General features: G+C 58.5%; 74 protein-coding genes (1 of these 74 cut by a window edge). 66 read left to right on the forward strand and 8 right to left on the reverse strand.

The features are described from left to right. Positions 1-15 precede the first annotated feature (15 nt). From BC363_RS15420 to BC363_RS15460, 9 genes are all read left to right on the forward strand, one after another. Complete coding sequence (locus BC363_RS15420; RefSeq protein ID WP_065784064.1) at positions 16-306, forward strand: hypothetical protein; 291 nt, start codon at positions 16-18, stop codon at positions 304-306. Then, positions 303-500, forward strand: a complete 198-nt coding sequence (locus BC363_RS15425; RefSeq protein WP_065784063.1) for a hypothetical protein — start codon at positions 303-305, stop codon at positions 498-500. The genes BC363_RS15420 and BC363_RS15425 overlap by 4 nt, the downstream gene beginning before the upstream one ends. After that, a complete protein-coding gene (locus BC363_RS15430; protein WP_065784062.1) occupies positions 497-967 on the forward strand; it encodes a hypothetical protein in 471 nt (156 codons plus the stop codon). The genes BC363_RS15425 and BC363_RS15430 overlap by 4 nt, the downstream gene beginning before the upstream one ends. Then, positions 964-1362 (forward strand): hypothetical protein, encoded by a 399-nt coding sequence (locus BC363_RS15435; protein ID WP_065784061.1) that lies wholly within the window; start codon positions 964-966, stop codon positions 1360-1362. Before BC363_RS15430 ends, BC363_RS15435 begins: the two co-directional genes overlap by 4 nt. Next, positions 1359-1652, forward strand: coding sequence for a hypothetical protein (locus BC363_RS15440; protein ID WP_065784060.1), 294 nt, complete (start codon positions 1359-1361; stop codon positions 1650-1652). The genes BC363_RS15435 and BC363_RS15440 overlap by 4 nt, the downstream gene beginning before the upstream one ends. Before the next feature lie 180 nt (positions 1653-1832). Next, positions 1833-2027, forward strand: coding sequence for a hypothetical protein (locus BC363_RS15445; RefSeq protein WP_065784059.1), 195 nt, complete (start codon positions 1833-1835; stop codon positions 2025-2027). After that, positions 2027-2272, forward strand: coding sequence for a hypothetical protein (locus BC363_RS15450; RefSeq protein WP_065784058.1), 246 nt, complete (start codon positions 2027-2029; stop codon positions 2270-2272). The genes BC363_RS15445 and BC363_RS15450 overlap by 1 nt, the downstream gene beginning before the upstream one ends. After that, positions 2272-2742, forward strand: coding sequence for a hypothetical protein (locus tag BC363_RS15455; protein ID WP_065784057.1), 471 nt, complete (start codon positions 2272-2274; stop codon positions 2740-2742). Before BC363_RS15450 ends, BC363_RS15455 begins: the two co-directional genes overlap by 1 nt. Positions 2743-2751: 9 nt before the next feature. After that, positions 2752-2940, forward strand: a complete 189-nt coding sequence (locus BC363_RS15460) for a hypothetical protein (RefSeq protein ID WP_065784056.1) — start codon at positions 2752-2754, stop codon at positions 2938-2940. Between the two features lie 121 nt (positions 2941-3061). On the opposite strand, the gene BC363_RS15465 is transcribed toward BC363_RS15460, so the two are convergent. Next, positions 3062-3322 (reverse strand): hypothetical protein, encoded by a 261-nt coding sequence (locus BC363_RS15465; protein WP_065784055.1) that lies wholly within the window; start codon positions 3320-3322, stop codon positions 3062-3064. Between the two features lie 502 nt (positions 3323-3824). On the opposite strand from BC363_RS15465, the gene BC363_RS15470 reads away from it, so the two are divergent. The 12 genes from BC363_RS15470 (at position 3825) to BC363_RS35130 (ending at position 10126) form a co-directional block, all read left to right on the forward strand. Further along, a complete protein-coding gene (locus BC363_RS15470; protein ID WP_065784054.1) occupies positions 3825-4106 on the forward strand; it encodes a hypothetical protein in 282 nt (93 codons plus the stop codon). A gap of 369 nt (positions 4107-4475) precedes the next feature. Continuing rightward, positions 4476-4913, forward strand: coding sequence for a hypothetical protein (locus BC363_RS15475; RefSeq protein ID WP_065784053.1), 438 nt, complete (start codon positions 4476-4478; stop codon positions 4911-4913). Positions 4914-5025: 112 nt separating this feature from the next. After that, the gene (locus tag BC363_RS15480; RefSeq protein ID WP_065784052.1) at positions 5026-5322 is read left to right on the forward strand and encodes a hypothetical protein; all 297 of its coding nucleotides are present in this window, start codon (positions 5026-5028) and stop codon (positions 5320-5322) included. 83 nt (positions 5323-5405) lie between these two features. Next, on the forward strand, positions 5406-5753 hold the full coding sequence (locus BC363_RS15485; protein ID WP_065784051.1) for a hypothetical protein: 348 nt from the start codon (positions 5406-5408) through the stop codon (positions 5751-5753). Beyond that, a complete protein-coding gene (locus BC363_RS15490) occupies positions 5750-6091 on the forward strand; it encodes a hypothetical protein (RefSeq protein ID WP_065784050.1) in 342 nt (113 codons plus the stop codon). The genes BC363_RS15485 and BC363_RS15490 overlap by 4 nt, the downstream gene beginning before the upstream one ends. Beyond that, the gene (locus tag BC363_RS15495) at positions 6088-6303 is read left to right on the forward strand and encodes a hypothetical protein (RefSeq protein WP_065784049.1); all 216 of its coding nucleotides are present in this window, start codon (positions 6088-6090) and stop codon (positions 6301-6303) included. Before BC363_RS15490 ends, BC363_RS15495 begins: the two co-directional genes overlap by 4 nt. Positions 6304-6577: 274 nt before the next feature. Next, positions 6578-6808: a hypothetical protein gene (locus BC363_RS15500; protein WP_065784048.1), complete on the forward strand. Its 231-nt coding sequence runs from the start codon at positions 6578-6580 to the stop codon at positions 6806-6808. A gap of 65 nt (positions 6809-6873) precedes the next feature. Then, complete coding sequence (locus BC363_RS15505; RefSeq protein ID WP_065784047.1) at positions 6874-7104, forward strand: hypothetical protein; 231 nt, start codon at positions 6874-6876, stop codon at positions 7102-7104. Then, positions 7091-7315, forward strand: coding sequence for a hypothetical protein (locus BC363_RS15510; RefSeq protein WP_065784046.1), 225 nt, complete (start codon positions 7091-7093; stop codon positions 7313-7315). The genes BC363_RS15505 and BC363_RS15510 overlap by 14 nt, the downstream gene beginning before the upstream one ends. 1214 nt (positions 7316-8529) lie before the next feature. After that, positions 8530-9225, forward strand: a complete 696-nt coding sequence (locus tag BC363_RS15515) for a hypothetical protein (protein WP_065784045.1) — start codon at positions 8530-8532, stop codon at positions 9223-9225. 310 nt (positions 9226-9535) lie between these two features. After that, positions 9536-9880, forward strand: coding sequence for a hypothetical protein (locus tag BC363_RS15520; protein ID WP_065784044.1), 345 nt, complete (start codon positions 9536-9538; stop codon positions 9878-9880). Positions 9881-9949: 69 nt separating this feature from the next. Next, positions 9950-10126 (forward strand): hypothetical protein, encoded by a 177-nt coding sequence (locus tag BC363_RS35130; RefSeq protein WP_161952466.1) that lies wholly within the window; start codon positions 9950-9952, stop codon positions 10124-10126. Positions 10127-10856: 730 nt separating this feature from the next. On the opposite strand, the gene BC363_RS15530 is transcribed toward BC363_RS35130, so the two are convergent. Further along, on the reverse strand, positions 10857-11426 hold the full coding sequence (locus BC363_RS15530; RefSeq protein ID WP_065784042.1) for a hypothetical protein: 570 nt from the start codon (positions 11424-11426) through the stop codon (positions 10857-10859). Positions 11427-11957: 531 nt separating this feature from the next. Here BC363_RS15530 and BC363_RS15535 point away from each other — a divergent pair. The 4 genes from BC363_RS15535 to BC363_RS15550 are packed head-to-tail and all read left to right on the forward strand — an operon-like array spanning position 11958 to position 14002. After that, positions 11958-12704, forward strand: coding sequence for a hypothetical protein (locus BC363_RS15535; protein ID WP_065784041.1), 747 nt, complete (start codon positions 11958-11960; stop codon positions 12702-12704). A gap of 32 nt (positions 12705-12736) precedes the next feature. Beyond that, positions 12737-13195 carry a hypothetical protein gene (locus BC363_RS15540; protein WP_065784040.1) on the forward strand — a complete coding sequence of 153 codons (459 nt, stop codon included), beginning with the start codon at positions 12737-12739 and terminating at the stop codon, positions 13193-13195. After that, positions 13192-13764: a hypothetical protein gene (locus tag BC363_RS15545; RefSeq protein ID WP_065784039.1), complete on the forward strand. Its 573-nt coding sequence runs from the start codon at positions 13192-13194 to the stop codon at positions 13762-13764. The genes BC363_RS15540 and BC363_RS15545 overlap by 4 nt, the downstream gene beginning before the upstream one ends. Before the next feature lie 7 nt (positions 13765-13771). Continuing rightward, positions 13772-14002: a hypothetical protein gene (locus tag BC363_RS15550; RefSeq protein WP_141690329.1), complete on the forward strand. Its 231-nt coding sequence runs from the start codon at positions 13772-13774 to the stop codon at positions 14000-14002. Positions 14003-14056: 54 nt separating this feature from the next. On the opposite strand, the gene BC363_RS35465 is transcribed toward BC363_RS15550, so the two are convergent. The 6 genes from BC363_RS35465 to BC363_RS15575 form a co-directional block, all read right to left on the reverse strand. Next, the gene (locus BC363_RS35465; protein WP_065784037.1) at positions 14057-14365 is read right to left on the reverse strand and encodes a hypothetical protein; all 309 of its coding nucleotides are present in this window, start codon (positions 14363-14365) and stop codon (positions 14057-14059) included. Beyond that, positions 14362-15006, reverse strand: a complete 645-nt coding sequence (locus tag BC363_RS15560; protein ID WP_065784036.1) for a ParA family protein — start codon at positions 15004-15006, stop codon at positions 14362-14364. Before BC363_RS15560 ends, BC363_RS35465 begins: the two co-directional genes overlap by 4 nt. A gap of 189 nt (positions 15007-15195) precedes the next feature. After that, positions 15196-15546, reverse strand: a complete 351-nt coding sequence (locus BC363_RS15565) for a hypothetical protein (RefSeq protein WP_065784035.1) — start codon at positions 15544-15546, stop codon at positions 15196-15198. After that, positions 15543-16106 (reverse strand): hypothetical protein, encoded by a 564-nt coding sequence (locus BC363_RS15570; RefSeq protein WP_065784034.1) that lies wholly within the window; start codon positions 16104-16106, stop codon positions 15543-15545. Before BC363_RS15570 ends, BC363_RS15565 begins: the two co-directional genes overlap by 4 nt. A 79-nt stretch (positions 16107-16185) precedes the next feature. Next, entirely contained in the window at positions 16186-16359 is a 174-nt protein-coding gene (locus BC363_RS35135) for a hypothetical protein (RefSeq protein ID WP_161952467.1), read from the reverse strand. After that, complete coding sequence (locus tag BC363_RS15575) at positions 16356-17954, reverse strand: DEAD/DEAH box helicase (RefSeq protein ID WP_065784033.1); 1599 nt, start codon at positions 17952-17954, stop codon at positions 16356-16358. The genes BC363_RS35135 and BC363_RS15575 overlap by 4 nt, the downstream gene beginning before the upstream one ends. Positions 17955-18041: 87 nt before the next feature. On the opposite strand from BC363_RS15575, the gene BC363_RS15580 reads away from it, so the two are divergent. The 41 genes from BC363_RS15580 to BC363_RS15780 form a co-directional block, all read left to right on the forward strand. Next, entirely contained in the window at positions 18042-18800 is a 759-nt protein-coding gene (locus BC363_RS15580) for a ParB/RepB/Spo0J family partition protein (protein ID WP_065784032.1), read from the forward strand. Then, positions 18800-18979, forward strand: a complete 180-nt coding sequence (locus BC363_RS15585) for a hypothetical protein (RefSeq protein ID WP_065784031.1) — start codon at positions 18800-18802, stop codon at positions 18977-18979. The genes BC363_RS15580 and BC363_RS15585 overlap by 1 nt, the downstream gene beginning before the upstream one ends. Next, positions 18969-19634, forward strand: a complete 666-nt coding sequence (locus tag BC363_RS15590; RefSeq protein WP_065784030.1) for a ParB/Srx family N-terminal domain-containing protein — start codon at positions 18969-18971, stop codon at positions 19632-19634. Before BC363_RS15585 ends, BC363_RS15590 begins: the two co-directional genes overlap by 11 nt. Beyond that, a complete protein-coding gene (locus BC363_RS15595; protein WP_065784029.1) occupies positions 19631-20059 on the forward strand; it encodes a hypothetical protein in 429 nt (142 codons plus the stop codon). The genes BC363_RS15590 and BC363_RS15595 overlap by 4 nt, the downstream gene beginning before the upstream one ends. Next, entirely contained in the window at positions 20056-20700 is a 645-nt protein-coding gene (locus tag BC363_RS15600; protein ID WP_065784028.1) for an ATP-binding cassette domain-containing protein, read from the forward strand. The genes BC363_RS15595 and BC363_RS15600 overlap by 4 nt, the downstream gene beginning before the upstream one ends. Next, positions 20697-20981, forward strand: coding sequence for a DUF2829 domain-containing protein (locus tag BC363_RS15605; protein ID WP_065784027.1), 285 nt, complete (start codon positions 20697-20699; stop codon positions 20979-20981). Before BC363_RS15600 ends, BC363_RS15605 begins: the two co-directional genes overlap by 4 nt. After that, positions 20981-21175: a hypothetical protein gene (locus BC363_RS15610; RefSeq protein WP_065784026.1), complete on the forward strand. Its 195-nt coding sequence runs from the start codon at positions 20981-20983 to the stop codon at positions 21173-21175. The genes BC363_RS15605 and BC363_RS15610 overlap by 1 nt, the downstream gene beginning before the upstream one ends. Next, positions 21172-21390, forward strand: coding sequence for a hypothetical protein (locus BC363_RS15615; protein ID WP_065784025.1), 219 nt, complete (start codon positions 21172-21174; stop codon positions 21388-21390). The genes BC363_RS15610 and BC363_RS15615 overlap by 4 nt, the downstream gene beginning before the upstream one ends. 98 nt (positions 21391-21488) lie before the next feature. Further along, a complete protein-coding gene (locus BC363_RS15620; protein ID WP_065784024.1) occupies positions 21489-22373 on the forward strand; it encodes a hypothetical protein in 885 nt (294 codons plus the stop codon). Then, the gene (locus BC363_RS15625; protein WP_141690330.1) at positions 22370-22612 is read left to right on the forward strand and encodes a hypothetical protein; all 243 of its coding nucleotides are present in this window, start codon (positions 22370-22372) and stop codon (positions 22610-22612) included. The genes BC363_RS15620 and BC363_RS15625 overlap by 4 nt, the downstream gene beginning before the upstream one ends. A 195-nt stretch (positions 22613-22807) precedes the next feature. After that, entirely contained in the window at positions 22808-23413 is a 606-nt protein-coding gene (locus BC363_RS15630; protein ID WP_065784022.1) for a helix-turn-helix domain-containing protein, read from the forward strand. Then, on the forward strand, positions 23410-24687 hold the full coding sequence (locus BC363_RS15635; RefSeq protein WP_083223527.1) for a phage terminase large subunit: 1278 nt from the start codon (positions 23410-23412) through the stop codon (positions 24685-24687). Before BC363_RS15630 ends, BC363_RS15635 begins: the two co-directional genes overlap by 4 nt. Positions 24688-24743: 56 nt before the next feature. Then, on the forward strand, positions 24744-26318 hold the full coding sequence (locus BC363_RS15640) for a phage portal protein (protein ID WP_065784021.1): 1575 nt from the start codon (positions 24744-24746) through the stop codon (positions 26316-26318). A 93-nt stretch (positions 26319-26411) separates the two neighbouring features. Further along, the gene (locus BC363_RS34440) at positions 26412-27323 is read left to right on the forward strand and encodes a DUF6651 domain-containing protein (protein WP_141690331.1); all 912 of its coding nucleotides are present in this window, start codon (positions 26412-26414) and stop codon (positions 27321-27323) included. Positions 27324-27459: 136 nt separating this feature from the next. After that, positions 27460-28362, forward strand: a complete 903-nt coding sequence (locus BC363_RS15650) for a major capsid protein (protein ID WP_065784019.1) — start codon at positions 27460-27462, stop codon at positions 28360-28362. A gap of 75 nt (positions 28363-28437) precedes the next feature. After that, positions 28438-28764: a hypothetical protein gene (locus BC363_RS34445; RefSeq protein ID WP_141690332.1), complete on the forward strand. Its 327-nt coding sequence runs from the start codon at positions 28438-28440 to the stop codon at positions 28762-28764. Between the two features lie 130 nt (positions 28765-28894). Then, on the forward strand, positions 28895-30211 hold the full coding sequence (locus tag BC363_RS15660; protein WP_065784017.1) for a hypothetical protein: 1317 nt from the start codon (positions 28895-28897) through the stop codon (positions 30209-30211). A 77-nt stretch (positions 30212-30288) separates the two neighbouring features. Next, on the forward strand, positions 30289-31266 hold the full coding sequence (locus BC363_RS15665; RefSeq protein WP_065784016.1) for a hypothetical protein: 978 nt from the start codon (positions 30289-30291) through the stop codon (positions 31264-31266). Positions 31267-31269: 3 nt separating this feature from the next. Further along, positions 31270-32061 carry a hypothetical protein gene (locus BC363_RS15670; protein WP_065784014.1) on the forward strand — a complete coding sequence of 264 codons (792 nt, stop codon included), beginning with the start codon at positions 31270-31272 and terminating at the stop codon, positions 32059-32061. Further along, on the forward strand, positions 32058-32819 hold the full coding sequence (locus BC363_RS15675; RefSeq protein ID WP_065784012.1) for a hypothetical protein: 762 nt from the start codon (positions 32058-32060) through the stop codon (positions 32817-32819). Before BC363_RS15670 ends, BC363_RS15675 begins: the two co-directional genes overlap by 4 nt. Further along, the gene (locus BC363_RS15680) at positions 32806-33144 is read left to right on the forward strand and encodes a hypothetical protein (RefSeq protein WP_141690333.1); all 339 of its coding nucleotides are present in this window, start codon (positions 32806-32808) and stop codon (positions 33142-33144) included. The genes BC363_RS15675 and BC363_RS15680 overlap by 14 nt, the downstream gene beginning before the upstream one ends. Next, on the forward strand, positions 33141-33572 hold the full coding sequence (locus tag BC363_RS15685) for an HK97 gp10 family phage protein (RefSeq protein ID WP_065784008.1): 432 nt from the start codon (positions 33141-33143) through the stop codon (positions 33570-33572). Before BC363_RS15680 ends, BC363_RS15685 begins: the two co-directional genes overlap by 4 nt. Beyond that, positions 33569-33976, forward strand: a complete 408-nt coding sequence (locus BC363_RS15690) for a minor capsid protein (RefSeq protein WP_065784006.1) — start codon at positions 33569-33571, stop codon at positions 33974-33976. The genes BC363_RS15685 and BC363_RS15690 overlap by 4 nt, the downstream gene beginning before the upstream one ends. Positions 33977-34112: 136 nt before the next feature. Then, a complete protein-coding gene (locus BC363_RS15695; protein ID WP_065784004.1) occupies positions 34113-34946 on the forward strand; it encodes a hypothetical protein in 834 nt (277 codons plus the stop codon). A 91-nt stretch (positions 34947-35037) separates the two neighbouring features. Continuing rightward, a complete protein-coding gene (locus BC363_RS15700; protein WP_065784002.1) occupies positions 35038-35406 on the forward strand; it encodes a hypothetical protein in 369 nt (122 codons plus the stop codon). Positions 35407-35480: 74 nt separating this feature from the next. Then, entirely contained in the window at positions 35481-35753 is a 273-nt protein-coding gene (locus BC363_RS15705; protein ID WP_141690334.1) for a hypothetical protein, read from the forward strand. Positions 35754-35779: 26 nt separating this feature from the next. Beyond that, positions 35780-40525, forward strand: coding sequence for a tape measure protein (locus tag BC363_RS15710; protein WP_065783985.1), 4746 nt, complete (start codon positions 35780-35782; stop codon positions 40523-40525). Further along, complete coding sequence (locus BC363_RS15715) at positions 40525-40881, forward strand: phage tail protein (RefSeq protein ID WP_065783983.1); 357 nt, start codon at positions 40525-40527, stop codon at positions 40879-40881. The genes BC363_RS15710 and BC363_RS15715 overlap by 1 nt, the downstream gene beginning before the upstream one ends. A gap of 59 nt (positions 40882-40940) precedes the next feature. Next, the gene (locus BC363_RS15720; protein ID WP_065783981.1) at positions 40941-41651 is read left to right on the forward strand and encodes a phage minor tail protein L; all 711 of its coding nucleotides are present in this window, start codon (positions 40941-40943) and stop codon (positions 41649-41651) included. After that, on the forward strand, positions 41648-42400 hold the full coding sequence (locus tag BC363_RS15725; protein WP_065783979.1) for a C40 family peptidase: 753 nt from the start codon (positions 41648-41650) through the stop codon (positions 42398-42400). Before BC363_RS15720 ends, BC363_RS15725 begins: the two co-directional genes overlap by 4 nt. Next, positions 42393-42989: a tail assembly protein gene (locus BC363_RS15730; protein ID WP_065783977.1), complete on the forward strand. Its 597-nt coding sequence runs from the start codon at positions 42393-42395 to the stop codon at positions 42987-42989. The genes BC363_RS15725 and BC363_RS15730 overlap by 8 nt, the downstream gene beginning before the upstream one ends. 3 nt (positions 42990-42992) lie before the next feature. Beyond that, positions 42993-48161 carry a phage tail protein gene (locus BC363_RS15735; protein WP_065783975.1) on the forward strand — a complete coding sequence of 1723 codons (5169 nt, stop codon included), beginning with the start codon at positions 42993-42995 and terminating at the stop codon, positions 48159-48161. Positions 48162-48165: 4 nt separating this feature from the next. Next, complete coding sequence (locus tag BC363_RS15740) at positions 48166-48579, forward strand: hypothetical protein (protein WP_065783973.1); 414 nt, start codon at positions 48166-48168, stop codon at positions 48577-48579. Further along, positions 48576-48983 (forward strand): hypothetical protein, encoded by a 408-nt coding sequence (locus BC363_RS15745; protein WP_065783971.1) that lies wholly within the window; start codon positions 48576-48578, stop codon positions 48981-48983. Before BC363_RS15740 ends, BC363_RS15745 begins: the two co-directional genes overlap by 4 nt. A gap of 80 nt (positions 48984-49063) precedes the next feature. After that, positions 49064-49378 (forward strand): hypothetical protein, encoded by a 315-nt coding sequence (locus BC363_RS15750; RefSeq protein WP_065783969.1) that lies wholly within the window; start codon positions 49064-49066, stop codon positions 49376-49378. After that, positions 49379-49618: a hypothetical protein gene (locus tag BC363_RS15755; protein ID WP_065783967.1), complete on the forward strand. Its 240-nt coding sequence runs from the start codon at positions 49379-49381 to the stop codon at positions 49616-49618. Next, positions 49599-50081, forward strand: coding sequence for a lysozyme (locus BC363_RS15760; RefSeq protein WP_065783965.1), 483 nt, complete (start codon positions 49599-49601; stop codon positions 50079-50081). The genes BC363_RS15755 and BC363_RS15760 overlap by 20 nt, the downstream gene beginning before the upstream one ends. Next, positions 50081-50425 carry a hypothetical protein gene (locus tag BC363_RS15765; RefSeq protein WP_065783964.1) on the forward strand — a complete coding sequence of 115 codons (345 nt, stop codon included), beginning with the start codon at positions 50081-50083 and terminating at the stop codon, positions 50423-50425. The genes BC363_RS15760 and BC363_RS15765 overlap by 1 nt, the downstream gene beginning before the upstream one ends. A 262-nt stretch (positions 50426-50687) precedes the next feature. After that, positions 50688-52550, forward strand: a complete 1863-nt coding sequence (locus BC363_RS15770) for a hypothetical protein (protein ID WP_065783962.1) — start codon at positions 50688-50690, stop codon at positions 52548-52550. A 56-nt stretch (positions 52551-52606) separates the two neighbouring features. Then, entirely contained in the window at positions 52607-52954 is a 348-nt protein-coding gene (locus BC363_RS15775; protein ID WP_065783960.1) for a hypothetical protein, read from the forward strand. 3 nt (positions 52955-52957) lie between these two features. Further along, positions 52958-53172 carry the start of a hypothetical protein gene (locus tag BC363_RS15780; RefSeq protein ID WP_065783958.1) on the forward strand. The gene runs 3040 nt beyond the window's last position, so 215 of the gene's 3255 nt are visible here — the first part of the coding sequence; it begins with the start codon at positions 52958-52960; the stop codon falls past the right edge of the window.

Raw genomic sequence — 53172 nt, forward strand, 5'->3', positions numbered from 1 at the left:
ACGAAAGGAAAGCACATGAAGACGCTCTCGGCACTGTTAAAGCACTGCGCATCCATCGGCTGCACGTTCGTCTGCTACTACGACGATCAAGATGACGCCGACTACAAGGGGCCGAGCCAGAAAGAGGCCAAGGAAGCGCTCGAGGCGTGCGACGTCATGAACCTAATTGTCCTCGATGCCGAGGGTAAGCGCTGGGGCTGGGTGCTGATCATCAACGAGGCTGGACAAGATCCGGAAGAGCAGATGGCCGACTACACGGTTAACGACCCGGTGAACATCTGGATGGAAGAAGGAAAAGCTGCATGAGCACGGTTAAACTGCGATTTATCAACGAAGACGCCACGCCTAAAGAGGTCGCGTTCGATGTCTCGAAGGATGGCGTCGCTCCGATCTTGTCCTGGTATGGCGGATATCACTCTGGCGACGATTACGTCGTCTATGTCGATGGCGTCAAAGCTGCGATTGATTTGAATGGCGAACTGATCGCGGGGTTGGCATGAGAACTGACGAGCAGATCGTCATGGAGACGAACGACCTGGCGCGGCATCTGCTGGCCGAGGTGATTGGCACTGGCTACCAGGTGCCCGAGGATCACAAGTTCTGGAAGGCGGAAGACCCGCGCTCGCAGAAGGCTTGGCAGCACGCCGTCAAGATCATGGAGATGACGACCAAGACCGAGGTCGAGGACGCGCTCAATAATTTCCTCGCCGAGAATGACAATCCGATCCGGCGCTACCGAGCTCCGACTGGCGCGATGATCATCGGCACTGCCGAGACCGTGCCGGCCTGCGCCCTCATCAACGGTATCGCGGCCGACGGAACGCCGGACTTTGCTGGCGAAACCAAGTGCTATTGGGACGGTCAGCTCACGAACCGCGGAGCAGAAGGCAAGCCGATGTTCCAGTGCGATGATGGACAAGAATGGACCTTCGACCAGCTCACGCCGATCGAGGAGGAAGTCGAATGAGGGTGAAGCTTGAGCTCATTCCTATCACTGATGACGCTGATACCGAGGATATGAAGATCTTCGACTTCACGTCGCCCGAGAACGTCCTGATCGAGGTCGTGATGCACGACCCGGCTGGTCCCACGGATAAGTGGACCAACTTCAGCATCGAGTCGACCACGGTCATTTCGGGCAAGGAGGGCGTGACCGGTGCCGCGGAATACGAGCGCTGCTATGGCGCCGGTCTCGACTACACCATTCAGCAGATCATCGATCCGCCTGGCGAAGGCTGGTTCGTGATCGTCGGTATGACCGGTCACTACAGCCGCGGTGACGGCTGGATGACTGACGACGACATGGAGTTCTACCACGAGGCCGTGCGGCCGGCGATAGAAGAGGAGATCAAACTCGCATGAACCTGAAATTCGAAACCACCCAGCGCGGCTTTGCCGTCGCCACCTTTACCGATCGCTACGGCGAGGAGTGCAGTCTTCAGGCATCATCCCTCGCTACCGAGGCTGCGATCTGGTTCGGGATCGACAATCCGAAGGTGCAGGTCTGCGTTCCTGGTGAGGGTTGGAAGGACGTCCCGGTGCCGCATGGTTCGGTAATCTCGAGTCGAATGCATCTGACCCAGGATCAGGTGAAGGCGCTGTTGCCGGCGCTCACCTTGTTCGCTGAGACGGGCGATCTTCCCAGTGAGTAAATACGACCCGAATTGCCCATCCTGCGAGGGAACCGGCCTGCGTGACTCAGGCGGCACTCATCCGTGGGGAGAACCTATCTCCCTACCCTGCGACTGCGACCAACCCTCGCCGGCCGATCCCACCGACTTTGCCAGGCGCCTTCTCATCGAGGACGCTGTGATCATGGAGCATCTCAAGAAATGAAACAGGTCGACAACAACCTCGCTGTCTTCCGGCTCGCCCTGGCGCTAAAGCGCTATGACGACTCCAACCCCGACGTGGGCATGGGGTCGAGCCTTAACCACTTTATCGATCAGGCCGGCAGGGAGCTTCGCCTGGAGCCGTCGGACTACGACGCCAAGCATGTGTTTGACCTGATGCGGGCGGATCGCTGATGGGCGTTTGGCGATATTGCGGGTGCGGCCAGGGCACCTCCTTCCCCGACGCGGAGGAGCATATCCAGGGATTTCAGAGCTGCGCCAACTGCGGCAAAGAGGTGCCCGTGCATGAGGACGAACGGCGACGGTTCTTCCTCGAAATGCATGAGCGCCTCGTCGAGGTCGAGCGCCAGATGAAACTCTTGGTCGAGATCACCAAGAAAGTGGCGCGGAAAACCTACCCCAAGATCGGTTCGACCTGATGAGCAAGCCACTCGATCAGGTGACAGACGAGGATCTCGCCCGCAACGGTCTGGCTGACTTCTCGATCAATCCGCGGCCAATCATGCCGTGGCGCACAGAGAACGAACGCTTGACCGGCGTAGCACCGACACCCGAGGAGTGGTCCGCAATCGTCCAGGCTGCCGACAATCCAGTCGAGAAACACGAATTGACGCCTGCCTGGCCTGCAGATTGGCAATGGCACGAGGGTATGTCGACCAACGGCGATATCTACGTCATGTCGCGCAAAGAGACGGGCGAAGTCGCGATCTGGATTTGGGCTGCCGGTATGCCGCAGTGGGCGATCCTCGAGCGCTTCGGCTTCATCATGCTCGCCAATCGGCGCCTGAACGAGATCAGAGAAGCTGTTCGCCGCGGTGAAACCACGATCATAGAGCTTACCCAGGAGCTCCGATCCCGCTTTGACCATCCCAACTACGGAAGATTCTAAGGAGACAACATGGAACAGCAGATGATTGACTGGATTGAGGCGAACACAACGCTGCATCGCACCGTCGAATTTCTCTACGTGGTGGATGGCTACGAATGCACGGTGTGCCACGATGATCACCCTATTGCCGGACCGTTCAAGGGTGAAACCCTTCGCGAAGCGGTAGCGAAGGCGATGGTTGGCGTCATCTCAGCTTAACTATCGATACTTGAAAGTTATCGATAGTGAAGGGTCTGCGAAACCGACCGTCCGGCTGACGGAAGTTAAGATTCCGCCCACTTCCGTTTACGACACATTAACCATGGTTATCAATGGTTTGTTAACGTGGCGCTCGCCGCATGATCCACTGGTTTGAGCCTTTGTTGCCGCACTTGCGACAGCGCAGCAGTGGCCGGAGCTGCGAGATATAGCTCCTGGCGCCGTAGCGTCGCTGAAGCTCCCAGCGATCGACCCACCCTTCACGCTCACACTTCGAACACCTGCCGCCCAGTTCGACATATTCGGCCAAGGAATCGAAGGTCGGCAGCGCCTGGTGCGGCAGCTCGTAGGTGATCAGGTCAATTCCTCGGCGGTGCTTCATGTTCTCATTTTGTTCACCTGCCCTGCCAGAGTCAACCGTGCGCTGCCTACCGCAATCCGCAATCGAACGTGCGATAAACAATCATCAACAGCAAACGAGAGCGAAACGACATGAATGAGGCGCACTGCAAATGACTTGGCATTAGATCAGAGGGTGGCTACCTCGACTACAAATAGCCCGGCGACGAAGATAGCGCCGTCACGCTCATACGGTAGGCAGACCGCTACAATAGGAGATGGGCAGCGCAAAAGAGCCCTACCTCCCGGCTGCTGAGTCCGAAAGTCGCCCCACCATTTCGGTTAGCCTGGGTGAAAACAGCTCAACCCTCATGCCTTGATTATCCGGCCCGCCTTTGTAGTAGGCCTCGTGCCGGCCGTCCGGAGATCATTGTCGAGGAATTTGCTTGAGTGCTCACGATCCGCTCCCACGTCAGCCTAAGAACCGTCAGTAGTCGGAGACGGTCTGAAACCGGAGCGAGATCAATGAACACTCGGAGATCAAAATGACCTTTTCCGAACTTATCGCGCAGAATATCAAAGTCGAATACGCGGACGACGCTAGCTGTGATGCCGTCATGACGGTGATGGACCTGCTCAACGCCCTCGGCGCGTCCGATGCGGCCGAGGTGATCGATGTGCTTATGAGCCACCAGTCGTTCGTCGTGGATGAACCTGTCAGCCGCTTCACCTATTCGTTGACGGATGACCCGGTTACTCCGGTCTCTACCGGCTACAAGCCGACGTCCGTTCTGGTCGACGGACGTGTTTTTCCGATCAAATACTGACGCAGCCTGATATAACGCAGAGATTCGAGGGCGAAAGCAGCGTGCGTCGAGCCAGCCGGCGCGTCGGTGAGGATGGGCCACACCGACACAGGCGAGTGCCTCGCCCTCGATTACGGAGGTGATCTATGTGGTTTCTACCATTTAGCATCACGCTGACGTTAAGGAAAACCCGCACGAGCTGGCAAGCGACCGTGCGGGTTCAATTCTTTAGCTAAGCAGTAAAGCGGCAGGTGGGGTTCGCGCTCCACCTGTCACTCCGGTTAACATAGCCCGGCGCCCCTTGGTTTTCAATACCGCGCGCTGCCTGCCGCAATCCTCGTTCTGTCGTGCGAAAACAAATCATCGAAACGCAAGCGAGAGAGCGACACGATGATACAGCAGAGCGAACTCAAGATCTCCATTCACAACGAGTGCGTCTACGCAGGCTCGGAATACTTTCACATTCGCACCATGCTGCCGCAGACGCTGAACGACGCGCTCGTTCACGCAATGAAGAACACGCGCACCTGCGGCTTTGACCAGATGGCAAAGCTCGGTGACATGGACATAAACGTCTACGACGGCGACGAGGAAGATGGCGAACTGATCTGGTTTTCCTTCAGGCTCGGCAACGTCGGCATGAACTTCTCGGCGCGGCAGGAAGGCTTGCAGCTCGACATGAGCTGCGAAAAGCACGCACACGGCGACGACGCGCTCGACTGGACGGCATGGCGCGAGCAATGCGCAGGCAAGCTGCCGGACGACTTCTGGATTGAGCCTGCGGCGATCCTGCGCAAACTCCTGGCGCTCGCAGCAACGCAGCACTAAAAGGCAGTCAGGCGCTCATCGGCGCCTTTCTGGCCGGCCGATCCCATGGATATCCGCTTGCACGCCCTACACACGGCCTCTATTTGCTTCTCAACAGCAACCGAGGCCAATTATGAAGCACATCATTGCAACCGCACTCCTGATCCTCTCCAGCGCGCCAGCCATGGCGACAGAGATCACAGATGACACGCCGGCCCGGCCGATCACCATCGCCAAGGAAGAAGGCGACCTTAATCGCGTCGTCATCACCAACAACGTTCTGCCCATGGCGAAATGCAAAGAGATGCTCGAGGCAAATGCCGAGGAGCTCAAGGCATCCGCGGTGATGATCCTGTGCGTGCCGGCAGACCTGACCGATGCCAAGGATCTGTTTATTGGCGATCTGCCGCTTATCGATCTCACCAAGTAACGCCGCGCGCATCCAGATTTCTATCCGCGAACGGTCGTGCGATAAGAGATCATCGAAACATGAGAGCACGACGAGGTCGATGCATGAACGAAACTGCCGAGGGCTTGAAGGTCCGTTTGTTGCCACGCGAGCTGGACGATGAAGGCATCTTCTGGACGAAGCGACACGAAGACACGGCGAACCTCATGATTAGCTTGGCACAACATCACGAGGCGCCGGTTCTCACCATCACCCAGGTCAAGCGCCGCTCCGCGCACAATGCCTTGCCGGTCATTGGCACGATCTACGATCAGCCGGCGCCTAGCAGACACCGCTCCAAGCGGTTGTGGAAGAAGCTGCGGCGCAAAACGGTAAGACCGCTCTATGGCGAGCCCTTGCAGATCATCCTGGACTACGACCGCTTCAAGCATCTGTTCAAGGAGAATGCATGACCCACGTTATCAGAGTGCCCTCGGTGTATGACCGCCCTGGTCATGCCTGCTGGGTGGTTAAGCATCCGGATCCGACCTACTGCGCTGAATGGTTCGCCATCTACAACCACGAGACCGACCAGTTTAAGCTGGATCGCGACGGTAAGATCAAGCGCTACTGGCAGGGCGGTCTAAGCCTTGCCGGTTACGACATGGACAACGACAGTGTCTGGCTCAAAGAGCTGCCGGACAGAGCCGATCATCTGAAATACGGTCCCTTCGACGCCGAGGCGCGCAACAAGGAGATCGACGCCGAGCTCCGCGCTCAAGGTATCAAAATCCCAGGAGAAGAGAATTGACCTACCAGGTATCCATCACCACCAACGTCAAGGCTGACGACGACAAGCACGCCGCGCTCGAAGCCTACAAGGCAATCATGAGCACGCATGAGCGCAAGACCATTACCCTGGCCGTGCGCAACGCCGCGGGTATCGTCAAGGACGTCACACTCGACATCGAGGAGGCAGACGACTACGCCGGCTTCACACCGCCGACCGGCTGCATGGGCTAATCACCTACAGGAGAGGCCTTACCACCCTCTCCTGCCGCGCAGCGGGCGGTCGTGGCAGCGTGAAACAACACCCGCAGGCCAGAGACAAGGATCCGCATTCCACCTTGTTGATCTGCCACAGGAACTTCCGGAGCGTCACTGCAATGGCGCCTCGGTAGAAGTAGGGCGGCATCTACCCGCCTTTTCCTGTGGCAGCAACACGCCATGGCTGATCGCTCGACAAGCCCACACCGCCCGGCTAGGCTCCGCTCGTCAACCAACCAGCGAGCAAACCATGACCAGCCGCAATGAGCTCTACAAATACCTCGCCAAATCCCTGATCAAGAACGGCGCACTGAACAAAGGCGAAGTCGGCCTGAGCAGCAACGGATCCATGTTCATCCGGATCGCCGACCAGGTGTTCAAGGTCGAGGTCGAGGAGATCACCCAGATCGCCCAGCATCCGAACGCCGAGGTCGAGGCAAAACGCTTCATGAGCACCCTGCCCCACCCAGTCACCGAGTAGCGCGCTCGACAAGATTCCACCTATGCGCTAGGTCTCACGTATCCATGAACGCAAGGGGAACAGCCATGATCCGTCAACCAAAGCAACTCACACCCTATGCCGATCGTGACCTCGACTGCCAGCAAGCGCTCCAGTCCACCTTCAACCAGGCGCTACACCTCGCCGAGCAATACGGCTGGACCAGGCAAGAGGCAGCAGCCGCTCTCCAGGAGCTCGCCTACGCACATCTCGCCATAGAGGAAGAGAGCCGCCTCACCACGCTCACGCTAGAGCAGACCAGCCATGCTCGTCACTAATTACCAGCTTCCACCCGAAGTCGCCGCAAGGATCATCCGGATCGACGCCGAGATCCATCGCATCGTCTATAGCCGTGACCAGCTCCTCGCTCGTGACGGCGCACCCTCTCCGGAAATGTCCAGCCTCATCGAATACTACACGGACCGGATAGGCGAGCTACTCACAGAGAAGGACAACGCTCTCGAGATCCTCGATCCGGATCTGCTGTAAGGCACGGTCCACTCTCTACGAGGCCGGTCCATCAACACACCGGCCTCCTCATACCTGGTTGACAGCGGTTGACACGAAAACAGCCATATTTGTCTAGTGAGCATCTCATTTAGGCGTCTTCCGTTGACGTAAGTTTACGCCAGGTTGACAAACGCCCTCCCAAATTAAAATTTTCCCTCTGTCAACCAAATCGCAGCTCATCTCCAGCGAACACCAAAACGCTCAGAGAAGCGCACAGACTCGCTCCAGAAGCGTAAGCGATCAGAGAGACGCAACAACTCACCCAACACACTCAGCAAGCAATCTCGTCAACGCTACACGCTAGACCAACGCACAGAGCGCAACACTCGGCCAGACAACGCGCGAAAGACAGAAAGCAGACACACCACGGCTCACTAGAGAGACAGCACACCTAGAGAGCACGCATGAGCCTATAGAGCAGATCATGGTGTATGTGAGAGACAGCACCGGTGTGTAGGTGAGTAGTAGAGAGCGCAGATGCGTGTGGAGTGTGTAGATCGTAGAGAAGATAGGAATCGTAGCGAGTGGGTGGGTGTGCCGCGCCATGCCTTCTACTCCTCTTACAATCCTACACCGCCCTACCCTTCCTCACCACGCCAGCATGAGCCGCGCTCAGCCGTCTTCAACCCCAACAACTCAGCGTTATCTTCAATTTTACGCAAATCACACGCGTAGCAGGCGATCGTCCGTCGTTCTGTTGGTTACATGCAGCGTGATCGCCAGCGACAGCGGTCCTTCTCTAAGGCGGGTCATGACGACTCGCCTTTCTTTTTGTCCTCGAAAATCCAGGAACCAGGCGCGTCCGCTCCATAAGACGGAAACCGTGAACCAATACCGATCGAGCGGCCGAGCCATGGAGAAACCGTGCCAGGCCGGAGGAGATCCATGGAGAGCCGCGGAAGACCATGGGTGCGCCGTGGCTAGCCGGGAGCCGTCGACCATGGCGAGAGGAGTCTTCACGCCGGAGAGTGAGCAATCCGGTCCGTCTCCCTTCTTAGTTTATATTCTCTATTACAGTAGTATCTATACATAGAAGGGAGACGGCACGGAACGTGTCAGAATTGTGATCTCTCCGGCTTGAAGCGTGCCGACCTTCGCCTGCCCTATCCAGATTCTCTGCCTACTGAAGACGTGAGACTGTCTGTTCATCGAAAGCGAACGACTTTCCGATCAACGTCAACAGGAGACAGACAATGGCGAAGCAGTCCACCAACGCACCGGCCGGCAAGCAGTCCAACACGAACGAGGCCGCCTACATATTCACGGACGCACTCAAGGCACACGGCGACGACGAGGCGAAAGTCTTTGCTCTGAAGATCGGTGCCGCCTTCGATGAGCGCGTCCAGTTCGAGATCAGCCGCAAGGCAAGCGGCTCGGCCGACATGCCGAAGGTGAAGAAGCTCAACAGCTACCGTGGCAAACTGGCGCTGCCGAGCATGGCGAAAGTGCTGATGGAGCTCAAGATCTCCGAGATGTTCATCAACACGCGCCAGGGCAAGGAGACGGACGGCGATCGCTTCAACATCTACGCCATCGACAAGGTGATCGACTTCGTCCGGGCGCTCGCCGGACAGCAGAAGCTCTCCAACGCGCACAACGTCGCCATTGCGAAGTCCATGCTGATCTTCGAGGAGAACGGCAAGACATTCACCGGCGAGATGGCGATGTGTGCCGCGTCCGACAAGATCCGCAGCCAGAACCCGGATGCAAAGCTCTTGCGGCGCCACAACGTCGACAAGTCCACTGCCGGCACGCAGGCATCATCCACGCTCAATGCACTGATGGCGCTCGGCCTGGTGAAGAACACCGGCACGAAGCGTGCTGCGACCTACGTCTTTGCCAACACCAACCAGGCGAAAGCCTTCAAGGAGCTGCTGCAGGCTGTCTGAGGAGCAGCGCACCAGGTAAGGCGAGAGGGCGGAGTTTAGGCTCCGCTCTTTCATTTGGGTGTGGGCTGTCCATGGGGAACCAAGGCGAGTGCAGGTGAAGGTTGGGGAACCGGTGGGGTCCAAGGGACCGGGCGACCGTGAAACCATGGCGTTCCTGTCCGCACCATGGCAAATCCATGGACCGGTCCGTCCTCCTTCAGGCCATGGCGGGTCCACGCTTCGCCAGGCCGGTGTGCATGCCAGTCAATTCCTATTGATCGCCGTAGCGAAATCGCTAAATTGCTATTTATCGAAACAGCGAGAGACGCACATGACGATCATAGCCTACGCAGACGCCACAAAGATCACGCTCGAGGAAGAGGCAGCTCGCTGGCGCGCATTTGAGGCGTGCACTGAAGATGGTGAGCACGTGACGGATCTCGCCGCGCTCGAGGCACTGATCCGCGGACAGAGCGTTGTCATGGAGAAGGTGGCGCAAGTCAGTCACGGAGGTCTTCCTTACGTGGAGTTGCTCGGCATCACGCCTGTCGACAGTCCAAACAAAGCCTTCCTCTGGATCTCGCTGTGCAAAGGCGTCGATTGGATGGAGTGCTGCATGGCGCAAGAGTTCGGCGCCGCGGACTTCCTGGATCAGCAGACTTACAATGCCAGATAGCGCCAGATTGCGCGATTTCGCTAAATCGCTAAACTCGAAAGCGTCAACAACGAACGAAGCGAGTTCAACATGCACACCATCATTCCGGCGCCGACGACCGTCATTCGCATCAAAGAGATGACGCCGCGGCAGTCACACCTGGCGCAGCAGACGCTAGCGCTCGCCAAAGACACGTGCGCCTTCATTGCGATGATCGTCTTCGTCTGCGCCGTCATCGCGCTCTGCATCATGATCAAGACCAGCTAGCAAAGGAGGATCTCGAACGAGCCGGCGCGTCGTGCGCCGGCTTTTTCGTGTGCGCTTGCGATCCATGGCGCCCCTCGGCGCCCCTCGTCTACAATTTTAGGAACCGAGGCGAATGACGCCATATAGTGCCATCCTCCGGCGAGTCCCTCAGCGCGCCTCCTGACGTTCGCCTGTTAGCATCTGCTACATCACGTCGCACTACATTAGTGCACGCTTACACAGTGCGCACTGCATTAGCAGACACGCAAAAGCGCGCTATCTCTAGCGCGCTCATATTAGCGATTTAGCGATTTCTTCTATTCGCTATAGCTTTCGTTCTGACGCATATTCAGCATTTCGAATATGTCGCTTTGCTGATAATCGAAGCGACGATCTAGCAGCTCAAAATGAGCACTCTCTAATACGCGCTTCGCTTCGCGTCGTTTCTGTCTGTCACGCATTTCGCGCTGTGTGAGTGATACGCGCATAGTCGAGTAACTCTTGCTCATGTCTCTAGCTTTCACTTGTAACGTGCTACAAATCGACGACGTTCGTCTCTGACGCGCTTCGAGCGCATGCGCTTAGTCTGACGCTCACGCAAAGCGCGCTGCAGTGAGCGATTAGCGTCGCGCGAATTTGTGAGTGCTGCATACATGCGAAGAATGAAAATAAGCATCGTCTTAAACTCTCGTCTGTTGATACTGCTAGCGCGCAAGATACGCGCTAGCTAAATCAATGTTGATTGACTGTATTACGCAGTCAAACGCGCTTCGATTTTCTGCATGATCTCGTTATCGTTGACAGTATACTTGTCTTTTGAAACAGACTTCAAAAGATTGAGTGCAACAAGAGCACGCATATTCATAGATGCGTGACGCTTTGCAGATGAGAAGACGTCTTTGCGACGAAAATACAAGTGTTGACGCTCTTTCGCGACTTTAATATTCTTGTCGAGCGCGATTTCAATGTCGCTTGCGCTGAATTGTTCGTTCGCTTTCTTGAAATTAACGAGCGTGCGCAACGTTTCTTCAACGTTTGACTTCAGCTTGTCGACGTTGCGTCGATCGACTGCAAATTCGAGAATATGAGCGCAATTCTCAAGTGCTTTCATGCAAAACGCGCTGTTAGCTTGAACACTGTCTTGCGCGAAGTCTGTCTTTACTTCACATTTCTTCAGCATTTCAGCAACTGCGTCTTGCTTGACAACAAGAGCGCACTTAGCAATGAAGTTTAACGAGTTAGTAGACTTCTCGTTCTTCAGTTCTGCGTCGTAGCGTGCAGAGAGAGAAAGAGCGTAAGCGTTGATTACTACTTCAGTCATAACGTGTCTCACTTTCGTTTAGTTGTTTCGTTGTCGTTGTTGACATGATCACTAAACACTAGTTCGAAACGTCTGACAATAGCTAAATCGCTAAATCGCGAATTATTTTTGAGCAATGCATAAGTCATTGCTGATTTGCTCATAGCAGCACGTAGAGCGTCACTGACACGCATAGACGCGTTTGCGCTGTCACTTAAGCGCGCATGTCATGCGATCGATCCCTCGTCGATCTGTGAGCGACTGTGAGCGTGTTTCGATTGAGAGAAGCGAAGTCTTAGAAAATTTGACGTAGTGCGAACATGATGCCCACTGCTGCCCGAGCAATTCCCGGCCTGGACTACCTCTCCTCGTGCCTCACCGGGACGGACAAGTTGACCTGGGTAGTTCCCGTTCCCGGCGCCCCCTCTCCCCTGCCCCGCAGCCCGGATTCCCTTGCTCAAAACTACCCATCCCAACGGTAAATCAATATTGACTGACTGTGCCGAGCCGGATAGTGTGCTGGCATTCCAACAAATCCAAGGATCCAAGTTCATGCAGATCAATTTCCCCGAGCGCGGCGAAGTTCTTTACGCACGCGGCTCTGACGAGCGCGTGCGTTTCATCACCGCGCCGCTTCAGGCTGAGTTCGCGCTTGCAGCAGGACCGCTCGCGATCTCGATCGGTCAGCCCTACGCGTTGCGCGACCAAGGTGGCACCGAGCTCCTCTACCGTCTGCATGAGGTCTATCTGCCGTGCGACGCTCCTGCTCGTGGACGGGGCGAACTGATCAGCATCAGCCATTTCGAGCCGAACGTCATCTCGACTGTCGAACACGACGCCAAGATCTCCGTTGCCATCGACACCGCCTTCGAGGCTGGTCGTCAGGTTGCCGCACAGGAAGCTGATGAGGCTGAAGTGGAGCGGATCGAGGCTCTGGCTGACGCCATTGACTACTTCGACGAGCCTGCCGACGTGGTCATCACCTTCGCCGACGGTGACGAGTTCATCATCGAGGGCGCTCTGGGCGTGATCGAGGAAGACGGCAATCTCGCTGTCATCAACGCAGACGACCAGTTCGTCGGTATCAACCCCTCCTGGCGCGGCTTTACCGTAGCAGAGATCGCCGAGGACGATGACGTCGAGTTGTGCCCGGTCGAAGAGGCCGTTGCTACTGCTGATGACAGCGCTGCCAAGGGTGAAGCCGCTGACTGCGATTGCGGCGTCTGTGAAGCTGCCCGCGAAGACGTGAGCCCGACTGCCGGCTTCGTGCCGACGCATCTCGTCTTCATGGTTCGTTAAGTCGCGAAATCGCTAAAGCAAGGTATCGCTAAATGTCAAACAAGACCTATCCCTACGGCCTTCCCCTGGAAGGCATACCACTGGCCGGCGCGATCGGCGAGCTCAAGGCGGAGAAGATTCCGGCAGGTTCCATCCTGCCGGGCGTCGCTCCCCTGCCCGAGACCCACTGGACGGCGCTAACCGACGGCGCCGGCACGACTACTCTCACCATCGATCCGTCCAAGCTTGTCGCGCACAGGATCCAAGGGCTGCCCGTCGCCGGCTATGAGCCGGAGGTCGACGCCTGGAAGGTTGAGATGGTCAACGAGAACAAGATCCTCGAAGAGCGGGTTCTGCGTCGCGTCGATGAGCACGTTCGTAACCGCGACAGCCAGGAGATCGACCAGGCCTCGGTGCAGATCGCCCGTCGGCACGTCGAGGATGCTTTCTATCGCCTCAACCGAGCCATTATGCATCCCAAGCGCATCGCTCTGCCGGAGGACGCAGCATGAGCGTCGTCGTCTATCACCGCGGTCAGATGGCCGCTGACACGCGCGCCTATAGCGGCAATTCGCACCCGGCCGGCAACAAGATGAAGATCCATCGTCTGAATGACGGCTCTCTGGTCGGCATCGTGTCGAACCAGATCGGCACGCCGGAGGCTTTCGTCGAATGGCTGAACTCTGGCGCATCGCGTGATGATCTCATGCCCAGCGATCCATCCTTCTCGGCGATCCAGGTCAAGGCGGATGGATCGGTCTATCTCTACGACGATGGCTACACACCGGCTGGGCCGCTCGTTGGCGAGACCTTCACGATCGGTTCTGGTCGCAAGTATGCCCTCGGCGCAATCAAGATGGGCGCAACGATCATCCAGGCGGTCGAGGTGGCGATTGAGCTCGACGTCTGGTGTGGCGGGCCGGTCGCCGCGCTTGCGCTCCACGAGCAAGCTGTGGCCGACGGCGACGCGATGGATGGCGAGCACGCTTCTCCCGCGTTCGACCCTTCGGGCTTCTCCACGAGCGCTGTCATGACCAACGAGCCCGCCCCGAACGAGCCGCGCGCTCCCGAAACCGTCTGAGGATCACATGAAAGCTTTTATGTTCGGCTTCAAGGAAGGCATCCACCTGTTCTTCCGCTTCGTGCGCCATGTCGTCGCCTTCCTTCTGCGCCTGGTCGTCTTCCTGCTTTGCGTCGGTGCTGCAGCCGTCATCGCCGCGGGTTTCTTTTCGATCGGTATTCCGCTGCTTCTGCTGGTCGCGCTTGCCTTCGGACTCTCGACGCTCGGCTCGCGTATCGATCCGCGGCGCCGCATTTAGCGATATCGCTAAAGCACGAAATAGGGAAAGGGCGGTTTAGAGCCGCCCTTTTCGTTATCTCGGTGCCTGTCTCGACTGGATCCAAGCGTGGAAGGCCTCCTCGAGCAGATCCTTCATCGATAAGCCGGCTGCCGCGGCTGTCATCTTGAACCGGGCGTGAAACTCCGGATCGACCTTGAAATTCAGGTCGCGCAGAGTCTTTTCATCCATGTTGTTGGCAGTAAACGTCGGTTGCTCAGTCAGCGCGCCCAGGAATTTCATGGCCTGTGGCTTTTTGCGCACTGCTGCCTTGGTCGGCGCGCCGGTTGCCTTAGCCGGTTCTGCGGCTGTCTCTACGGCATTCGTGGTTTCTGGCTCTTTCATGCTGCTTCCTCAGACAAGGCGTTGAGCTTGTCGACGATCTCGGCCGCAAGCGTGTCGGCGCGGTCGTTGAGCGTCGGGTATTTTGTCTCGGCGATCGACAGGCCGATATTCTGCGCCATCTGGTAGCCGGTCTTGGTCGCAAGATCCGTCTCGGCCACCTGGAAGCCCTGGGTGCGCAGGAACGCCATTGCTTCGCGGGTCGCTACCTCGCTCTCGGTCGTCTTATTGAGAACGAAGAGGATCTTGTTACGTGCCACGCCTTTGACGATCAGCTCGTTGCCGAAGCCAGCCTGCGGCTTCAGATCGTCAACGGTCAGACCGGTCGGTATAACCACGAGATCGGCTATTCTGGCAGCCTCGAGGGAAGCCTGGTCAGAATCAGGCGCTCCGTCGATCACCAGGAGGTCGTAGGGCTCGCTCTTGAGCTTCTTGACCGAGGACATGGGCTGCGCGTCGATCGCCGGCTCTATGCCGTTCTGCATGCGCAGAGCGACCCAATCGACTGATGTGAGCTGCCGGGTGTTGAAGTCGCAGATCTTCACCGACCAATCGACCGAAGCGAAAGTGCGCGCCAGAAGCCGGGCTAACGTCGATTTTCCGACGCCGCCTTTCTGGGACAGACATGCGATGATGGTGCTCATTCGCGAAACCTCTATCTCGTTAATTCGCTAAATCGTTAGCGCCTAATGGTTAACGAAATTTTACGAGTCGGGGAAGAGGGAGGCGACGCGGCCCATTTGCGTCAACAACGAACCGACACAACCTAACGGAAGCGATTTCTAGGGCCGCGCCAGACCCGTAGATAGGCCTTCGGCGCGACCAGGGCAAGATCAGCCGGGAATGAACTCTGGCTTATCGAAGAGATATTCGTATTGGTCGATATCCGTGATGCTGACCATCGGCCAGGAGACGCGAACGGCATCCTGGTGCGCCTCATGCTCGACGAGACAATGGTTCAGATCGACGCCGAACATGTGCTTTACGTGCTGCTCGAGCGTCCAGCCGCTCTTCATGAGATCGACCTTGTTGACCACGTTGCTGCGGCGATTTAGCGAAAAGAAGATTTCGCGAATGGTGCCACCGATGGTTTCGATCTCCGTGAACACGAGATGCTGGCGCTGACTGGAAGGGCTGATGTTCAGCCAGCCCTTCCTTTTGCTGTGAAACCAGACCTCGATCACCGCGGCGACCCAATGATCTCAACGATCTTCGCGGTCAGGTCGAGACGAGCGACTTCCGGGCTCAGACCTCGCGCCAGGCCGTCGTTGAGGATCTGATGATGGCAGTAGGCGTTGTTGAAGGTGTCGAACTCGAACTTGGACGGGCCGGCGAGGGGATTGACGATCTCCACGACGAGTGCGCCCTGGTCGCGCCAGTATTTGCCCTGCTCACGGCGCACTGAGCCGAAAACGGACCACGCGCTCTTCGGCCGGGCGTTGTGACTCATGATCGGGATGATGTCGCCACCGAACTTTTCCTCGAAAGCATTGCCGATCTCGCCGAGAATCTCGCGGACCTGCCAGTCGCGGCCGTTGATGGTGACGGTCTCGAGCTTGCCTTCCTGAGTGAAGACCTGGTTCGGCGTCAGGCCGAGATAGTCCATGGCGATTTTGCGAAGGGGAAGACCGTCGTCAGCGAGCTCGTGGCCGTAAAGCTCATTGATGATTTCGGCTGCGGTCGATTTGCCGGAAGTCGGGTTGCCACAAAGGGCGATAATTTGGGGAAGAGATTGAAGATTCATGCAGCTACTCCTGTGTAGTCAATCAATATTTACTTACTGCACAGGAGCGATTTATGGAAGGAGCGAATTAGCGTTTTCGCTAATTCTCCGGGCCCAGAAGCCCGCGAACCTTGGCGCGTTCGACCAGGCGCTCGAGCCGCTCGTTCTCCTTGCGGAGATCTTCGATAACCTCGAGATAGAAGCTCTCGGTCATTGCCGAGAGCCCGCAGGTGTTGAAGAAGTGGATTGCGATCTCGCGTTCTTTCTCGGTCATGCTGCCTTCCTTTGGGCTGCGAAAATGTGCCAGGGGAAGTCCTGGTTCGCCGGCAGGATATTCTCCCTGAAGCCCGGCGTGGACTTCACCACATTGCGCCGGCTGTTCGTGTGATCGGCAAGCGCAATGTTGTTGGAGCATGAATAGTCAGCAATGAACGCGTAGTTCGGCATATTTTTCTTGGCGCGCAGACCACGGCCGATCCGCTGACGCAGAGCGACTTCCGCCTTACCGCCTCCGGCGAGCTGCACCAGGCCGATGCCTGGCACGTCAACGCCGACATCAACGATGGTTGAGCCAATGATCGCATCGATTTCACCCAGCTCGAGCTGGGCGAGGGCGGCTTCGCGCTCATCCTGCTTGTTCTCGCCGCGCAGGAACACCACCCGCAGACCGACGTGCTTGAACTTCTTGAACAAGATCTCACCATGATCCATGCGCTGAATCAGCGTCAGGATCGGAAGGCCGTAGCGCTTCGCCATCAGCGCGTCACGCACGATGTCCTTGTGCATGAAGCCATTCTCGATGTAGCCGAATTGGTAGGCGCGCTGCCAAGGCGACGACCGGAACAGCTTCGGATGCGGGTCGGACGTCACGTATTTGAAGATCGGCTTGGCAAGAACGCCGGACTCGATGAGCTGCTCCTCGGTGATCCGGATCAGCACCGAGCCGAACGCTGCCATCAGGCGCATGTTGTCTTCCGCAGAGTCCCGCATGAACGGGGTCGCGGTCAGGGCAACACGGATCGTAGCGTTCTTGCAGTGCTTCAGGATCTCGTAATAGCTGTTGCCGCCCGCCTCGTGCGCTTCCTCGCCGATCACGACATCGATCAGCTCAAGGAACTTCAGATAGCGATTTCGCTTTTTCGTCTTTTCGTCAAATCGCTCCTGAGCGAGCCGGCGCACCTCCTCCTTCGAGATGTCGGCGTTCTTCTTCTTGGAGCGGTGATGGCTCTTGGTGACGGCGAGGATCTCCTTCTGCAGGTTCGGCTCCTCGAGAGCTTCGACGAGCGTCTGCACCATGCCAAGGTTCACACCTTTGACCATCTTCTCGTTGCCGTCGCCGATGACGCCGGTGTTCAAGCCGAGGTCATCGAGCTGCTTCTTCATTTGGTAGAGCAGAACCTTGCGCGTCGTCAGGAAGAGGGTAGGGCGCCGGTAGCGCATCATGATCATCTTGGCGATCTTCGACTTACCACCGCCTGTTGCGACTTGGATGATGCCACGGCCGAACTTCTCGACGCGCTTGAGACTATCCGGCTGGTGGGTGTAGCGCGGATCATCGTTGCCAAAGGCGTCGACAATCGGGTTCTCCGGGCCGAGCGGCTCCGCGTGCGGCTTGCGGAAGAGCTGAACCTTGTAGCCAAGCCGCATCAGCTCCTTGTGCACCATGAAGGCAAAGCCAGCCGGGAAGGAGTGCGTCTTGTATTCGTAGAAGGATGACTTGCCATCCCAGGTGCCCTGGTTGAAGGCGAAGCTCTGCTCGGCGCCCTGGACCAGATAGGAGAGGAGGTCGGAAACAACGTCGGCAACCTTCTCCGGTGGGTCCAAAAGTCGGGCGTTCACTGCGTTAAATGCCAATTTGATGACGGTCATAAAAATCTCGCGTTGCCTATTGCCTTGTTCGGCGCGTATGATAAATCAATATTTACTGACTGCCACCCTCTATTGGACAAGGCCTGAATGACATATCCGATGATGTTGGAGCTCGATCCGAAGCTCCTGACGCCAAACCCCTGGAACACCAACATCGTGACGCCCGAGAACGAGGCGAAGCTGGAGGAGTCCATTCGGCGCCTTGGTTTCTTTCGTCCGGCCGTGGTTCGCGAAATCGCTAATTCTGGCAATAGCGAAAACGCTATTCTCTACGAAATCTTGGGTGGCGAACATCGCGCTCAAGTCGCTGCAAAGCTTGGTCTTTCGACCATCCCGGTGGTGAATCTCGGTCCGATCGATGATCTGAAGGCAAAGGAAATTGGCATTGCCGACAACTCGCGCTACGGCATGGACGACCAATTCGCCTTTGCAGACCTCATCAAGGGGATGGGCAATGCGGATCAACTGAAGGACTTCCTCCCATACACCGAGCACGACTTCGCAGACCTGTTCACAACTTCAGAGATAGACATCGATTCACTGGGTCTCGATGAAAATTTCGAAAAGGAACCGGAAAACGAGCCAGACGGTGAAGATATCGCGCCGACGAAGGCCCCAAAGACCCACACGATCATCCGATACAAGGTCGCCAATCGCGACGCCGAGGACATCACCGCTCTGATCGAGCGCACGATGAAGGACAATGGTTTCACGTCATCCGACGATCTAACCAACGCCGGCGACGCCCTGGTCCATCTCCTGTTTGCCAGCCGCAACAAGCAGCAGGCCGATGCCGAGCTCGATGACCTCAGCGATCTCGATGATCTCGACGGGGCGACCGACTGATGTTCGTTCGCCCGAAATTCGACGACTGCAAGTCCTGCGTCTTCTTCCTGCGCAACCGGGTCAATCCGGTCTGCGGTGCGTGCGATTCCGGCGAGTTCTACGAACAGAAGATCCGCGTCCGCGAGAAGACCAATAACGAACTCATGGAACTTTACGGGGAATACCACGATGACGAATAAAGCCGTCGCGCTGATCGCTGTTGCCGACCTGAAGCCATACGAGAACAACGCCAAGAAGCATTCAGACGATCAGGTCGAGAAGCTTTCGGCGCTCATCAACAAATACGGCTGGACCTCGCCAATCGTCACGGACGGCGACCTAGTGATTATCGCCGGTCACGGTCGGCGCCTGGCAGCGCTCAATCTTGGCCTCGAGAAGGTGCCGGTGATCGTCCGCGACGATCTCAGCAAGGATGAGGCCAATGCGCTGCGCCTGGCTGACAACCGCGTCGCCTCGACCGATTACGATCTGGAGCTGGAGCAGGCCGAGCTGGCGCTTTTGGCTGAAGTCGAGGGCATCGATCTCTCCATCCTCGGCTATTCCGAGCACGAGCTGAACTTCGCGACGTCCGATCTCCTCGAGATGGAAGATACGATCTTTGTCGAGGACGTCGGTGCTGCCGTCGAAAAGCAGAAGAGCGAGAACGAGGCCAAAACCAGCGAAGTCGATGACGTGGCTGCCCCTGTGGCAGATGCCCTGGGCTTCAAGCGGGTCACGATCGCTGAGAGCCGCACGATCCGCGATCTCATGAGCCGGATGGAGAAGTCGACCGGCCTGAAAGGTCCGGATGCGCTGATCACCTTCATCTCTGACGCGCTGGACGTTGCTGCATGAGCGACGAGCGCAGGGTCATCGATCTCAAGTCGCGCAAGCCCTTTGCGCAAGCGCGGGCCGAAGAGACGAAGCGCAGGCGGGCTGCGACCCGCAAGGCCAAGAAGGAAACGGCTGACGCGATCATGGAGCATCGCGAGGCTGTGATCGAAACGCTCGAAGGCATGATCAAGATGGTCAGGGCAGGGGAGCTCGAGGGTCTGGTCTGCGTCATGCGCAATCCGGCGAGCAAGCTCTTCATGACCGACGTTGTGATGGACGACCGGATCATCCCGCCAAACGATCTGCACGCCTATGTCGGCGTGATCGAGACGCTGAAGCTCGAACTGGCTGACAGCGCGGCCGCAAATGCGCCGGCGCTGCTCATCGGTGGCGAGGTGGTCGACCCGACAATGCAGCCCGCCGACGAAGAATGGGAATACGAATGACCATCTACACCATCAATTGCTCGTTCAGCTCGTCCGTCGAGCGCACGTCGCGCGTGCTTGAGATCGCAGAAGGCTTCGGCCTGGGACTGACCGAGAAGCGCTTCACCATCTACGACAACCTGCAGCTCGATCTGCGCGCCGACGATGTGGTCTACATCAACGGTCAGTCCGGCTCGGGCAAGTCGCTGCTCTTGCGCGAGCTTGTGCGCCAGATGCGCGCCGAGGGCAGGGTGGTCGCGGATCTCAATGAGATCGAGCTCGATGACCGCCCGGTGATCGACCAGCTCGGCAAGAACACCAATGAGGCGCTGTATCTGTTGGCCCGCGCCGGCATCTCTGACGCCTGGATCTATATTCGCAAACCCTCGGAACTCTCCGACGGCCAGCGTTATCGCCTGAAGCTGGCAAAGGTCATGGAGACCGATGCTGACGTCTGGGCTGCCGACGAGTTCGGCGCCGTCCTCGACCGCGTGACAGCCAAGGCTATCGCAATGAGCGTCCAGAAGGTCGCTCGTGAACGGGGCAAGAGCCTCATCGTTGCAACCACCCACACCGACCTCGAGGCAGAGCTGGCGCCCAACATCGCCATCTACAAGCGCTTCAAGGAGAAGGTCGATATCACTCAAGGAGAAGCAGCATGATGAATTTCGGAAATGCGATCGAGCACGTGAAGCGCGGCGGGCGAGCAGCTCGCATGGGCTGGAACGGCCAAAACATGTTCGTCTACCTCAACCGTGGCTCGATGCCCGTCACGGCAGCTTTCCCGGTAAACGGCGTGGCGCCAAATCTCTTCGACGCCGGATCGCCTGATACCATTCCGCGGATGCCGAACTTCAATCTGAAGACGCCCGACGGCATGACTGTCACCGGCTGGGTCGCGTCCCAGGTCGACATGCTGGCTGACGACTGGTTCATCTGCTGATGACCGAGCTCTACCGCACCACACGCGAAATCGTCATTCCGGCCGGCACTGAAGTCGGCCCTGGTCCGCGCAGATCCGAATATCACACGCCACACGGCGATATCGTGATCGGGTTCGACAAGGACACAACCGGCTCGCTGCGCTTTGATCTGGAAGAGGCAATCACCCTCGGTCTGATCGAGCCGGTGAAATGACCAAGCGGGGCTACCTCTATTCGGTCTGTTGCGCCCTCGGCATCCTCGTCAACGCGGTTTGCGGTGGCGAGGCAAAACAGACGCTCTGTGCCCGCGGTGCTCTGGCGCAACGCTCCGGCAAGCGCTGGGGCTGCGTGCTGTGTCAGATCGCCGAGCGCCTCGATCCGGGTCATTGCTCGCGATCACTTTCAAGCTGGCTGAAAAGGAAGTCCTGATATGGCGAAGTCGCTAATTCTCTCTTTCGCTATTTCGCTACTGGTGAGCGCTTGCACTGCGAGCGCTCCCGTATACGCAAAACTTGACGGAGCGCGCTGTGAGCGAACCTGAGCTGATTGTGCAGCGTTTTGAAAGCCCTCGAGCACGTTTCACGCTGGCCGAAGATATGTTCGTCGAGCGAGGCACGGCAGCCGACTGGGAATTGCTGCACGACCTTCACTACAAGGCCGAGGCTTTGCCGTTTGCGCCGAAGTTCTGGCGCCTGGTCATCGGCCGCGACACGATCGGCGTGCTCGTCACCGGAGCACCCAAGGGAATGCTGCGCGAGCGGCACGACGTCTTTCCGAACCTGAAGCCGACCGGCCAGGAGACGAAGATGACCAACACCAACCGGTTCAAGTTCCTCAACAAGAACTTCCGCGTGGTTTCGCGCTTTGTCGTGGACACTATGTATCGCGGGATCGGCGCCGGCTACCGGATGATGAACCTCGTCTCGCGCATGGAAGCTTCGGACCCGGCAAAGCCGCTGAAGGTCATCGAGATCCAGTCGTCCATGTCGAAATTCAACATCTTCGGCCAGAAGGCGGGCTTCAAGTTCGCCGCGCCGAAGAACGCCAATAAATACGACGCCGGGATGAAGTTCTTCCGCTCGCACTTCGAGGCTACACCCCAGGACTTCGAGGCGGTCGTCGCCGAGATCGAAGCCTCGAGCAATCCGGAGCGCCTGGCGCAGGCCTGCCGCGACTTCTATCTGCGCAACTCCGCTATGGAGAACACCGGGTCAGCCCGCGATCGCGCCCAGGCCAAGGTCGCCGCTATGAGCGTGCGCGACCTGGTGAAGGGCATTCAGCAGGTTAGTCTGGCCTCGCCGATGTATGGCGTCTGGAAGGCAGTGGATGCGCCGGGCACGGTTCCCGATCGTCTGCCGCTCCTGGCCTTCGACTGTCAGGGTCCGTCTGAGCCTTTGAGGTGGAAGCCGTGAGTATGATCCGCAGAGGCGAGAAGCATGCTGAGATCGCCGGCATCATTCTTACAGCCGCAGATGATGGTAAGTTTCTCACTCTAACCGAGATCCACGAAAACCTTTCTTACGGATGCGCCTACGGCTCGCTCCGGAAGATCATCAAGTTATTCGAAGAAAGAAATTGGATAACCAAGGAACGCGCCGGAATGTCTGTTTTGGTAAAGCCTAACAAGCTTCTCTATGAATGGTTCCGGTGACGTTCCGGTCCGTCTCTCATCTATATGTATTATACTCTTATATTCTTTATACAGTATAAGATACTTAGAAGGGAGTTGGACCGGATTGTCTGCGCGTGTTACGATAAGTAAATACTGATTGACTGGTTCCGGTGAATGACTGAGGAAAATACCACTCCGGCTAGCGAAGATGATGTCGACGCAAAAGCCAAGCGAATGCCTGACGCGGACTACGCCGAGGCAAAGGAGCTCTATGAGCTGGGCAAGATGCGTCTGTCCGACCTGGCCGAGCGCTTCAATGTCTCCCGACAGGGGCTTTGGAAGAAGTTCAAGAAGGATGGCGTCGTATACGGCTCCAGAGCGGCAGAGGTGAGCGCCGCGGTGTCGGCTGGTGTGAAGCAGGCGGTGACGTCGACTGTCGGCCAGCAAGTCTCTCAGGCGCTCGAGCGCTACAACGACAAGCGCGCCGAGTGGATCGAGGAAACTCGCACCTCCGGCTACAAGTCGCTGAAGCAAGCCGACATGCTGGCGAAGAAGATCGTCGCCGACGCGGTGAAGAACTCCGCCTCGATGCGCACGACCGACGACGACCTGAAGGCTGTCGCTCGTTTCCAGAAGATCCTCGTCGAGAACACGCTCACCCGGCTCGATATCCTGCGCGCCAACGACATGATCGATGAAGATGACCTGCCGGAGATCCACTTCGAGGATCTGACCGATGAGGACATTCTCAAGCATCACCGTGAGAACGGCCTGATCGAGGAGGGCGAGGATCCAGATGCGATCCTTGCCGAGCTCAACAACGTGGAGATCGACGATTGAGCTCCACCTCCTGCATTCTGAAGGCGCACCGCGGTCAGAAGATCGTCATCAAGGACAAGCGTCGCTTCAAGGTCATCGTCGCCGGCCGACGCTGGGGCAAGACGCAGATCTCCAAGATCGCGTTGATCAAGGCTGCCGTGTCGAAAAAGAACCAGCTCTGCTGGTATGTGGCGCCGACCTACCAGATGGCTCGGCAGATCCTTTGGGACGATCTCAAGCGCTCGATCCCAAAGGCGCTCATCGTCTATAACGGCATCAATGAGACTCGGATGACCATCCGGCTTGTCAACGGCTCCAAGATCGAGCTGAAGGGCGCCGATAATCCGGATACGCTGCGCGGCGTTGGCATCAACTTCCTGGTGCTCGACGAAGCCCAGGACATGAAGGAAGACACCTGGAAGACGGTTCTGCGCCCGACGCTCGCCTCGACGGGCGGTCAGGTGATCTTCATCGGCACGCCGAAGGCCTTCAACTGGCTCTACGACATGTATGTGCTTGGTCAGCGTGGCGACACATACCGTGACGACAAGGGCAAGGTCGTCGTTAACCAGTGGAAGAGCTGGCAGTTCCCGACGATCATGTCGCCGTTCATCCCGCGCTCGGAAATCGAGACGGCACGCCGCGAAATGGACCCAAAGAGCTTCCGGCAGGAGTTCGAGGCGTCTTTCGAGGCAATGTCCGGCCGCGTCTACTATCCGTTCGACCGGCGCACTCATGTCGGCGACTACCCGTTCAATCCGCGGCTGCCGATCATCATCGGTCAGGACTTTAACATCGACCCGATGTCGTCCGTCATTATGCAGGTGCAGGAGAACGGTGAGATCTGGGTGGTCGACGAAGCAATCCTGTTTGGCTCCAATACCCAGGAGACAGCAGACGAGATCGGTCGACGCTATCATCGCTACATCAACGGCATCACTTTCTATCCTGACCCTGCCGGCAACAATCGAACGCACGCCCGCGGCGAGTCCTCGCTCGAGATCCTGCGCGACGCCGGCTTCAAGCGGATCAAGTTTAAGCGGAAGCACCCGCCTGTCGACGACCGCGTGAACTCGGTCAACCGACTGTTGATGGATGCCGAGGGGACGATCAGACTGAGGTTCGACCGCAAGTGTCACAAGACGATCGATGCGATGGAGCAGACGATCTACAAGGCTGGCACGCGCGACGTGGATAAGAAGGCTGGCGTCGAACACCCCGCTGACGCGGTCGGCTACTTCGCGGAATTTGAGTATCCTGTCCGCAAGGTCAATATTCTCGGCGTATCTCTGTAAGATTGACGGTCAATCGATATTGACTTACCATAAGGTTTCAATCTCAAGGACGTGCCATGAACCAGGACTTGCTCAGGAACTTCTTCAATCGCCGGCATCCGGACTACGCCCGGTCGCTCGTGCATTGGCTTTTCCTGCAGAAGACCTACGAAGGCGGTCGCGCCTGGTTCGACGAGAACATCTTCCGCTACCACAAGGAAGGCAACAAGGAGTTCAAGGCGCGCGTGGGTCGCGCCTATCGCTTCAATCATACGCGCGAAGCCGTCGATCTCGTCCAGAAGTATCTGTTCAAGGGTCAGATCACCCGCGACACCGACAATGCCTCTGAAGCCATCAAGGAGTTCTGGAAGAACACCACGCTTCAGAACTTCCGCATCGACCAGTTGATGCGCTCGGCCGGCGCTTCCTCGTCGGTCAAGGGTCGCGTGGCGATCGTCGTTGATACCAATGCGCGCCAGGGCGCCATTTCGGTTGCCGAGGCCAAGAAGTCCAAGCGCAAGATCTACGCCTACCTGGTCGATGCGATCGACTTGCTCGACTACGCCTATGACGAAGAGGGCGACGGTGGTCTGCTCTGGGTCAAAGTGCGTGAGTATTTCCGCAACGACGCTGACCCGATCAATGGCACCGGCGAGGTTACGACCCGCGTTCGCCTGTGGACCCGCACCGACTGGACACTCTACGAGGAGCAGGAAGAGGCCAACGCCGATATCAGGAATCGCAAGGAGATTGCGACCAAGATCGTCGAGCTCGGCACTGGCACGCACGACCTCGGTCGCGTGCCGATCGTCTTTCTCGACCACATCATCACCGACAATCCGTATCGCACGCCTGGTCTGATCGACGATATCGCCTATCTCGACCGCGCTGCTGCCAACTATCTGTCGAACCTGGATGCGATCATCCAGGATCAGACCTTCTCGCAGCTCACCATCCCGGCGCAGAACCTCATGCCGGGCGAGGACGGTTACGACAAGATCGTCGAGATGGGCACGAAGCGGATCTTCACCTATGACGCCGGGCTTGGCAGTGGCAAGCCGGAGTTCATTTCGCCCGATCCGAAGCAGGCGAACGTGATCCTGACGGTGATCAACAAGATCATCAACGAGATCTACCACACGATCGGTCTCGCTGGCGAACGCACGAAGGAAGACAATGCTGTTGGCATCGACAACTCCTCTGGCGTTGCGAAGGCCTACGACTTCGAGCGCGTCAACTCGCTGCTGACGTCAAAGGGGCAGTCCTGCGAGAAGGTTGAGAACGAGCTGGTCGAGCTGGTCTGCCTCTGGACTGGCGAAGACGCCCCCAAGGAGAAGCTCGTCAAGTATCCCGAAACCTATGACGTCATGCGTCTGATGGACGACCTTGCGGTCGCCGAGCAGCTCGCAACGATCCAGGCGCCTGCCGAGGTTCGTCGCGAACAGCTCCGCATTCTCGTCAACAAGCTCTTCCCGCGTCTGAAGGCCGACATCAAGGCCAAGATTGAGAAGGACATCAACAAATGGCTGGAAGGCGTGGATCTTCTGGCTGTTCCCGCAACCTTCGGCACCAAGTCGCCGGCTGCTCCCTCCAGACAGGGACAGGTGACCAAGGATTCCCCGAAGAAACAGGGCGCCACGGCTCAAAAGTAACGGTCGAGATACTGACCAATCAGACTACCGATCGGCCAAGTGACCGGCCAATTCAACACCGAGAGCCCGAGAGAATGGGCAAGGATGGAAATGATGACTAAGCTTCTGACCAAGTATTCCCGCGCTGCTTCGTTTGGCGCGTTCGCAGCACGCCCGATGTATCCGGGTGCACCGCGCATCGCATTCGCACCCGAGAATGAAGGTGGTAATGACGGTGGTGGATCCGACGATGGCGCCGGCACTGGCGACGACAAGTCGGGTGACGACAAGTCTGGCGATGACAAGACCGGCTCTGAAGACAAGGGCAAGTCTGGTGACGACAAGACCGGCGATGACAAAAACAAGACCGGCGACGGTGACAAGACCCTGCTGCGCGAGGTCATGGAAAAGAAGAACCGGATCAAGGATCTCGAGTCCGATCTCAAGCGCTTCGAGGGTATCGACCCGGACGCCGTTCGCGCGCTGCTTGAGGAAAAGCGCGCCGCTGAGCTGAAAGCGGAGGAAGAGAAGGGCAACTTTGCCCGCGTCAAGGAAATGATGGTGATCGAACAGGACAAGGCGCTCAAGAGCCTCAACGATCAGATCGCCGATCTCCAGGCGCAACTCGGCCAGAAGGACAGCACCATCAATGAGCTGACCGTCGGCCGTTCGTTCTCCGAGTCGAAGTTCATCGGCGAAGATCTGGTGCTGACCCGCGGCAAGGCTCGCGCGCTCTACTCCAGTCATTTCGAGGTCGTCGACGGCAGAATCGTCGGCTACGACAAGCCGGTTGGCGCGAAGGACCGCACGGAGATCGTCGGAGCAGACGGCAAGCCGGTCTCGTTCGAAGATGCCATCAAGCGCATCGTCGATGCTGATCCGGACAAGGAGTCGCTCTACCGCGACAAGTCCAAGCCGGGCGCCGGCTCCTCTTCGACCAAGGTTGATCTGCCGAAGACCAAGGAACAGGACAAGGGTCTTTACGGTGCTGGACGTATTCTTGCAGGTCTGAATGCAGGCAAATAGTCCTTTATAGGACGAGTTGCGGCAGTAAATCAATATTGATTTACTTTTTTCCTTGAACAAAGCGTTGCCGTCGGGTTAGACTATGGTCAATCAATTTTGACTTAGTTTCCGACGGCCACGTAGAGGAGAAATTACAATGCCGCTGCTGATTACCGAAGCCGAGAAGCTGTCCCAGGAGGACAAGGCTCGCGGTGTTATCGAAGAGATCATCGATACCGAATCTCTCTTTGCGCTGATGCCGTTCCAGCACGTGAACGACAAGACCTTCACGTATGTCCGCGAGGGCACGCTGTCTGAAGGCGAGTTCCTGGACGCCTACGAGGCCGTCCCGGAAGGCGCAGCCACGTTCGATGAAGTTACCGCCAAGCTCAAAGTGCTTGCTGGTGACGTCGACATCGACAAGTTCACGGCTGCCGTCCAGTCGCACCTCAACCCGCAGATCGCAATTCAGCTCGCTGCCAAGGCCAAGGGTCTCGGTCGCAAGTTCAAGCGCACGATCGTCAACGGTGACAGCGCGGTCAATCCGAAGTCCTTCGACGGCATCAAGAAGCTTACTCCCGCCGCTCAGACCCTCGTTGCCGGCACCAACGGCGCTGCCGTTTCGGCCGAAATGCTCGACGAGCTGCTCGATGCCGTCAAGCTCGGCGCTGACGTGCTGATGATGCGCCGTGGCACCTGGCGCGCAATCCGCGCAATCATGCGCTCGTTCGGTGGTAACACCGGCGACATGATCCAGATCGCCAACTTCGGCAAGCCGGTCCCGGCCTACGATGGCATCCCGGTCATCATCAACGACTTCATCACCGCTGATGAAGTGCAGGGTTCGGCCAACGAGACCACCTCTATCTACGCTCTGCGTCTGAACGAGGCTGATGGTTTCCACGGCATCTTCGGTGGTCCTTCGGCTGGCATCCAGTTCGAAGACATCGGCACCATCCAGAACAAGGATGCGAGCCGCTACCGTGTGAAGTGGTATGCAGCCACCGCGCTGAAGGCCACCCACTCGGTTGCTCGCCTCAAGGGCATCCTCAACATTTAATCTGGTCAGTAAATCAATATTGACTTACAATAGGGGCAGGATTTTCCTGCCCCTTTCGCATTCATGGAGATAGTTATGGCTCGTGTAAGACTGACCGCTCCCGGTTACTCAAGCTATACCGGCACGATCGGCAAAGTTTCTTTTGCCGCTGGCGTTTCGGCCGAAATCACCGAGGCCCAGGCTGACGTGGTTGGCGCGGCAATCGATTCCAACATTGTCGGTTCGAACGGCACGACCGTGATCCGCAAGGCTGGTCCGACCGTTCGCATGCACCTCAATCCGATTGTCGCGGTCGCCGAACCACCTGTTCGCCAAGCGTCGGCGCCGAGATTACCGTTCCGGCCGACCTCGGTGACGGCTTCTATTGCGCTCTGCGCCAGGGCGGGGAGGCGCAGATCGTAGTCAGCCCAGCCCCTGACGTAGTCGTCGAGGAGATCGATGATCGCCTGAGCTCCGCGAAACGTCTCGCCATACTTCATCTCGCCCGCTTTCCGAATGGCGATTTTCAGCTCACCGGAAGGACATCGGCCTGATGCGTCATTCCCTTCTTGCGCGCTTTGCTGGTTGCGACTTCGCGCGTCCGGGCGGTTCGCTCCCCATGCAGGTGGTTGGTTTTCGTGGCGAGTTGAATACGGTCGAAGGCGCCGCCGTCACCACGGCCAATCTGCGTCAGGTCGGTCGCTCGTATCAAATGATCGGCACGCAGGACGTGACCGAGCTTCGTGTGGCGTTTAACGGCTTCTTTGTGGAGGATGCGACCGTCGGCAATGGCCACACATGCGCCGAAGTTGATGCGTCGAACAGCTACTACATTCAGGCCGCGGTCGAATACAACGATGTCACCAAGCGCGTCACGTTCGAGGGTCAGAATGAAGGTCTCGTATTGGCCGGCGCGGAACTTTATGTTTCGGACCCACTTCTGCCGTCCGAGTTCGGTCTCGAAGTCTTCCCGGCTAATGCTAAGTTCTGGATTCGCACCGAGCGCCGTCTCGAGGTTGGTCAGAAGGGCTTGTTTCATCAGAACGCATTGAACAGTCCGGTGATCGCCGGCGAAGCTCACTATGTCGGTTCGGCTGGGTCGACCAGTCGCCTACTCGACACTGGCGGTCTTTCGACCGAGGGTGGCTGGTCGCAACAGTCTCACGTCTGGCTGCCTTATGCGGTGCTCGGGGTTCCTGCGGCTAAGATGTTCGCGGCTGCCGTGTTCGGCGGCTCGATTGAAAGCGGCGTGAATGACGGACGAGGCAATGGCCGTAACAATTCAGGCGGCTATATGCGCCGCGCGCTTGCGAATGTCGACGGTAACAAGGTCGCCGCGCGCATGCTCCTGGCAAGGTCAGGTGAGACGGCGAAGTCTTTCGTTAACAACTCGGCCAAACGCCGGCAGATGCTCGCTTATGTCAATCACGTTCTGTCCGGTCACGGTGGCGAAGACTACTCCGTCGGCGAGACTCTGGCGAATACCAAGGATCGATGGGCGCAGATCTGGCAGATGTGCAAGGCTGGCGCCGTGGTTCACCTCGAGCACTATGCACTGTCGCCCAAGACGGACTCGACCGACTGGCTGACGCTCGAAGGACAGACGCCGCGCGCGGGCTTTGAGGTTGGCGGTGCCTGGCGTGACGCGGGTAACGCCTGGTGCGCCGCCCAGGTTGGCGCTGACCTCAATCTCGACGGGTTTGTCGATTTGGGTTCCGACCAGACCGATCCGACCGCTCGCGATAAGTGGCGCGTGGATCTCGGCAAGCCGACCACCGACGGGACACACCCGGCAGCCGTGATGGCTGAGACGATGGCAGAGGTCAATTCGGTTCATATGGAATTGCTGCGAGCAGCCTACGAGGATTGATAATAAATCAATCTTGACTTACCATAAGGGCGGGCATTCCCGCCCTTTTTCTATTCAAGCACAAAGATTGGTGGTCGATGCACTATCTCAAAATCGTCTCGCGTGGCTGGCACGGCTATACAGGCCAGCTCAACATCATCTCCTTCAAGAATGGTGTCTCGACTGAGCCCGTTCCTCCGCGCATTGCCGATCGCATTGCAGCCTCCGTCCAGGTCGTCCAGTGCGACGCCGAGGGCAGGGAGGGCACCGATGCGATCAATGTTGGTCCGCAGCACCGCCTGCTTACCGAAGGCACCGTTCGCGCGGAGATCGCCGGCCCGCTCGCCGTTCAATCCGAAGCCGACAAGGTGATGGAAGCAAAGCTCGACGCCGCCCGCTCGCTGACTGCGCCGATTGAAAGCCTCTACACTCGCGACGATCTCGAGCGTGTGGCTGACGAGAGCGGCATCAAGGGTCTGCGCGACATCGCCGACAAGTGGACCGTCAAGGGCCGCGGCATTCCGGAGATCATCGAGAAGATCCTGACGGCCCAGGCAGCGTTCCTCCAGCTCCGCAACCAGAAGATCGAAAATGCTGGTGGTTCGGTTCTGAAGGCAACCACGCTCGCAACTGAGGCTGACCTCGAGGCCACCGCAGCCGCGGTTGTCGAAGAAGAGCTCGTTGCTCTCGGCTACGAGGGTTTGGTTCCCGAATACGCGATCGACGGCGTCATTGTTCCTTGCACCTCGCTCGTCGAGCAGGCGCTCAAGAACTCCGGCAAGTCGCTGACCGGCTGGAATGCGCTCAACGATCCCGAGCGAAAGCGGGCTATCGACGCCGAGGTTGAGGCTCTCGAGAAGCATTACGGCGCCAAGCTTGAGCCTGTTCTCGCTGAAGAGGCGCCAGCCTCCGAAGAGCAGGAAGCGCCGGTTGATCCGGTCGAAGACACGCCGGAATACGAAAAATGGTTCGCCGCGAAGGTCATGGAAGCCATTGAGGAATTTGACGGCGTTCTCCCGCACGAGGACGCAGTTGCCCTCATTCGTGCCCAGCTCGCCGCGGCAAAGGAAGCCTAAGCCATGATCAAGCTCTACCCTGAGAACTTCGACGTTGCGATCGATATCCTCTTCACCGACTCCGACGGAGCGGCGCTGACGGTCGGTCAGGTGAATGCGGTTATCTACGACGACGAGGACGAGAAGGTGATGGACTTCGGGTCAATCACCTTTGATCCCGCCGACGGGAAGGCCACGATCACGATTCCGGCGATGCTGAACGTTCTCAGGGCTGATGAGCAGTCGGCTGCGCGCACACTTCGCGTGGTTCTTTCGACAACGAATGGTCCGGTTCGCCGGACCATTACCTACATCATCGAGCGCGAGGTTCGTCTCGAGGTGATGAACAATACCTTCATGACGCTTGGGGCGGCTGAAGTGCTGGCGCGCGACAATCCGCGACTAACGGCCTGGGCCGCTGCAAGCGCCGACACAAAGACGGCCGCGCTCATCAACGCCTATAGCCACCTTGGCCGCGTCCAGCTTCGCTACACCAAGGAGCTTGCGCCTGACGCGACAATCGCCGAGGAGGTGATCATCCGACCTGGCGCCTGGCTCGAATATACCAAGGATGATTTCCTGGCGCTGCCGGCCGAGTTCCGCAAGGCAATTCGCACGGCCCAGCTCATCGAGGCGAACGAGATCCTGGCCGACAATCCGTATGAGAGTCGCCACCGCGCCGGCGTCATCTCCGAGACCGTCGGTGAAAGCTCTGTCATGCTTCGTGGTGGTCGCCTGGAGCTGGGCATCTGCCACGAAGCTCTGCGAGCGCTCACCGGCTATGTCTACTACCGGGTGGAGATCGGCCGCGCATGATCTGTAATCATCTGTCGGATCTCGCCGACCAGGCTGCCGCTCGCTACGCAATGTTCACAGATGGCCTTCGGGCCATCTATCGCAATGCGCTCAACAGCCAGGCGCTCGACGATACCGCGTCGGCTCAAGAAGCAGCCCAGCTCGCTCTGGCGTTCCTTCGAACCGAGAATGGCCTCATCAGCACCGCTGTTGAGGAAATCGCTGAGATTGCGCGCACAGCGACGCTTGAAGAAATTGCGAGCATCGATGCAGATAATCTGTCGGACGAAGCTCTCGAGCATCTGAGCGTATCGGGCAGCTATCTTTCAGACGAACTTCTCGCGCAAGCGTCACGCGACATTGCGACGATGCGAAAATCTATTCAGCGGGTGAAGCTCGAGGTCTCCCTGGCCGCGAACTCGTCCGGTCGATCCCGCAGAGCGGCCATGATCGAATATATGGTCGGCAACAAGGCTGATCTATCGTTCTTCTTCCACGACAAGGCGTCGCGCAAGTGGGAGTCGAAGCTCTTCGTGCGCTCGGTCTGGCGGCAGACGGTTCTATCGGTCTACAACGAGATCGTTCTCTTCACGCTGGCTGACCATGGCCTCGAGCGCGCAGTCGTCGCGCATCACTCGCCAGACGCGCAGCATGATGGTTTGGTCATCGCGCTCTCCTCGAGCACGGAGCTTCCGACCTATTCGGAGATCCGCGAAACGGTCTTTCACCCCAACGCAAACGCCTGGCTCAAGATGGAGGTTTCGCATGTTCGCGCCTAATCGAATGGGTGTCTACAAGCAGAAGACGGGGCGCAACCTCGATGGCGAAGAGACCTACGGCCCGGTGCTGCCTTTGCCGCTATCCGTTGTGCGCCTGGCTGCCAGCTCGGAGAAGACTTCCGTTCGTTCTGACAGCTCGGCCTCGCGCGGCCAGGCGGATCAGATGGTCGCCGAATCGAAGATCCTGACCGGGCAATTGCTTGGGGTGGATGACCTGATCGAGCTCGTCGGTATGACGTTGCGCGTCGTCGGTATTCACCCGCGCTTCACTGTCTCCGGTGCACTCGATCACTACGAGGTATCTCTGGAGCACGTCGCGGAATGATCAAGATGAAGGTCACAGGCATCACCGAGAACGCGCTGCGCCTGCGTAATATCGGAGCGCGCGTCCACGAGAACGCCCGTAAGACAATGCACGCGGCTGCAGATCGCATCGTTGATACCGCGAAGAAGATGGCGCCGGTCGAGAAGCACAATCTCGAGGAGGCGATCGTCAAGCAGGTTGGTTACGAAGGTTCACGCCGGCGCCTGGCGATCGACGTCGTGATTTTGCCCGAAATCAACGGCGTGCGGGTCGAGGACTACGCCGCCTACATGCATGAGGGTGACTACAATTTGGGTGAGGCATCCCAGGCGAAGAACGATAGTCAGGAAGAGCAGGTTGGCCCTGGCTTCCTGACGCGTGCAGCCGCGCAGGAAGAAGACAAGCTCAACGCCCGTATGATCGGGGTCATCACGGAGACAATCAAGTGATCTGGGATATCATCGTCAAGAAGATCGTGGACGCAGGCCTCGGCGTCTCCGGCGAAACTATCTATCGCTCGACCATACCGGCTGACGCCAAGGTCGCGATCGGCCTCTTTGAACCGCTCGACGGCATTCATGTAAACCCGAGCCTGCCGGATTTCTACAAGCCTGGCCTGAAGGTCATTGTTCGTCACAACAAGATTTCCGAGGGGCGCAAGCTCGCCAATGACCTGATGAAGCTGCTGACGGTGACAGCCGAGGAGATCTACGAGGCCAATGCTGAGCGGGGCAGGGTGCACCTGAAGGTCTTCTATCCGAAAGCTCTGCCGATTCAGTTTCCGTCTGCTGTTGGCAACCTTACGGAGTGGTCGATCAACTTTCAGACCGCTTTCACAATGAAGTCGATCTGAGGCCAAACTAAATCCTCTACGCAATGCTTCGTCGTTAGTCAATCATTATTGATTGACCGATGGTCGTTGCTGCCTGTATCATATGGTCAATCAATTTTGACTTAGTTCCGACGGCACCACGTAGAGGAGAAATCTCATGCCTTCGAATACCGAAAACGTGAAGCTGGGCGTCTGCACCGCCCTGTTCGACTCTGCCGACCTTGGTTTCACCAAGGGTGGTGTTGAGGTTGAAGTTCAGACCAACACCCACGAAGTGACTGTCGACCAGATGGGCGAGACCCCGATCGACGAAATCATCACCGGCCGCACGGTTCAGGTGACGATCCCGATGGCCGAAACCACGCTCGAGAACCTTGCGCGCGTTATGCCGGGCTCGACCCTCGTCACCGACGGCGCCAAGGCGACGGGCACGGTTGTCTTCTCGACTGCGGCTCCGGTCAACGGCGACAAGATCACCATCGACGGCCTCGACTTTACCTTCAAGACCGCACCGAGCGGTTCGCGTGACATGGCTATTCCGGCAACGATCGGTGCTGCCGCTATCGCGCTTGCCGCTGCTATCAACAACGCCAGCCTTGGCATCCTCGCGACGCCGAACGCTGCGACCGTCAACCTGGAAGCCTCCAACCGCGGTGTCTCCGGCAACGTCGCGATTACCAAGACCGTCGTCACCGCGGCGAACGTCACCGTCACCGGTATGGCCGGTGGTGTCGATGCTACGAAGGCGAAGGTCGTTGTCGAAACTGGCACCAACATCTCGCTCCTGAAGCTCGCCAAGAAGCTCGTTCTGCGCCCGAAGGGTGCTGTCGACGCCCGCGACGACTTCACGATCTTCAAGGCGATGACCTCCGGCGCTATCCAGTTCGCCTACCAGACGGACCAGGAGCGCATCTTTAACGTGGTCTTCAAGGGCTACGCTGACGCCTCGGGTCGTCTTTTTGCAGTCGGTGACGAGACCGCTGCCGCTTAATCTCTTGCTTTGCCCCGCAAAGTAAATCAAAATTGACTTACTGGATTTTCGTCCAGTAAGTCTTTTTCGTTTCAGAGGATCAACTCGCACCATGGCAAATCAGTCCACCACTTATCTCGACCTGGATTCCGTCGAGGCTGATATCGACTTCACCGTGAAGCTCAACGGCAAGGATCACAAGGTGAAGGAAAGCTCTGTGAGCGACTTCCTTGCCAACGTGCGCGCAATCGAAAGCCTGGCCGTCGGCGCGTCCGTCGAAAAGGAATACGAAGTCATCATCGGCATCATCCAGCGCGCGCTTCCGACCGTATCGGCGCAGGAACTCCAGGGGCTTCGCCTGACGCAGCTCCACAAGATCCGCGATTACGTCATGACTGCGAACGGCGAGAAGGCTGAAGAAGCCGCTCCTGGTGAAGGAGCTGCCGAAGGCAAGCCGGGAAAGGCTCCGAAGGCGAGCTGAAGTCTGTCGACTTCTTCCTCGTCTACGCGAGACTGATGAAGGTCTTTCGCTTTCGGGAGAAAGACCTTCTCAAAATGCCGATCAAGAAGTTCTGGGCCTTCAATTCGGTCTGCGAGCGTCTTCAGGCAGCCGACGACCGGCGAATGCTTCACCTGTTGGGCGCTGTGACCAATCAGGAGAGCTTCACCAAGCTTAACGAGCACCTCACCGAACGAGCCGGCGAGATCTACGTCTTCCAACCTGTCGCGCGGACCCTTGTGGTCGACGACCCAGCCACACCAGATCCGGGGCTCGACCGGGAAGGTCTGGAGTCACTGAGAGCGCACATCATGCGCAACGGCAAGTAAATCAATACTGATTTAGTGAGGAATGAATGACGGCGATTAAGGTTGAACTGGAACTGGTGGATGGCTCGTTCACGACGCGCATGATGCACGCCGGCGAGACGCTGCAGCAGTTTAACCGCAACGTTGCTCGCTCCTCGCCCGCCCTGCGCAAGATGGCCGCTGATGGTCAGATGGTCGTCACGTCGATGTCGAAGGCGTCGGAAGCAAGCCAGGGCTTCCTCTCGACCCTTCGCGACGTCTCGATCGTCACCACGGCCGTCTCAATCGGCTTCAACAAGATCATCAATATTCAGGACACCTGGGTTGGCGCGGTTATTCGCACCAATGCCGAGTTCGAACGTCTGACGCACATGCTGCGCTCGATGTCCTCGGCAGCAGATCCCGTCACTGACGCGGCCGACCAGGTCAAGTATCTCGTCGACATGGCGCGCGAAGCGCCGTTTCAGCTCGACAACCTCACGGCATCTTTCACCAAGCTGAAAGCGACCGGCACTGACCCGATGAAGGGCTCGCTGCAGTCGCTCGTCGATGGCGTCTCGGCCTTCGGTGGTAACGGTGAGGCTCTGGAGCGCACCATTCTGGGTATCTCCCAGGCGTCCGGTAAGGGCGTCATCCAGATGGAAGAGATGAGGCAGCAGATCTCCGAATCCATGCCGCAGGCAATGGGTCTGATGGCCGCATCGATGGGCGTGTCGATCGCAACCCTCGTCGATCATATCGCTACCGGTCGCATGGCAGCAAAGCCCTCGCTCGAAGCCTTCTACCAGGAGCTCGATCGCTCCTTCGGCGGTTCGGCTGTTCGCATGATGCAGACCTTCTCCGGTCAGCTCTCGCGCGCCAAGACGGAACTTCAGCAGTTCGCCCGCATCATCGGTGACGTCGATCTGAAGACCGGCGATGCTAATGAGGGTGGCTTCTTCCATACCGTCGCCGAACAGCTTCGCGACTTCAACGACCTGCTGGCGTCTTCGGGCGGTCAGGTTTTCGCCAAGGAAGTCGGTCAGACACTTTCCTCGATCGCTCGAGGTTTGCAGTGGGCTGTCGAAAAGGCAATCGAGTTCCGCGCTGCGATCGGCAATCTGGCTGAGTTTGCCGCCTTCGTTGCGATTGGCAAGGTCGGGATCTCGCTCCTCGGCTCGCTGAAGACCGGCTATGCCTCGCTCAGCATCGCCCTCAACATGCTCGGCATGAACTTTGCCAAGGCCAACGCCGCAGCTCTGCTTCACCAGCGCGCACTCCAGAATACCTCGACCTCTGTCGCCAGTCTCGATCGCTTGGCGCGAGTCCAGGCTACGCGCGCATTGCAGGGCATGGTTGGCGCCATGACGGCTGTTGCACCTGCTGCCGCTATCGTCGGCCTGGCCGTATATGAGATTGCCGATGCCTTCGATATCTTCGGCAGCCGCGGTAAGGAAGCGATCGCGACCCTGCGCGAGTTCGGTGACGTTGCGCGTGACCAGCTCGGCAACGCTCAGAAGGACGTTGCGCGCCGGAAGGCCGATCTCACCAAGGATCTACAGACGATCAATCGTGCCGTGAAGAACAGCCTGTTCCTCGGTAGCGACGAGAGCAAGGCTAACCAGCGCTCGGCTCTGCGCAGCCAGCTCGAGGAAGAATACGACGTAGCCCAGCGCCAGGCGCAGATCCGCAAGGACGAGGAGCTCCTCAAGCAGGCCGAGATTAAAGCGATCGAAGACGACGCCAAGAAGGCGACGGATTTCGCCCTGCGCGAGCTTGACCGGCGTGAAGCGGCCGAGCAGCGCGCTTACCGCGATCGCCAGGCTGCCATTCAGAAGGAAATGGATGAGCGCATCGCTGCTGAATCCAAGGCCGGCCGCAGCATTGATCAGCTCGAAAAGGAGCGCACAGAGCGTCTCGCTGAGAACGCCCGCAATCTCTACGAGACGCAGCGCAAGCTCATCCAGGGTGCGCTCGATGACGTCTGGGCGAAGAACAAGAGCGATGGCCCGATGCAGCTTGCTGACCAGCTCAAGATCGACGAGCTGACGAAGAAGCTGGATGAGCTGCGCCAGAAACGCGAGGCGCTCAATATCACCGGCGAGCTTCCCTCGATCGGCGCATCCTCGACCACGGAGAGAGATCTCGAGAAGCTGGAGAAGCTCTTCGGCAAGACGCAGGACGAGGTTCACGGCCTGGAAGACAAGCTGGGTGGCGCCAATGACGAGCTGGGTGAGTTTCTCGCCAAGTTCGCGCGTGGTGCCTATGGCGACACGTCTGTCACCCAGGTGCGCGAACTCGGCGAAGAAATCGCCAATCTGATCCTGAAGAAGGCTGCCCTCGAGGAGATGAACGAGGGCGCCGAGGATCTCCAAAGCGATATCGAAAACGCGCGGATCAAGCTCATCGAAAAGCGCATGGAGCTCGAGCAGAAGGCGCTCGGTCGCGAGCTGACCGAGGGCGAAAAGATCCGCATGAAGATTGAGCAGGGCGGCTACAAGGGTCTGGGTCCAAACTCGCCCGCACTCGCAGCTCTCCAGGAGTCTGTTCGCGGTATGACCATGCAGGGCCGCGTCACGGATGCCGTCGGCGTGTCGATGGACAAGGCCTTTGGTCAGCAGACGATCGGCAAGATCACCACGATGAATGACGTGCTGCGCGAGACGATGGGTATCGTCTCTGGCATCGGCACCTCGCTCAACGGTCTTTCGTTCGATAGCCTGAGCATGATGAACAGCCCGTTCGGTGGAGGAGCTCCGCGGATCACTGCGTTCTCCGGCTCGATGCTTGATTTGATCGCCAAGGGGGAGTCGGGCGGCAACTACAATGCCACGCTTGATAACGGCGCATGGACGGGTGGCTCGCAGAACCTCGTCGGCATGTCGCTAAAGCAGGTCCGCGACCTTCAGCGCATGATGCTCGCAAACCCGGCAAACCGCGCCAAGTATGGTGACGGCAAGGGCTCGTCTGCGCTCGGCAAGTATCAGATCGTCGGTCAGACGCTCGAGGGTCTCATTCGTGAAATGGGTCTGTCGGGCGATGAGCTGTTCGACGAGAAGATGCAGGACGCCATGGCCTCGCATCTGCTTAACCGTCGTCTGACGTCGGGCGAGGGACTGGCCGGTCTGCGCAAGGAGTGGACATCGCTTGCGAACGTATCTGACGGCGCGATCAACCAGGCGCTTTCCAACGCAAGCCGCGGCCCGACGGTCGAGAAGGCTGCTGGCTTCGAGATGCCGCGCGTCAACCTCAAGCAGCCTTTCGACATCAACAATCCATTTGCCGGCCCGTCCGTCGTCGATACCAATCAGGTCTACGGCGAGGCGAATGCTTTCCTTGAGAAGCGCAACCAGCTCATCGAAGCCGGCGTTGCCGCGACGACAGAGCTGACCGACGAGGAAAATCGGCTTACCGCGGCGCAGAAGGCTCAGGCTGCCGACGACCAGAAGACCGAGATGGTTCGCAAGATCGAAGAGGCAAAGGAGAGTCTCGACGGTCTCGATAAGAACTACCGCGCCGTTTCCAAGCTGATCGCCAAGGGTGATTTCGGCGACAAGAACATGAATAGCGAGAAGAACAAGGAGCTTCTCCGGATCGCCCGCGAGCTCGACGAGGCTGAGAACAAGCGTGCCGATCGCAAGGAAGCCGCTGGCAACGTCGAAGGCGCCGAAGTTCGCATCAAGGAGCAGGAGCTTCAGCTTCAGCGCCAGATCAACGAGTTGAAGGCGAAGGCGAAAGATCCAAATGTCCGGCTTGAAAGCTCCGGCCTGGTGCAGATGCGCGAGGACATGGACAAATACGTCCGCGACCTCGAGACCGTCTATGGCAAGGACTCCGAGCAGTATCGCGCCGGCATTGAGAAGAAGCGCCAGGCGCTTGCCATGTTCGGTCAGACCGAGCTTCTGCAGGACGTCGCTAACTCCAACAGCCGGACCCGCGAGCTTCAGCGCGGGCTGATGAGCGAGAGCGCGGCTCGCCAGGCTGCGATGAACCAGGAGCTCGCCGAAGTCGACGCCAAGATGGCCTACTACAAGCAGGCCGGTCTGCTGGACGTCGAGGCGACGCGCCAGTTCGAGGCTGAAAAGGCACAGATCCGCAAGCAGTATGCCGCGCAGGATCCAATGTCGAAGCAGATGCGAGAATGGTCTGATCTCCAGGGCAATCTGCAGAAGCAGTCTACGCAGTGGATGGACACGCTCGCAGGCGGCATCACGGATCTCATCATGGGGACGGGCGACTGGAAGCAGGCGCTTCAGTCGATCGCGCGTGACATCATCAATACGTGGGTCAAGAAGATCATGAGCGGCTTCATGGGGCCGAAGCAGACCGTAGGGGCTGCCCCCGCCGCAAAGCAGGGTAAGGGCGCCAGCAGTCTGTTGACGAAGGGCAAGGGTGTTGCCGTGGGTTCGGCACACACCGGCGCCATTCTCGGCCGCGGCGTCCACCAGACCCGCATGGTCAATCCGTCGGTCTTCAAGAATGCCAAGAAGTATCACTCTGGTGCAAATCAGATCGGTGGTCAGCGCCTTCTGCCGGGTGAAATCCCGATCATCGCCAAAAAGGACGAAGGTATCTTCACCAAGGAGCAAATGGGCGCAATTGGCGCGCAGATGAACAGCGGAGGTCAGGTGAACCAAGTCTCGATCAACGCTCCGGTTACGGTCAATGCAAGCGGTGGCACGCCCGAGCAGAACACGGATCTCGCAAAGCAGATCAGCTCGCAGATCGAGGGCACGATGCGTGGCGTAGTGGTCGATGAGCTTTCCAGGCAGATGCGTCCTGGAAATCTCCTCAGTGCAGGAAAGGGTAGGTAATGGCACTTCCGACGTTCGAGCCTCCGGTCCAGCCGTCGCCTGGCACCGGTCGCAAGACCAAATTCAACCTTCTGAAGGCCGAGTTCGGCGAGGGATACACTCAGGTCACACGCGCCGGCATCAACCATCGCCGGCGCGAGTTGACGCTCGTCTGGGAGGTTCTGATCGATGATCAGGCCTGGGCTATCTCCGACTTCCTCGAGCAGAGAGGAGGCGACCGCGCCTTCTACTACACCCCGCCGCGCGAGAGCGTGCCCGTCAAGTGGACTTGCGAGGAGTTCGACGACACCGTGAACAACGATGGCACGCGAAAGATCGCAGCGACCTTTGTGCAGTCGTGGACGCACGAGGTATAATTCAAACGTTGTCAGTCAATCAATATTGATTTACCATATGGCTTCATTTCAGGAGCATTATGGTTACGATCTACCAGACGGCGCAGAGCCTCACCCCAGGTGAATACGTCTCGCTCTTTCGACTCGACGCAACGTCGGTCGGGGGCGGGATTTTTTACTTTGTGCAGGGTCGCGTCGAAGGTGGTGCCGTCGTCCATGATGGTATCGAGTATCAGCCGTGCGACGTTGAGTTCGAGGGCTTCGAGGTCTCCGGTCAGGGCGCTCTACCGACGCCGGTCATTCGTATTGCCAATTCCGACGGTCTGATCCAGTCCGCGCTCAATACCTATGGAGATCTTCTGGGTTGCGAGCTTCGGCGCGTTCGCACCTTCCGGCAGCATCTCGACGACGGCGATGATCCCGATCCGAGCGCCATCTTCGGACCTGACGTCTTCAAGATTGACCGCAAGACCTCGGAGAACTCCGTCTTCGTCGAGTGGGAGCTTTCGGCTGCCATCGATCAGGAAGGCAAGAAGCTGCCGGGTCGCCAGGTGATCCGCGACACCTGCCTGTTCCGCTACCGGGCATTCAACCGCAACTCGGGCACCTTCGATTATTCCAAGGCGCTCTGCCCGTATGGCGGCAGTCAGTATTTCGACAAGCAGGATCGCCCGACCACGATCGACAAGGATCAGCCGTCGCGCTCGGTCAACTGCTGCAAGGTTCGCTTCGGCGAGGCCAATCCGCTGCCGTTTGGCGGCTTCCCAGGTGTTGGAAGGGTTCGAGGATGATTTTCACCGACGCTGTTGTCAGCGCCGCGCAGGCGCACGCGCGTGAAGCTTACCCGCAGGAGAGCTGCGGCATTGTCGTGGGCGGGCAATACATGCGCTGCCGCAACATCGCCGAAGATCCGACGCAGGACTTCGCGATTCATCCGGCTGACTACAAGAACGCGATCCGCACCGGCAAGATGCAGGCGATCGTGCACTCGCACCCGAATGGTCCGCTCTATCCGTCCAAGATGGACATGATCGGCCAGATGAAATCGGACCTGCCCTGGGCGATCATTCCGGTCGACGAGGACCGCCTTGGTAAGCCGATCATCTGGGGTGACGACAATATTCCGCCGTTGCTTGGTCGTGAGTTCGTTTCAGGAGTGACCGATTGTTTCGCGCTCATCCGCGATGTCTTTCGGTTGGGGCGGGAAGGGTGTGCGCTTCAGGGCGTCGAGTGGCCGCACGCGCCGCACCTGATCTCCGAACAGCCGCGCGATCCCGAGTGGTTCAAGCAGGGTGAAGATCTCTACATCGACGGCATGGCCGGCGAAGGTTTCACCGAGGTTGCGACGTCCGACGTCCGACCGGGCGACGTGTTCCTTCTCAAGTGGCACTCCGACAAGTTCAATCACGGTGGCGTGCTGCTGACGCAGGACACGATCGCTCAGCATTTCCCTGGACGTCTGTCTCGGCGCGAACCTGCGGGTCTGTGGGCTCGCCAGGCCGAAATGTGGATCCGCTATACGGGAAAAGCCGATGCGTAAGATCTACCTGCACGGCGAACTGGGTAAGCGCTTCGGATACGAGATCGAGCTGGAAGTTGAGACGGCTGCCGAAGCTGTTCGCGCGCTCTGCGTCAACTTCAAGGGCTTCGAGCAGGTTATGCGCACCGGCGAATTTCACGTCGTGCGTGGCGATGACATCGACAAGGGGCGCGATCTCGACCTTGAGCTCTGCACTACCTACCGGCTCGGCCGCGCGCCGCTGCACATCGCTCCGCATGTCGCCGGTTCCAAGCGCGGTGGCCTGCTCAAGATCGTTCTTGGCGTGGCGCTCGTTGGCGCTGCCTTCCTGTTCTCGGGTGGTGCGCTCGCAACCCCGATCATGAGTGGCGCCCTGGGCGGCGCGACCTACGGCAACATGGCGATGCTCGGTGTAGCCCTCGCGGTCGCCGGCGTCAGCCAGATGCTCTCACCCGAAGAGAAGAAGGAGGAGAAGGAGGACAGCTTCCTGCTCTCCGGTCCTGGCAGCACCTACGAGCAGGGCGGGGCTCTGCCGCTTGTCTACGGCGAAGTGATTACGGGCGGCGTCGTCGCCTCGATCGGCATCGATATCGAACAGCTTGGGAACTAAGGCATGATGATTGACGGCGACGAGCTTGTTCGCGGCTCCAAGGGCGGTGGCAAGGGTAAAGGTGGTGGTAGCGGTTCGAACGCAAGCAATACGCTGCGCTCGAAGGCGCGCGCCCGCTGGGTCGAGATCGTCTCTGAAGGTCCGTGCGTCGGTCTCGTCGCTGACGGCGTGGCGCTCACCGATGCTGAAGCAGGCCGCGGCGTCTATTTCGAGCAGACGCCCGTCAAGAATGAGACCGGCGTTGAGAACTTCAAGAACGTTCTCATCACGCAGCGCAAGGGCTATCCCGACCAGGAACACCTGACCGGATTTCCGCAGGTTGAAACGCCATTCCAGGTCGACACGCAGGTCAAATACAGCACCGGCCCCGTTCTTCGCACTATCAACGAAGAGAACGCCGATGCCGTGCGCGTTGTCGTTCGACTGCCGTCACTCGTTCGTCAGGACGAAAAGAGCGGCAAGCTGAAGACGACCTCGGTCTCCTATGAAATTGAGGTGCGCGGTCATCAGGGCGAGTGGCAGTCCGCGCACGTTGAGCACCTGGTCAATCAGAAGACGACCTCGGCCGTGCAGCGCGCTCACCGGATCGAACTGCCGCTCGGTGGTTGCCCCTGGGATCTGCGTGTTCGCCGCCTGTCGCCTGACAGCACTGAAGATACGGTTGCGAACGACACCTATTTCGAGAGCTACACGGTTCTCGTCGAGGGTAAGTTCACCTATCCGCACACTGCGCTGGTCGCCATGGAAGTCAACGCCGAGGATATGGGTCAGTCCATCCCGGCGCGTAACTATCGCTACCGCGGCTTGATCATCTCGGTTCCGAAGAACTACGATCCGATCGCTCGCACCTATAACGGCCCTTGGGACGGCACTTTCAAGCAGGCGTGGACCAATAACCCGGCCTGGATCTTTTACGACCTTCTGACCAACGATCGCTATGGTTTGGGCGAGTTTGTCTCGGCGCAGATCGTCGACAAGTGGTCGCTCTACGCGATTGCCCAGTATTGCGATCAGCAGGTCAAGACGGGCTTCAAGAACTTCACGACCGGCGCTGACCTCTATGAGCCCCGCTACACCTTCAACGGCGTTCTGCGGTCGCGTGAGGATGCCTGGCGCGTGCTTCAGCAGATCTCGACGGCATGGCGCGGCATGGCCTACTGGTCGCTCGGCCAGGTCTTTGCGACTGCCGACATGCCGGAGGATCCGGTTAAGCTGTTCTCGCCGGCAAACGTCCTCGGTGCCGAGTTCAACTATTCGGGAACCTCGCAGAAGGCGCGCCACACGGTCGCGCTCGTGACCTACAACAATCCCGACGACTTCTATCGCTCCGACATCGAGCCGGTCGTCAACGACGAGGGGCTTCAGCGCTGGGGCTGGCGTGAGAAGGCTGTGCAGCTTCAGGGCTGCACCTCGCGTGCGCTCGCGCATCGCTACGGCAAGTGGATCCTCGATGTCGAGCAGAACGAGACCGAGACGGTTGATTTCGCGACCTCCTGGGACGCGACCGACGTTCGACCGGGTAACATCATTGCGATCGCCGATCCTGCAAAGGCGCAGGTGCGCATCGGTGGTCGTCTGAAGGCTGCCGAGGAAACTCAGCTCTGGCTCGATGGTCCCTTCAAGCCTACGCTCGGCGCGACCTACCAGATCTACGTCACCCTGCCGAACGGCGAGGTGAAGCTGTGCAACATCGCCTCCTTCGCAAATGAGATCTTCGAGGAAGGTGAGAGCGTCGGTTACGACCGCATTGTTCTCGCCCAGCCGCTCGACGATCTACCGCTGGTCAACTCGATGTGGATCATGCGCGGCACGGACGTGCAACCGCGCCAATACCGCGTGCTGACCATCAAGGAAGACAGCAAGAACACCTTTAAAATCACAGCGCTATTCCACGACCCGAACAAATACGCTCGCGTCGAGGATATGCGCACGCTCCAGCCGATCCAGTATACGCGCCCGAAGAATGAAAGCCTGCCGGTCGAAAATCTGCGCGTCGACGAAGTCAGCTACATCGAGAACGGTCTCCCGAAGTCGACGCTCACGCTGTCCTGGACGAACCCGCGCGATTTCCTGACCAAGGAATACGAAGTCGCGATGCTGTCGGAATCGACCGGCTATAACATCGTCGGCACGACCAAGAACAACTCGATCGACATCACCGAACTGCCGACCGGCGATTACACTTTCTACGTCTACGCGATCAGCCACTCGTCGATGCGCTCACAGCCGGCGACGATCGTCTATGAGATTGCCGGCTGGGCGATCGCTGCCGGCCCGACGGTCTCCGACCTCAAACTCGAGGGCTCGGAAAACGGCATTCACTTCTCCGGCAAGGTCGCTAACGTCACCTGGCAGAACAACTTCGCCGAAAGCACCGCGCAGAGCGCGACCGGCTCGTCCGTTGCGAACGTCCGCAGCCCGTTCTACGCCTTCAACACTGTGAAGGTCTGGGATGTGACCTCGGGCAAGCTCCTGCGCACCCAGAAGGTCGAGACGACCAACTACGGCTATACGCTGGAGATGAATGCGGCTGATGCGAAGCTTGCGGGACTGACCGGTCCTACCCGCACGCTGCGCTTCGACGTAACGGTTACGGACACGCTTCAGCGACAGAGCAACCCGGCGACGATCACTGTCTCCAACCCGGTTCCGGCTGTCTTCAATCCCGCCTTCTTCGTCGCGGTGAAGAATATTCACCTGTCCTGGCCGGCTCAGGTAGATGACGATTTCGCAGGCGTTCTGGTCTGGGTCGAGAAGAACGACACCTTCGACCCCTACACGACCGCGCCGCGCTATGATGGTAGGGGTGGCTCCTTCGTCTTTCCTGGCGAGGAGCTGACGACTTACTTTATCCGTGTTGCGGCCTATGACGCCTTCGGCAAGACCGGCCTGAATATCTCGCCGCCCTTGCAGGTCGCCACCGAGCTTGAATTTGACATGACCCCGCCTGGGGTGCCGACCGGCCTTGCCGCGACCTCGGTCGTTGCAAACGGCATCGCGCGCGTTACGGTCACTTGGGATGCCAATACCGAAGAAGACATGGCTGCCTATGACCTGCAGATTAAGCAGGGCTCGGGCAACTACGTCAGCTTCCCGGTCGCAAACGGCCCGTTCGAGTTCGACGGTATTCCGGCTGTCACATATAAGATCAAGATCCGCGCCCGCGACCGCAACACCAATGTGTCGAACTACTCCGCAGAGATCATGCATGTCGCAGCGAAGGACACGACGCCGCCTGCTGCGCCGACCGACTTCACAGTCACTCCCGGCCTGACCTCGCTGTGGCTGTCGTGGGTCAATCCGACCGACGCTGACCTGGCGATCATCGAGATCCTTGAGGGCACGACGAACGTCTCGGCCGATGCCGTTGTTATCGCAAACTCGATCGGCACGAGCTTCCCGCGCACTGGCCTCGCGCACAACACGACGCGCTACTACTGGCTGCGTGCGGTCGATACGTCTGGCAACAAGTCTGGCCTGACTGCGGTCTCGTCTGCCCAGACCGCAGTCATGCCTGATCCGAAGCGCATGACCATTGTTGGTCTGACGCTGACGCCGAACTCGCCGTCCGCAAACAAGGTCGCCTGGACGAGCTTCGACGTTTCTGTTGGTTCACAGCTCTCTGGCACGACGACCAAGACTGTCGTGGCCGGCAATGCAACTTGGACCGCTGGCTCGCTCTACCTCTACTACGTCGAGGGTGAGACGACGCTGCGCACCACGACCTCGATCTCGGCGATCTTTACGGTAGGCGGCTTCCCGGTCGGCGTTTATCGCGGTGGAACCGACGTGCAGATGGCCGATGGCAAGGTCATGCAGGATGGTAACAACATTCTGGCCGGCACCATCGGCGCTCAGCAGCTCGTTGCTAACGACGCGATCATCACTGGCTCTGTCCAGATTGGCGACGCCGTTATCACCTCGGCGAAGATCCTGTCGCTTTCCGCCGACAAGCTCCAGGCCAATACGACGATCTCCAACTCGATCATCGTCGGTGGTGGAGACACGCTCGGCACGGTTCGCGACCGCGCGTCGAACCCGGCTGCCCGCATCAACGCCGCTTCCACGCTGATTGATCCTGGCCGCGTCCGGATCTCCAACAATGGCACGATTGCCAACTGGGCGATGGGCGGTGACTCGACCGAGATCAACGGTGGTGCGATCGCTGCAAACACCCTTGCCGCGAATGCCGCGATCATCGGTATGCGCAATATCTCGCTCGATGGCGTGCAGTTCGAACACAACGCGCCGGCCCTGAACCGCGCGAGCTGGACGGCCGGCACCATCAGCTACGTCAACGACGCCGGCACGCCTACGACGCGATCGATCGCTGCTGGTTCGACGGGCGTCTGGTCGTCCGGCACCATGTATGTCTACTGGGTGAAGGACGCGACCTCACTCTCGGTTACGACCAACGTTGCGACTGCGTTCGCATCCAACTGCATCGTGCTTGCCACCTACCGCGGTGGTGACACGATGAACGCGACCTATGGTCGGACGGTCATTGACGGTGGCAATGTTAAAGTTGACAGCCTGACTGGCGACCGCCTGAAATTCAACCAGCTCAACGGCAACCACCTGCAGGCGAACTCCATCGCGAGTGTTCACGTCCAAACGCAGGCGATCGAAAGTATTCACGTCAAGGCAAAGGCAATCAACGGTGAGCATATTACCGCTGACAGGATCGATGCGCGCGTGCTCGTTCAAGACGGCTCGTTGATCACGGATCTGATCGCCAACAACGCCGTTACTCAGGGCGCGGGTATGTATGGCGGGGGCGCTATTGGCCTTTCGGTCCCCAGCGTGGATTATAGCATCGGAACCATCTCCGTTTACAACCCGACCGGTGCTCCGATCATCTTTAATGCCGACGTTATCGCGACGTGCTCTGCCAGGTCGACAAACGACGGTGGATCTGTCGGGATCGACCTCATTGTTGATGCGAGGCGAAACGGCGCAACGTTGCGCAGTCAGTCGGTTGGGGCGAACTCGTCGAGCAACACCACCTACACTGGAACTGACAAGTTCCTTCTGAGCTTCTACGACAGTGCTCCTGGCGCCGGAACGATCACCTACGAACTCATGGCTCGCATTGGCCACAGCGGCGGTAACGGAACGCGCTCGGCAAACTGCAGGGAGCGTTTTATGTCGGCCCTCTTGATTAAGAAGTGAACCAATGAGCGAAGAACAAATCGACCCGCAAATGACTGTAAATTTCACCATCTTTGATCCTGTAACGGGCAGGATTGACCGAACCGGCTTCTGTGTCTTCGCAGACGTGGAGCTTCAGAAGAGGCAGGGCGAGGGGTTGATTTTGGGCAGCGCCGACGACGTGACTCAGTATGTCCTCGATGACGTGATCACCGATCGACCTGCATTCTCAATCTCCAAGACGCAGATTGCAGCCGACGATGTGGATGAGGCGGTCATGCATGGCCTGCCGGACCCTGTTGTCGTTAAAATCGATGATGTGGAGCATGAGGTGGCGGGAGGCTCGATCTCGATCAGCTCGCCCATGCCGGCGACCTACCGCATCGAGATCGACCACTGGCCTTATTTACCCTTCAACGCGGAGATTGTTGCATCGTGAAGCTCTCTATTGCCAAGGATCTGACACCTATCCGCGATGTGGCCTATCGAACCATTGATGCGTTCGCCGGCGTTAGTCGATCGAGCTACATCACGGTCGCTCCCGGTCAGGAGATGGTCTACACCCAGAAGGAGAAGGAGGCCGAGATGATCACGGCCGATCCTTCGATCTCCCCAAGCCTGGTGCCGCACCTGGCAGCCGAAGCCATCATGAATGGCGTCAATCTGCTCGACCAGGCTGCAATCGTTTTGTCGCTGGCTCACGGCTGGCGTCAGGTCTCCGTTCTGATCGAAACCACACGGCTCGACATTAAGGCGAGGGTAGGGGTGGCAACCACGCCTGCCGCAATCGACGCCCTCGTCGGTGAGGCCAGAACGACACTATCGGCACTTAGCGCAGCCTGATCGGTTGCCAGGGGATTTCGCCGCGTCTATAATGGTAAATCAATATTGACTTACCATGTTCGCGCTCGGGATCCACTGTCATGGCCGCTATGCCCTCCTTTAAAGTGAACGGTGCGACGATCAGCTTCGTCGCGGGAATGATCGGTCTTGCGACTGTTGGTTGGAATGCTGTCGCCTACTTCAAGGGCATCGAGCAGAAGAACCAGGAACAGGACATTCGTCTCGATCGCACCGACGAGGACCGCAAGGCCACTAAGGAGCTGACGCAGAAGACCGGCGAGTTGAAAGAGGCCGTGGTCAAGCTGACGACGGTTATCGAAACGAATGGGGTCACCAAGCGCGCCGATTACATCGTGCCGAATATCCCGCGACAGACCACAGAAGAGGTGCAGTAAATGAAGCTGCACCGCGACTGGAAGAAGATTCTCAAGAACTCCTGGAACGTCCGGATTATCGCCGCTGCCGCGATCCTGTCCGGCATCGAGGCGTTCATTCCCTTTCTGCCCGCCCTGATCAGCGTGCCTCCGATTGTGATGGCGCTACTGACCCCGCTCACTCTGATGGCCGCTCTCGTTGCGCGCCTCATCGCTCAGAAGACCATCTCTGGAGATCAAGATGAAGACCAGGCTTCGTAACGTTGTCGCAGGTGCCACGGCACTAACCGCGGCCGGCGCCATGTCCGTGCAAACCGTCGGTGGGTTCGAGGGTCTGGTGCTCTACGCCTATCAGGACGTCGTGGGCATCTGGACTGCCTGCTACGGTGAGACCAAGGGTATCAAGCCCGGCATGCGCTTCTCGAAAGAGACCTGCAACAACATGCTGATCGATAGCCTGATCGAGCATGAGCAGGGCATGCGTAGATGCATGAAGGCGCCCGACAGTCTTTCTGACAAGGTCTACGTCTCGCAGCTCTCGCTCGCCTACAACGTAGGCGTTGGCGCCTACTGCAAATCCACGATGCTGAAGAAGCTCAATGCCGGCGATATCCGCGGCGCATGCGGTGAGTTTGGCAAGTGGGTGAAGGCCGGTGGTCGGACCATCAAGGGTCTCGTGACGCGCCGTGCGGCTGAAACCAAGCTTTGCCTGGCGGGTGTCTGATGCTGAAGGCGCTCATCTCCCCTTACCTCGGTTGGATCTATGGCGCGGTCGCCGTTGCGGCCGTCGCTGGAGCAATCTTCACCTACCACGCCATCTACGAACGCGGCTGGGACGCGCGTGGGGTCGTCGCAGAACAGGAAAAAGAGGCGATGCGTCAGGCCAATGACCGCGCCATCGCCGCTGCTGAGAAAGGTCTGCGCGAGGATATCGCCGGCCTGGTCCTCGAAAAGAAACGTCTGGAGAATGAAAATGCCCGTCTCGATGCTGAAGCCGATCAAGATTCTGACGCTGGTGCTTGTGGCCTCAACCGCAACAGCGTGCAGCGTCTTAACGCCGTCCGTTAAGGCTAAGATTGAGCTGCCGGCGCTGCCGATCGAGGTCAAAGACTGCGACCGCCCGGTTCTCATTCCCGATCGTCGTATTGCCCAGGCTGAAACCGAGAAGCTTTGGCGCCGGGACCGCGCCGCTTTGAAAGCGTGCGACGATCAGAACGGGATCCTCGTCGAGTATTATGACGATCTCCGGGAGAGTTTGGCTGCGACCGGAAAGTAATCCGGTCCGTCTCTCATCTATGTATCTTTTACACTAATAGAGAATATACATACTATGAATGAAGCAGGACCGGAAAAGACGCTTTCTTCTGAAGATCAGGCTTTCATCAGGGTCTACAACGATCCGGCGACTTATCCGTTCCTTGCTGACGTCGCCTATGAACTCAAGCTTTCATACCAAACTGTTCGGAACAAAGCCGCGATCATGCGCGGTCGAAAGCGCGCCGGCGAGAACGTTCCGGAGCTGATCTCGCGCGTTGGCGTCCGTAGTCCTTCCCAGCAGAAGGAGCCGGTCGATCCGATGATCCACGCCAATGCACGCGCAAATCTCCTGCGTGAGCAACTGCATGGTCTGCTTACATCGTCTCGCTATCCGGTGATCAACCCTGAAGCGCTCGTAGTCGAGGGCACGCTCAAGGAGCGCTACGACCGCACCTCTGGCGATCGCGAGAAGACCGAAGGTATCCCGCGCACCTGGCTGACCGATATCCTCAAGGTTGAAAGCGTCATCGACCCGCGCGGTCGCAAGTTCATACTGACCGGCGCACAGAACGACTGCCCGATTGACGGCGACTTCTGGCAGAACCTTCAGGCCTACGCGCACTTCCTCGATGCCGATATCATCGTCGGGCCTGGCACCTATGAAACGCAGTGGTGGGCTGAGAACAACCCGGCTGTGCGCGCCTATGCGCCCGAGATTGAGGAGTTCCTCTGCTTCGGCCAAATGGAGCTCGGCGACAACTTCGTCTTCGCCGGCGAGATGAACATGCTGCCGACGGCCAATCGACCGATCGGCGATCTCACGACCTACTCGCGCGGCAAGTGGACCGTGTTTCCGCACGCGAAGATCCAGCTCAAGTCCGTTCCGACGCTCGATCCCTCGAAGCAAGCGCACCAGGTCATGACGACCGGCATGGTCACGCGTCCGAAGATCATTCCGCGCAAGGCCGGCATCAAGGCGCTCAGTCATCACAAGGTCGGCGCGGTGATCGTCGAGTTCAATCAGGCCGGCGATCCTTTCTGTCGTCACCTATTGGCCGATACCGACGGCTCCTTCTATGACCTCGAGTTCTTCGTCAAAGATGGCGTGGTTGATATCGATGATGAGAGCGTCGATGTGGTCGTTCTTGGCGATCTGCACAACGACAAGGCGGATCAGAGAAACTATGCTGCCACCTTCCGGCGCTCTGACAGCCTGGTGAAGACCCTTAATCCGAAGCGTGTTCTCGTCCACGACGTCTTCGATAACTACCGGCGCAACCATCACAACGTCCACGACAACGCTATGAGCTACGAAGTGGCTGTGCGTGACCGAGAAAGTGTCGCTGAAGAGGTGCTGGGAGTCGCACAGTTGCTCGCTGAGCTGCGTTCGACCACCAGCGTGACTGTCGTTGAGTCAAACCACGACATCGCTCTGGAGCGCTACGTGCGTGAAGGGCGCTATCGCAACGACGGTATCAATATTCGCTTTGGCCTTCAGCTCGAGGACGCCTACCTCGCCTGGCGCGAGGAGGTGGCTCAGGATCTCGACGCCGGCCGCAGCCCGCGCTCCTTCTCCCTTCTCCAGCATGCCGTCAATCTTGTTGCTGACAAGCACGGCGTCGATGTTTCAGAAGTGGATTGGGTGCACGACGGTCAGAGCTACGTGATCAACGGCGTTGAATGCGGCCATCACGGCTTCCGTGGCGCCAATGGTGCTCGAGGAACGGTCGCAGGCTACGCGGCGCTTGGCCGGCCAATGAACATCGGCGACAAACATTCGTCTGAGATCCTGGATGAGGTCTACGTCTCCGGCGTGAAGAACCTGCGCCAGGGATACAACAAGGGCCCGTCCGGCTGGACCGTGACCGATACGGTTCAATACAAGAACGGCAAACGCACCCTCGTTACCTACCAGAATGGGGAATGGCGGGGCTAGTCGGTCAATCAATATTGATTTACAATTGCGCCTAAGTTCTCGCTTGGGAGTAATAGATGCTGCAGAAGTTCAAGGGTCAGGTTATTACAGCCGGCTACGACTGGGCGATCCAGTTGGGTTTCGACAAATCGCCGATCACCTTTCCGGCCAATGCGACCTTCACTGCGCATGTGAGGCGTGACCCTAACGCTGAGGATATTCTGGCGACGCTCACCACGGCGAACGGCAGCATCACGCGTATCTCCGAAAAGATCCTGCAACTGCGCCTGCCTGGCTCGATGAGCATCGGCTGGCCCGAGCGAACGGCTTACATCGACATGGTGCGCACAGATAGCGGCCTGAAGCAGCACCTCGGCTTCATGCTGACCGTCCCTGTCCGTCGCGCGATCACGCGGGGTATCTAATCCATGGATAAGATCCTCATCGAAGCTGGCGACGTTCAGGTTGAGTTTCCGACCGTCACCGAAATTCTGCAGGTCGAGTCCGACCAGGGCGTTATCGAGATCTATTCCGGCGATGACGTCGGTGTGGAGCTCGTCGCATCTGCTGTTGGTCCGAAGGGTGATAAGGGTGATACCGGCGATGTTACGCCGGAGTTGAACCAGGCCAAGCTCGACGCTCA

The organism is Ensifer sp. LC384 (assembly GCF_001695865.1).
GTDB lineage: Bacteria > Pseudomonadota > Alphaproteobacteria > Rhizobiales > Rhizobiaceae > Ensifer.

Excerpts from the sequence above, each read along its gene's own strand:
- BC363_RS15420 (WP_065784064.1), top strand. The coding sequence starts at position 16 with ATGAAGACGCTCTCGGCACTGTTAAAGCACTGCGCATCCATCGGCTGC.
- BC363_RS15425 (WP_065784063.1), top strand. The coding sequence starts at position 303 with ATGAGCACGGTTAAACTGCGATTTATCAACGAAGACGCCACGCCTAAA.
- BC363_RS15430 (WP_065784062.1), top strand. The coding sequence starts at position 497 with ATGAGAACTGACGAGCAGATCGTCATGGAGACGAACGACCTGGCGCGG.
- BC363_RS15435 (WP_065784061.1), top strand. The coding sequence starts at position 964 with ATGAGGGTGAAGCTTGAGCTCATTCCTATCACTGATGACGCTGATACC.
- BC363_RS15440 (WP_065784060.1), top strand. The coding sequence starts at position 1,359 with ATGAACCTGAAATTCGAAACCACCCAGCGCGGCTTTGCCGTCGCCACC.
- BC363_RS15445 (WP_065784059.1), top strand. The coding sequence starts at position 1,833 with ATGAAACAGGTCGACAACAACCTCGCTGTCTTCCGGCTCGCCCTGGCG.
- BC363_RS15450 (WP_065784058.1), top strand. The coding sequence starts at position 2,027 with ATGGGCGTTTGGCGATATTGCGGGTGCGGCCAGGGCACCTCCTTCCCC.
- BC363_RS15455 (WP_065784057.1), top strand. The coding sequence starts at position 2,272 with ATGAGCAAGCCACTCGATCAGGTGACAGACGAGGATCTCGCCCGCAAC.
- BC363_RS15460 (WP_065784056.1), top strand. The coding sequence starts at position 2,752 with ATGGAACAGCAGATGATTGACTGGATTGAGGCGAACACAACGCTGCAT.
- BC363_RS15465 (WP_065784055.1), bottom strand. The coding sequence starts at position 3,322 with ATGAAGCACCGCCGAGGAATTGACCTGATCACCTACGAGCTGCCGCAC.
- BC363_RS15470 (WP_065784054.1), top strand. The coding sequence starts at position 3,825 with ATGACCTTTTCCGAACTTATCGCGCAGAATATCAAAGTCGAATACGCG.
- BC363_RS15475 (WP_065784053.1), top strand. The coding sequence starts at position 4,476 with ATGATACAGCAGAGCGAACTCAAGATCTCCATTCACAACGAGTGCGTC.
- BC363_RS15480 (WP_065784052.1), top strand. The coding sequence starts at position 5,026 with ATGAAGCACATCATTGCAACCGCACTCCTGATCCTCTCCAGCGCGCCA.
- BC363_RS15485 (WP_065784051.1), top strand. The coding sequence starts at position 5,406 with ATGAACGAAACTGCCGAGGGCTTGAAGGTCCGTTTGTTGCCACGCGAG.
- BC363_RS15490 (WP_065784050.1), top strand. The coding sequence starts at position 5,750 with ATGACCCACGTTATCAGAGTGCCCTCGGTGTATGACCGCCCTGGTCAT.
- BC363_RS15500 (WP_065784048.1), top strand. The coding sequence starts at position 6,578 with ATGACCAGCCGCAATGAGCTCTACAAATACCTCGCCAAATCCCTGATC.
- BC363_RS15505 (WP_065784047.1), top strand. The coding sequence starts at position 6,874 with ATGATCCGTCAACCAAAGCAACTCACACCCTATGCCGATCGTGACCTC.
- BC363_RS15510 (WP_065784046.1), top strand. The coding sequence starts at position 7,091 with ATGCTCGTCACTAATTACCAGCTTCCACCCGAAGTCGCCGCAAGGATC.
- BC363_RS15515 (WP_065784045.1), top strand. The coding sequence starts at position 8,530 with ATGGCGAAGCAGTCCACCAACGCACCGGCCGGCAAGCAGTCCAACACG.
- BC363_RS15520 (WP_065784044.1), top strand. The coding sequence starts at position 9,536 with ATGACGATCATAGCCTACGCAGACGCCACAAAGATCACGCTCGAGGAA.
- BC363_RS35130 (WP_161952466.1), top strand. The coding sequence starts at position 9,950 with ATGCACACCATCATTCCGGCGCCGACGACCGTCATTCGCATCAAAGAG.
- BC363_RS15530 (WP_065784042.1), bottom strand. The coding sequence starts at position 11,426 with ATGACTGAAGTAGTAATCAACGCTTACGCTCTTTCTCTCTCTGCACGC.
- BC363_RS15535 (WP_065784041.1), top strand. The coding sequence starts at position 11,958 with ATGCAGATCAATTTCCCCGAGCGCGGCGAAGTTCTTTACGCACGCGGC.
- BC363_RS15540 (WP_065784040.1), top strand. The coding sequence starts at position 12,737 with ATGTCAAACAAGACCTATCCCTACGGCCTTCCCCTGGAAGGCATACCA.
- BC363_RS15545 (WP_065784039.1), top strand. The coding sequence starts at position 13,192 with ATGAGCGTCGTCGTCTATCACCGCGGTCAGATGGCCGCTGACACGCGC.
- BC363_RS15550 (WP_141690329.1), top strand. The coding sequence starts at position 13,772 with ATGAAAGCTTTTATGTTCGGCTTCAAGGAAGGCATCCACCTGTTCTTC.
- BC363_RS35465 (WP_065784037.1), bottom strand. The coding sequence starts at position 14,365 with ATGAAAGAGCCAGAAACCACGAATGCCGTAGAGACAGCCGCAGAACCG.
- BC363_RS15560 (WP_065784036.1), bottom strand. The coding sequence starts at position 15,006 with ATGAGCACCATCATCGCATGTCTGTCCCAGAAAGGCGGCGTCGGAAAA.
- BC363_RS15570 (WP_065784034.1), bottom strand. The coding sequence starts at position 16,106 with ATGAATCTTCAATCTCTTCCCCAAATTATCGCCCTTTGTGGCAACCCG.
- BC363_RS35135 (WP_161952467.1), bottom strand. The coding sequence starts at position 16,359 with ATGACCGAGAAAGAACGCGAGATCGCAATCCACTTCTTCAACACCTGC.
- BC363_RS15575 (WP_065784033.1), bottom strand. The coding sequence starts at position 17,954 with ATGACCGTCATCAAATTGGCATTTAACGCAGTGAACGCCCGACTTTTG.
- BC363_RS15580 (WP_065784032.1), top strand. The coding sequence starts at position 18,042 with ATGACATATCCGATGATGTTGGAGCTCGATCCGAAGCTCCTGACGCCA.
- BC363_RS15585 (WP_065784031.1), top strand. The coding sequence starts at position 18,800 with ATGTTCGTTCGCCCGAAATTCGACGACTGCAAGTCCTGCGTCTTCTTC.
- BC363_RS15590 (WP_065784030.1), top strand. The coding sequence starts at position 18,969 with ATGACGAATAAAGCCGTCGCGCTGATCGCTGTTGCCGACCTGAAGCCA.
- BC363_RS15595 (WP_065784029.1), top strand. The coding sequence starts at position 19,631 with ATGAGCGACGAGCGCAGGGTCATCGATCTCAAGTCGCGCAAGCCCTTT.
- BC363_RS15600 (WP_065784028.1), top strand. The coding sequence starts at position 20,056 with ATGACCATCTACACCATCAATTGCTCGTTCAGCTCGTCCGTCGAGCGC.
- BC363_RS15605 (WP_065784027.1), top strand. The coding sequence starts at position 20,697 with ATGATGAATTTCGGAAATGCGATCGAGCACGTGAAGCGCGGCGGGCGA.
- BC363_RS15610 (WP_065784026.1), top strand. The coding sequence starts at position 20,981 with ATGACCGAGCTCTACCGCACCACACGCGAAATCGTCATTCCGGCCGGC.
- BC363_RS15615 (WP_065784025.1), top strand. The coding sequence starts at position 21,172 with ATGACCAAGCGGGGCTACCTCTATTCGGTCTGTTGCGCCCTCGGCATC.
- BC363_RS15630 (WP_065784022.1), top strand. The coding sequence starts at position 22,808 with ATGCCTGACGCGGACTACGCCGAGGCAAAGGAGCTCTATGAGCTGGGC.
- BC363_RS15640 (WP_065784021.1), top strand. The coding sequence starts at position 24,744 with ATGAACCAGGACTTGCTCAGGAACTTCTTCAATCGCCGGCATCCGGAC.
- BC363_RS34440 (WP_141690331.1), top strand. The coding sequence starts at position 26,412 with ATGACTAAGCTTCTGACCAAGTATTCCCGCGCTGCTTCGTTTGGCGCG.
- BC363_RS15650 (WP_065784019.1), top strand. The coding sequence starts at position 27,460 with ATGCCGCTGCTGATTACCGAAGCCGAGAAGCTGTCCCAGGAGGACAAG.
- BC363_RS34445 (WP_141690332.1), top strand. The coding sequence starts at position 28,438 with ATGGCTCGTGTAAGACTGACCGCTCCCGGTTACTCAAGCTATACCGGC.
- BC363_RS15660 (WP_065784017.1), top strand. The coding sequence starts at position 28,895 with ATGCGTCATTCCCTTCTTGCGCGCTTTGCTGGTTGCGACTTCGCGCGT.
- BC363_RS15665 (WP_065784016.1), top strand. The coding sequence starts at position 30,289 with ATGCACTATCTCAAAATCGTCTCGCGTGGCTGGCACGGCTATACAGGC.
- BC363_RS15670 (WP_065784014.1), top strand. The coding sequence starts at position 31,270 with ATGATCAAGCTCTACCCTGAGAACTTCGACGTTGCGATCGATATCCTC.
- BC363_RS15675 (WP_065784012.1), top strand. The coding sequence starts at position 32,058 with ATGATCTGTAATCATCTGTCGGATCTCGCCGACCAGGCTGCCGCTCGC.
- BC363_RS15680 (WP_141690333.1), top strand. The coding sequence starts at position 32,806 with ATGTTCGCGCCTAATCGAATGGGTGTCTACAAGCAGAAGACGGGGCGC.
- BC363_RS15685 (WP_065784008.1), top strand. The coding sequence starts at position 33,141 with ATGATCAAGATGAAGGTCACAGGCATCACCGAGAACGCGCTGCGCCTG.
- BC363_RS15695 (WP_065784004.1), top strand. The coding sequence starts at position 34,113 with ATGCCTTCGAATACCGAAAACGTGAAGCTGGGCGTCTGCACCGCCCTG.
- BC363_RS15700 (WP_065784002.1), top strand. The coding sequence starts at position 35,038 with ATGGCAAATCAGTCCACCACTTATCTCGACCTGGATTCCGTCGAGGCT.
- BC363_RS15705 (WP_141690334.1), top strand. The coding sequence starts at position 35,481 with ATGCCGATCAAGAAGTTCTGGGCCTTCAATTCGGTCTGCGAGCGTCTT.
- BC363_RS15710 (WP_065783985.1), top strand. The coding sequence starts at position 35,780 with ATGACGGCGATTAAGGTTGAACTGGAACTGGTGGATGGCTCGTTCACG.
- BC363_RS15715 (WP_065783983.1), top strand. The coding sequence starts at position 40,525 with ATGGCACTTCCGACGTTCGAGCCTCCGGTCCAGCCGTCGCCTGGCACC.
- BC363_RS15720 (WP_065783981.1), top strand. The coding sequence starts at position 40,941 with ATGGTTACGATCTACCAGACGGCGCAGAGCCTCACCCCAGGTGAATAC.
- BC363_RS15725 (WP_065783979.1), top strand. The coding sequence starts at position 41,648 with ATGATTTTCACCGACGCTGTTGTCAGCGCCGCGCAGGCGCACGCGCGT.
- BC363_RS15730 (WP_065783977.1), top strand. The coding sequence starts at position 42,393 with ATGCGTAAGATCTACCTGCACGGCGAACTGGGTAAGCGCTTCGGATAC.
- BC363_RS15735 (WP_065783975.1), top strand. The coding sequence starts at position 42,993 with ATGATGATTGACGGCGACGAGCTTGTTCGCGGCTCCAAGGGCGGTGGC.
- BC363_RS15740 (WP_065783973.1), top strand. The coding sequence starts at position 48,166 with ATGAGCGAAGAACAAATCGACCCGCAAATGACTGTAAATTTCACCATC.
- BC363_RS15750 (WP_065783969.1), top strand. The coding sequence starts at position 49,064 with ATGGCCGCTATGCCCTCCTTTAAAGTGAACGGTGCGACGATCAGCTTC.
- BC363_RS15755 (WP_065783967.1), top strand. The coding sequence starts at position 49,379 with ATGAAGCTGCACCGCGACTGGAAGAAGATTCTCAAGAACTCCTGGAAC.
- BC363_RS15760 (WP_065783965.1), top strand. The coding sequence starts at position 49,599 with ATGAAGACCAGGCTTCGTAACGTTGTCGCAGGTGCCACGGCACTAACC.
- BC363_RS15765 (WP_065783964.1), top strand. The coding sequence starts at position 50,081 with ATGCTGAAGGCGCTCATCTCCCCTTACCTCGGTTGGATCTATGGCGCG.
- BC363_RS15770 (WP_065783962.1), top strand. The coding sequence starts at position 50,688 with ATGAATGAAGCAGGACCGGAAAAGACGCTTTCTTCTGAAGATCAGGCT.
- BC363_RS15775 (WP_065783960.1), top strand. The coding sequence starts at position 52,607 with ATGCTGCAGAAGTTCAAGGGTCAGGTTATTACAGCCGGCTACGACTGG.